Origin of the sequence: Hallella colorans (assembly GCF_003096815.1) — a bacterium.
GTDB lineage: Bacteria > Bacteroidota > Bacteroidia > Bacteroidales > Bacteroidaceae > Prevotella > Prevotella colorans.
The window spans coordinates 115,343-173,013 of the sequence record NZ_QENY01000002.1; the positions used below are offsets into that span (position 1 = coordinate 115,343).

At 47.7% G+C, this 57,671-nt stretch carries 48 protein-coding genes, 1 tRNA gene and 1 pseudogene (2 of these 50 running past the window's edge); 17 read left to right on the forward strand and 33 right to left on the reverse strand.

Annotation, left to right across the window (positions count from 1 at the left end):
- The 3 genes from C7379_RS01485 to C7379_RS01495 all read left to right on the forward strand — a co-directional run.
- Positions 1-2,294: the 3' portion of a SusC/RagA family TonB-linked outer membrane protein gene (locus C7379_RS01485; protein ID WP_116615673.1), read on the forward strand. 463 nt of this gene lie to the left of the window's left edge; the window shows 2,294 of its 2,757 coding nt (coding positions 464-2,757); its start codon lies off the left edge, out of view; its stop codon occupies positions 2,292-2,294.
- 119 nt (positions 2,295-2,413) lie between these two features.
- The gene (locus C7379_RS01490; protein ID WP_116615674.1) at positions 2,414-4,036 is read left to right on the forward strand and encodes a RagB/SusD family nutrient uptake outer membrane protein; all 1,623 of its coding nucleotides are present in this window, start codon (positions 2,414-2,416) and stop codon (positions 4,034-4,036) included.
- 108 nt (positions 4,037-4,144) lie between these two features.
- On the forward strand, positions 4,145-5,506 hold the full coding sequence (locus C7379_RS01495; RefSeq protein WP_116615675.1) for a TrpB-like pyridoxal phosphate-dependent enzyme: 1,362 nt from the start codon (positions 4,145-4,147) through the stop codon (positions 5,504-5,506).
- Between the two features lie 84 nt (positions 5,507-5,590).
- On the opposite strand, the gene C7379_RS01500 is transcribed toward C7379_RS01495, so the two are convergent.
- From C7379_RS01500 to C7379_RS01560, 13 genes are all read right to left on the reverse strand, one after another.
- Positions 5,591-6,133 (reverse strand): 2-oxoacid:acceptor oxidoreductase family protein, encoded by a 543-nt coding sequence (locus C7379_RS01500; protein WP_116615676.1) that lies wholly within the window; start codon positions 6,131-6,133, stop codon positions 5,591-5,593.
- Between the two features lies 1 nt (position 6,134).
- Positions 6,135-6,905, reverse strand: a complete 771-nt coding sequence (locus C7379_RS01505; protein ID WP_116615677.1) for a thiamine pyrophosphate-dependent enzyme — start codon at positions 6,903-6,905, stop codon at positions 6,135-6,137.
- A 1-nt stretch (position 6,906) separates the two neighbouring features.
- Positions 6,907-7,992, reverse strand: a complete 1,086-nt coding sequence (locus tag C7379_RS01510; protein WP_116615678.1) for a 3-methyl-2-oxobutanoate dehydrogenase subunit VorB — start codon at positions 7,990-7,992, stop codon at positions 6,907-6,909.
- On the reverse strand, positions 7,982-8,227 hold the full coding sequence (locus C7379_RS01515) for a 4Fe-4S dicluster domain-containing protein (protein WP_116615679.1): 246 nt from the start codon (positions 8,225-8,227) through the stop codon (positions 7,982-7,984). Before C7379_RS01515 ends, C7379_RS01510 begins: the two co-directional genes overlap by 11 nt.
- A gap of 24 nt (positions 8,228-8,251) precedes the next feature.
- Positions 8,252-8,431 (reverse strand): tetratricopeptide repeat protein, encoded by a 180-nt coding sequence (locus tag C7379_RS01520; RefSeq protein WP_116615680.1) that lies wholly within the window; start codon positions 8,429-8,431, stop codon positions 8,252-8,254.
- An 814-nt stretch (positions 8,432-9,245) separates the two neighbouring features.
- Positions 9,246-12,776 carry a transcription-repair coupling factor gene (gene mfd / locus C7379_RS01525; RefSeq protein ID WP_116615681.1) on the reverse strand — a complete coding sequence of 1,177 codons (3,531 nt, stop codon included), beginning with the start codon at positions 12,774-12,776 and terminating at the stop codon, positions 9,246-9,248.
- Positions 12,777-12,968: 192 nt separating this feature from the next.
- A complete protein-coding gene (locus C7379_RS01530; RefSeq protein ID WP_116615682.1) occupies positions 12,969-13,718 on the reverse strand; it encodes a polyprenol monophosphomannose synthase in 750 nt (249 codons plus the stop codon).
- A gap of 70 nt (positions 13,719-13,788) precedes the next feature.
- Positions 13,789-14,547 (reverse strand): lysophospholipid acyltransferase family protein, encoded by a 759-nt coding sequence (locus C7379_RS01535; RefSeq protein ID WP_116615683.1) that lies wholly within the window; start codon positions 14,545-14,547, stop codon positions 13,789-13,791.
- Positions 14,544-15,707 (reverse strand): metallophosphoesterase, encoded by a 1,164-nt coding sequence (locus tag C7379_RS01540; protein ID WP_116615684.1) that lies wholly within the window; start codon positions 15,705-15,707, stop codon positions 14,544-14,546. The genes C7379_RS01535 and C7379_RS01540 overlap by 4 nt, the downstream gene beginning before the upstream one ends.
- Before the next feature lie 145 nt (positions 15,708-15,852).
- Positions 15,853-17,223, reverse strand: coding sequence for a dihydroorotase (locus C7379_RS01545; RefSeq protein ID WP_116615685.1), 1,371 nt, complete (start codon positions 17,221-17,223; stop codon positions 15,853-15,855).
- A 135-nt stretch (positions 17,224-17,358) separates the two neighbouring features.
- Complete coding sequence (locus C7379_RS01550) at positions 17,359-18,141, reverse strand: DUF4369 domain-containing protein (protein ID WP_116615686.1); 783 nt, start codon at positions 18,139-18,141, stop codon at positions 17,359-17,361.
- Between the two features lie 91 nt (positions 18,142-18,232).
- On the reverse strand, positions 18,233-18,640 hold the full coding sequence (locus tag C7379_RS01555; RefSeq protein ID WP_116615687.1) for a hypothetical protein: 408 nt from the start codon (positions 18,638-18,640) through the stop codon (positions 18,233-18,235).
- Positions 18,624-18,983, reverse strand: a complete 360-nt coding sequence (locus C7379_RS01560) for an FtsB family cell division protein (protein WP_116615750.1) — start codon at positions 18,981-18,983, stop codon at positions 18,624-18,626. Before C7379_RS01560 ends, C7379_RS01555 begins: the two co-directional genes overlap by 17 nt.
- Positions 18,984-19,112: 129 nt before the next feature.
- On the opposite strand from C7379_RS01560, the gene C7379_RS01565 reads away from it, so the two are divergent.
- Positions 19,113-20,921, forward strand: coding sequence for a DNA polymerase III subunit gamma/tau (locus C7379_RS01565; RefSeq protein WP_116615751.1), 1,809 nt, complete (start codon positions 19,113-19,115; stop codon positions 20,919-20,921).
- A 674-nt stretch (positions 20,922-21,595) separates the two neighbouring features.
- Here C7379_RS01565 and C7379_RS01570 read toward each other — a convergent pair.
- Positions 21,596-21,803, reverse strand: a pseudogene (locus C7379_RS01570) (aspartate--ammonia ligase); the annotation flags it as partial.
- Positions 21,804-22,055: 252 nt separating this feature from the next.
- On the opposite strand from C7379_RS01570, the gene C7379_RS01575 reads away from it, so the two are divergent.
- From C7379_RS01575 to C7379_RS01590, 4 genes are all read left to right on the forward strand, one after another.
- Positions 22,056-22,132 (forward strand) — tRNA-Arg (locus C7379_RS01575).
- Positions 22,133-22,168: 36 nt separating this feature from the next.
- Positions 22,169-23,392 (forward strand): peptidase T, encoded by a 1,224-nt coding sequence (gene pepT, locus C7379_RS01580; RefSeq protein ID WP_116615688.1) that lies wholly within the window; start codon positions 22,169-22,171, stop codon positions 23,390-23,392.
- A 202-nt stretch (positions 23,393-23,594) separates the two neighbouring features.
- The gene (locus tag C7379_RS01585) at positions 23,595-24,413 is read left to right on the forward strand and encodes a TrmH family RNA methyltransferase (protein WP_116615689.1); all 819 of its coding nucleotides are present in this window, start codon (positions 23,595-23,597) and stop codon (positions 24,411-24,413) included.
- Positions 24,414-24,452: 39 nt separating this feature from the next.
- Positions 24,453-25,043 (forward strand): NUDIX hydrolase, encoded by a 591-nt coding sequence (locus C7379_RS01590; RefSeq protein ID WP_116615690.1) that lies wholly within the window; start codon positions 24,453-24,455, stop codon positions 25,041-25,043.
- A 155-nt stretch (positions 25,044-25,198) separates the two neighbouring features.
- On the opposite strand, the gene C7379_RS01595 is transcribed toward C7379_RS01590, so the two are convergent.
- From C7379_RS01595 to C7379_RS01605, 3 genes are all read right to left on the reverse strand, one after another.
- A complete protein-coding gene (locus tag C7379_RS01595; RefSeq protein ID WP_116615691.1) occupies positions 25,199-28,057 on the reverse strand; it encodes a putative LPS assembly protein LptD in 2,859 nt (952 codons plus the stop codon).
- 62 nt (positions 28,058-28,119) lie between these two features.
- Positions 28,120-28,677, reverse strand: a complete 558-nt coding sequence (locus C7379_RS01600; RefSeq protein WP_243406676.1) for an HDIG domain-containing metalloprotein — start codon at positions 28,675-28,677, stop codon at positions 28,120-28,122.
- 92 nt (positions 28,678-28,769) lie between these two features.
- Complete coding sequence (locus C7379_RS01605; RefSeq protein WP_116615692.1) at positions 28,770-30,545, reverse strand: biotin/lipoyl-binding protein; 1,776 nt, start codon at positions 30,543-30,545, stop codon at positions 28,770-28,772.
- A gap of 169 nt (positions 30,546-30,714) precedes the next feature.
- On the opposite strand from C7379_RS01605, the gene C7379_RS01610 reads away from it, so the two are divergent.
- Positions 30,715-31,563, forward strand: coding sequence for a lipocalin-like domain-containing protein (locus tag C7379_RS01610; protein WP_116615693.1), 849 nt, complete (start codon positions 30,715-30,717; stop codon positions 31,561-31,563).
- 120 nt (positions 31,564-31,683) lie between these two features.
- Here C7379_RS01610 and C7379_RS01615 read toward each other — a convergent pair whose 3' ends face one another.
- The 12 genes from C7379_RS01615 to C7379_RS01670 form a co-directional block, all read right to left on the reverse strand.
- Positions 31,684-32,085, reverse strand: coding sequence for a hypothetical protein (locus C7379_RS01615; protein ID WP_116615694.1), 402 nt, complete (start codon positions 32,083-32,085; stop codon positions 31,684-31,686).
- A gap of 54 nt (positions 32,086-32,139) precedes the next feature.
- Complete coding sequence (gene queF / locus C7379_RS01620; RefSeq protein WP_116615695.1) at positions 32,140-32,607, reverse strand: preQ(1) synthase; 468 nt, start codon at positions 32,605-32,607, stop codon at positions 32,140-32,142.
- 5 nt (positions 32,608-32,612) lie between these two features.
- The gene (locus C7379_RS01625; protein WP_116615753.1) at positions 32,613-33,302 is read right to left on the reverse strand and encodes a queuosine precursor transporter; all 690 of its coding nucleotides are present in this window, start codon (positions 33,300-33,302) and stop codon (positions 32,613-32,615) included.
- 176 nt (positions 33,303-33,478) lie between these two features.
- Complete coding sequence (locus C7379_RS01630) at positions 33,479-34,462, reverse strand: calcium/sodium antiporter (protein WP_116615696.1); 984 nt, start codon at positions 34,460-34,462, stop codon at positions 33,479-33,481.
- A 675-nt stretch (positions 34,463-35,137) separates the two neighbouring features.
- A complete protein-coding gene (gene smpB / locus C7379_RS01635; RefSeq protein ID WP_116615697.1) occupies positions 35,138-35,617 on the reverse strand; it encodes an SsrA-binding protein SmpB in 480 nt (159 codons plus the stop codon).
- A complete protein-coding gene (locus tag C7379_RS01640) occupies positions 35,610-36,119 on the reverse strand; it encodes a DMP19 family protein (RefSeq protein WP_116615698.1) in 510 nt (169 codons plus the stop codon). The genes smpB and C7379_RS01640 overlap by 8 nt, the downstream gene beginning before the upstream one ends.
- A gap of 270 nt (positions 36,120-36,389) precedes the next feature.
- Positions 36,390-36,809: a Fur family transcriptional regulator gene (locus tag C7379_RS01645; RefSeq protein ID WP_116615699.1), complete on the reverse strand. Its 420-nt coding sequence runs from the start codon at positions 36,807-36,809 to the stop codon at positions 36,390-36,392.
- 338 nt (positions 36,810-37,147) lie between these two features.
- Entirely contained in the window at positions 37,148-37,873 is a 726-nt protein-coding gene (locus C7379_RS01650) for a YebC/PmpR family DNA-binding transcriptional regulator (protein WP_116615700.1), read from the reverse strand.
- A gap of 39 nt (positions 37,874-37,912) precedes the next feature.
- Positions 37,913-40,381 carry a phenylalanine--tRNA ligase subunit beta gene (gene pheT / locus C7379_RS01655; protein ID WP_116615701.1) on the reverse strand — a complete coding sequence of 823 codons (2,469 nt, stop codon included), beginning with the start codon at positions 40,379-40,381 and terminating at the stop codon, positions 37,913-37,915.
- Between the two features lie 83 nt (positions 40,382-40,464).
- Positions 40,465-41,112 (reverse strand): trimeric intracellular cation channel family protein, encoded by a 648-nt coding sequence (locus C7379_RS01660; protein WP_116615702.1) that lies wholly within the window; start codon positions 41,110-41,112, stop codon positions 40,465-40,467.
- Positions 41,102-42,052: a D-2-hydroxyacid dehydrogenase gene (locus tag C7379_RS01665; RefSeq protein ID WP_116615703.1), complete on the reverse strand. Its 951-nt coding sequence runs from the start codon at positions 42,050-42,052 to the stop codon at positions 41,102-41,104. Before C7379_RS01665 ends, C7379_RS01660 begins: the two co-directional genes overlap by 11 nt.
- A gap of 85 nt (positions 42,053-42,137) precedes the next feature.
- Complete coding sequence (locus tag C7379_RS01670) at positions 42,138-43,412, reverse strand: replication-associated recombination protein A (RefSeq protein ID WP_116615704.1); 1,275 nt, start codon at positions 43,410-43,412, stop codon at positions 42,138-42,140.
- Positions 43,413-43,499: 87 nt separating this feature from the next.
- Between C7379_RS01670 and C7379_RS01675 the strand changes: the two genes are divergently transcribed.
- The 8 genes from C7379_RS01675 (at position 43,500) to C7379_RS01710 (ending at position 52,733) form a co-directional block, all read left to right on the forward strand.
- Positions 43,500-43,769 carry a hypothetical protein gene (locus C7379_RS01675; RefSeq protein ID WP_116615705.1) on the forward strand — a complete coding sequence of 90 codons (270 nt, stop codon included), beginning with the start codon at positions 43,500-43,502 and terminating at the stop codon, positions 43,767-43,769.
- A 453-nt stretch (positions 43,770-44,222) separates the two neighbouring features.
- Positions 44,223-45,452, forward strand: a complete 1,230-nt coding sequence (locus tag C7379_RS01680) for a penicillin-binding transpeptidase domain-containing protein (RefSeq protein ID WP_243406677.1) — start codon at positions 44,223-44,225, stop codon at positions 45,450-45,452.
- 94 nt (positions 45,453-45,546) lie between these two features.
- Positions 45,547-46,968: a glycosyltransferase family 2 protein gene (locus tag C7379_RS01685; RefSeq protein ID WP_116615706.1), complete on the forward strand. Its 1,422-nt coding sequence runs from the start codon at positions 45,547-45,549 to the stop codon at positions 46,966-46,968.
- A 156-nt stretch (positions 46,969-47,124) separates the two neighbouring features.
- Entirely contained in the window at positions 47,125-48,465 is a 1,341-nt protein-coding gene (locus C7379_RS01690) for an MFS transporter (RefSeq protein ID WP_419185301.1), read from the forward strand.
- A gap of 263 nt (positions 48,466-48,728) precedes the next feature.
- On the forward strand, positions 48,729-49,571 hold the full coding sequence (locus C7379_RS01695) for an ATPase (protein ID WP_116615707.1): 843 nt from the start codon (positions 48,729-48,731) through the stop codon (positions 49,569-49,571).
- Positions 49,572-49,586: 15 nt separating this feature from the next.
- Positions 49,587-50,552 carry an N-acetylmuramic acid 6-phosphate etherase gene (gene murQ, locus C7379_RS01700; protein ID WP_116615708.1) on the forward strand — a complete coding sequence of 322 codons (966 nt, stop codon included), beginning with the start codon at positions 49,587-49,589 and terminating at the stop codon, positions 50,550-50,552.
- Positions 50,553-50,704: 152 nt separating this feature from the next.
- Complete coding sequence (locus C7379_RS01705; protein WP_116615709.1) at positions 50,705-52,195, forward strand: leucine-rich repeat protein; 1,491 nt, start codon at positions 50,705-50,707, stop codon at positions 52,193-52,195.
- 73 nt (positions 52,196-52,268) lie between these two features.
- Entirely contained in the window at positions 52,269-52,733 is a 465-nt protein-coding gene (locus tag C7379_RS01710) for a MaoC family dehydratase (RefSeq protein WP_116615710.1), read from the forward strand.
- A gap of 651 nt (positions 52,734-53,384) precedes the next feature.
- Here the strand turns inward: C7379_RS01710 and C7379_RS01715 are convergent.
- The 4 genes in view from C7379_RS01715 to C7379_RS01730 are tightly spaced (at most 33 nt apart) and all read right to left on the reverse strand, a layout consistent with a single transcriptional unit that may run on beyond the window.
- Positions 53,385-54,539: a DUF6057 family protein gene (locus C7379_RS01715; RefSeq protein ID WP_116615711.1), complete on the reverse strand. Its 1,155-nt coding sequence runs from the start codon at positions 54,537-54,539 to the stop codon at positions 53,385-53,387.
- A gap of 19 nt (positions 54,540-54,558) precedes the next feature.
- Positions 54,559-56,640: an alpha amylase C-terminal domain-containing protein gene (locus C7379_RS01720; protein ID WP_116615712.1), complete on the reverse strand. Its 2,082-nt coding sequence runs from the start codon at positions 56,638-56,640 to the stop codon at positions 54,559-54,561.
- Positions 56,641-56,673: 33 nt separating this feature from the next.
- The gene (locus tag C7379_RS01725) at positions 56,674-57,120 is read right to left on the reverse strand and encodes a NanQ anomerase/TabA/YiaL family protein (protein WP_116615713.1); all 447 of its coding nucleotides are present in this window, start codon (positions 57,118-57,120) and stop codon (positions 56,674-56,676) included.
- Between the two features lie 13 nt (positions 57,121-57,133).
- Positions 57,134-57,671 carry the 3' end of an MORN repeat-containing protein gene (locus C7379_RS01730; RefSeq protein ID WP_243406678.1) on the reverse strand. The gene runs 587 nt beyond the window's last position, so the window shows 538 of its 1,125 coding nt (coding positions 588-1,125); its start codon lies off the right edge, out of view — the gene reads right to left on this strand; it ends in the stop codon at positions 57,134-57,136.

A 57,671-nucleotide genomic window follows, 5' to 3' on the forward strand; every position in this document is an offset into this window, starting at 1 on the left:
CGGGCATGCAATTTCACATCTCATACGATGGCAACATTGGTATCGAACGCAAATATAAAACTGTCAACATGCTTGATGCTGCCGCCTATATTGCCACTGCTGCCCAGCTTGGATTAGATTATAATAACGGTGGCAAAAACACTGATTTTCAAGATGCTATCACTCGTACAGGGTGGGTAACCAATCATAACGTGGCATTCAGCGGAGGCGGACTAAAATCTAATTACAGGGCCTCGCTGAGTGCCATGAGCCACAAGACGGTGCTGCGCGAAAACGAATATCGCAACTACGCAGCCAAAATAGATCTCTCGCAAAAAGCTTTTGACGACTTACTCGACATTAATTTCGGTGTATTAGGAGCCTCGCAAAAAAACTGTTTACCTTTTGATGAGCAAAAGATTTTTTATAGTGCGGCTGCTCAAAACCCTACATTTCCTGCCGAACCCGTAAAGCCTGGGCACTGGTTGATAAACACGACGGCATCACAAATTTCGCCACCCATGGCTTTGCTGCAACAAAAAAACGATACGAAAAACTTAAGTTTTAATACGCATTTGGGTATCCATATCAATCTCCTTGGAGTGCCAAATGACAACTTGAATGCAAGTACTAATAACCAGCGCCCTTCGCTCTGTCTCTCATTATTTGGATCTTATAGCTATCTCTCTGTTGAGAATGCCGTTTTTTGCCCCACTTGGGTATGGGCACAAGGACAGGCTTTTCGTGGCGAACGTAAGACAGAAGACTGGCTGTCAAATGCCAAACTGACTTTTGAAGACACATGGGGACCACACCAAATTAAAGCTTCTGTGCTCGCAGAGTACCAAAAAAGTTACCGTCGAGGGTTCTGGACGCGTGTTAAGGGCTTTACCACTAACAGCTTCGGCTATGACAATCTAAGTGCAGCATCAAACATTCCATACGGTGGAACAGGATCTGAAGTTTCTGAACCATCTTTAGCTTCGACCATGACAGCCTTGTCATACACGCTACTCGAACGATACACTCTCGAGGCAAGCATGCGCGCTGACGGCAGTTCCATGTTCGGAGACAACAACAAATGGGGCTATTTCCCATCCGTATCAGCCATTTGGAACATTGCTCGCGAGCCTTTTTTCAAGCCTTTGAACAAGATTGTTAATATTTTGCGACTGCGCACTGGATATGGACGTTCAGGCAATCTTGGAGCTATAGACGCCTACAACTCACTCAATCTCGTACGTCCACAAGGAGTAGTGTCAGTGGGTGGAACGCCAACTGTCACCATGAGCATATTTAGAAATGCCAACCCAAACCTTAAGTGGGAGACACGCTCCACGCTCAATATAGGAGCGGACATAGGCTTGTGGAATAACAGAGTGGTTCTCACAGCCGAATATTACTATGCCAAAACCACTGACATGTTATACAATTATGACGTGCCTGTGCCACCATTTACATTCTCTAAGATGCTTGCCAATCTCGGTAGCATGAGCAATCGCGGGTTTGAAGTAGGCATAGGTGTAACGCCAATAAGAAAAAAAGATATGGAATTGAATGTCAACGTAAATCTTGCCCAACAACAGAATAAATTGTTGACACTCTCTGGAGAGTATAACGGCATGCACCTCTCTGCTGCTGATATCACCCCCATGGGCTCTCTCAATGGTGCAGGTTTTCACGGCGGCAACAACAATATAGTGTACCAAATCATTGGGCAGCCACTCGGTGTGTTCTACTTACCTCACTGCACAGGTCTTTCAAAAAACGAGGATGGTTCATGGAAATACACCATTGCTGATCTTGATCACAATGGTAAGGTGAACATTGAAGATGGCGGAGACAGATACATCGCTGGACAAGCTACACCAAAATGGATCGTAGGATCAAACATTAGTATGAGATTTCATAACGTGGACATATCACTACAAGTTAACGGTGCTTTCGGCCACAAAATTTATAATGGCACCGCCCTTACCTATATGAACATGGCAAGTTTCCCTGACTATAATGTCATGAGCCAAGCACCAAGACACAATATCAAAGACCAAACGGCTACAGACTATTGGCTTGAAAGTGGTGACTACATCAATTTCGACTATCTGACAATCAGTTGGAACGTACCATTAAAAATACGTTACGCCACAGGGCTACGTCTATCACTGTCTGTCAACAACCTTGCGACTATCACATCATACAGCGGACTTACCCCCATGTTGAACAGTTATGTCGCCAATTCCTCTCTCGGCATTGACGACAAACGCACATTCCCAGTGTATCGGTCGTACTGCCTTGGCATGAGTGTGCAGTTCTAACCACCAAAAAAAACACCGACATCCTCTTTTTTAAAATCATAGTAGCTATCGATTAATTGTCAAGACCATTAGCTTTAAAACCTATTCATCCATATTTAATTTCTGCCTTCATAACAAAAATGATACACAATATAAAAAAAACAGGAGCCCTCATGCTTTTCTCCTCATTGGTCTTCTCCGCTTGCCTAAGCGATTACCCCAAAAGCTTGCTGCCAGAAGACAAGGCCTACGACAACGCTACAAACCTATATATCAATACCGTGGCCAACTTATACCATAACATTGGTGGCAACAAAGACTCGGAAGGCTTGCAAGGAACCTATCGGGGCATATACGATTACAACATCTTTTGCACCGACGAAGCTATAATTCCAACACGTGGCGGAGACTGGTACGATGGTGGATTCTGGCAAAATCTATACCTGCACACATGGACTTCAACCGACATTGCGCTTTATGACACATGGTGTTATCTATATAAAGCTGTGATGATGTGCAACCACTCGTTAGCACAAATAGATGCTCACAAAAATATCATTACACCTGATCAGTACAACAAATACAGGGCTGAAGTCAAAGCATTGAGATGCCTTTTCTACGGTGAGTTGCTCGATCTTTTTGGCCGTGTGCCATTAGTGGAGAGCGACGAAGTCTCACTTGACAAAGCCAAGCAGGTGGAGCGTGGTGAACTTTTCCGTTTCATCGTCAACGAATTACAATCGTCTTTACCATTCTTGGCTGACCAACGCAGTAACTTTGAGGGCGAATATTACGGACGTATCACGCGTCATGTAGCTGAATTTATGTTAGCTCGGCTCATGCTCAATGCTGAAGTTTACAACGATGACAACTGGATAGACGGCGTGCGTACACTTGGTTCGCAAATTCTTTTCAATGTCGACGGACAAAACATGAATGCTTGGGAAGCCTGTATTCACTATTGCGACCGCATAGAGGCTGCTGGGTACACATTGGAAAAAGACTATAATGACAATTTCAGGGTACATAATGAGAAGTCTCATGAAAACATATTTACCATTCCAATGGATAAGATGAAATACCAAAATGAGTTTTGGAATTTGTTTCGTTCACGTCATTACAAGCATGGTGAATGTCTCGGCATGGCAGCTGAAAATGGTTCTTCGGCCACACTGTCCACTGTTCGTGCTTTCGCCTATGGCACTGACAGTGTAGACACTCGTTTTGCTTTCAACTTCTATTCAGACACCGTACATATCGATGGCAAGGCTGTAAGGCAAGACAATGGAAAAGCATTGGTGTACCATCCCTTGGTCATGGCCATAGACCTCACGGGGTCTCCGTACGAGAAAACAGCCGGTGCGCGCATGGCAAAATACGAGATTGATCGCACCGCCCACGCCGATGGAAAGTTACAAGACAATGATATTGTGCTCTTTCGTTTTGCCGATGTGTTGCTCATGAGAGCCGAAGCAAAAGTGCGAAACGGTAAAAATGGGCAGCATGAGATGGATGCTGTTCGTACAAGGGCTGGCATGCCACCGCGTCCGGCTACACTCAATAATATCTTAGCAGAGCGTCTTCTCGAACTGATGTGGGAGGGAACACGACGCCGTGACCTCATAAGATTTGGGCTTTTCGGCAATGCTTATGATATCAGGCCACGTCTTGAAAACGAACAAAAGGGGTACACCACAGTATATCCCATACCTGCCACCGCTCTTAAATTAAACAGAAAGCTTCGACAAAACTACGGTTACTAAAACCGAAAAGTAGCAAAATGACAGCATTTTAAAGATAAATGCTGTTTTTTGCATCATTTTTTGAGTACCTTTGCACATGTTTATTACCTTATAATTATACATGTATCAATGAGACAAAAAAAAATCATATTATCCGAAAAAGACATTCCTACACAGTGGTACAACATCCAAGCGGAAATGCCCAACAAACCACTGCCTCCCCTGAACCCATCTACCAAGCAGCCCGTGACAGCCGAAGACTTGGCACATATCTTCAGTATGGAATGTTCTAAACAGGAACTTGACCAAACCAACAGATGGATAGACATACCCGAAGAGGTATTAGAGAAATACACATTCTACCGCTCTACCCCACTCGTCAGAGCTTATGCGCTTGAAAAGGCATTGGACACTCCTGCCCACATATATTTTAAGAACGAATCGACGAACCCGTTAGGCTCGCACAAGGTGAACTCAGCCATACCGCAATGCTACTATTGCAAGAAGGAGGGTGTTACCAATGTGACGACAGAGACAGGCGCAGGGCAATGGGGAGCGGCGTTGTCTTACGCCGCTAAGCTGTACGGATTGGAGGCCGCCGTATACCAAGTGAAAATCACGATGCAGCAAAAGCCCTACCGCTCCATCATCATGCGCACCTTTGGCGCCACCGTGGAGGGGTCACCATCAATGTCCACCCGCGCTGGCAAAAACATCATCACTGTAGACCCGACACATCCTGGGTCGCTTGGAACAGCCATCTCAGAGGCCATCGAGCTGGCCGTCACCACACCCGGATGCAAATACACTTTAGGGTCAGTTCTCAATCATGTATCCTTGCACCAAACCATAATTGGCTTGGAAGCAGAAAGGCAAATGGAGATGGCTGGCGAATATCCAGACAAAATTATCGCCTGCTTTGGCGGAGGCTCCAATTTTGGTGGTATCGCATTTCCCTTCATGCGTCACGTGTTTGATGGCTCGCACAAGAACACAGAGTTTATCGCGGCCGAGCCAAACAGCTGTCCCAAGCTTACCCGTGGAGAGTTCAGATACGACTTTGGAGACGAGGCTGGCTACACGCCACTTTTGCCCATGTACACCCTTGGGCACGACTTCAAACCTGCCAATATACATGCCGGCGGCCTGCGCTACCACGGCGCAGGTGTAATAATCTCCCAACTCATCAAGGATGGATACATGCACGGTGTAGACATTCCGCAACTCGAGACGTTTGCGGCGGGCACACTCTTTGCGCAAACAGAAGGTATCATTCCCGCCCCGGAGAGCTGCCACGCCATCGCCGCGACCATTCGCGAAGCTAAAAAAGCCAAGGTAGAAGGAAAGGCGCCTGTCATTTTGTTCAACCTTTCGGGGCACGGTCTCATAGACATGCCGTCTTACAACAGTTATATCAATGGCGACCTGACCAATTATACCGTGACCGACGAGCAAATAGAGCAATTTCTCGCCAACGTGCCAACGGTGTAACATGTCTGCTTACGACATATCAAATGCCCATTTCATCCGTATGGACGAAATGGGCATTTGATATGTTAACGTTACAAAAAGTCTCTAAACCTTTTTGATAATATCCATTCCCACCCCAAGAGCTTCCATGTTTAACGGTATCAATCCATGATGTCGCTCTGGCAACGTCTTGAAAAGTGCCTTGTTAATGCCATCCGTACTTACCACATGGGCCACCTTGAGCAGCCCACCCAGCACTATCATGTTGAACACCTTGGAGTTTTTCATCTCCGCGGCCTTGTCCATGGCATCAATGCGATAGATAGTAATGTCGTCACGGTTAGGCTTGTCCATAATGCCAAAGCCGTCATAGATAAGTATGCCACCAGGCTTAACTTTAGGCATGAATTTATCTAACGAGGGTTGGTTCAGCACAATAGCTATGTCGTACATGCTCAATATGGGCGATGAGATGCGCTCGTCACTCACGATGACCGTGACGTTAGCCGTTCCACCTCGCTGCTCTGGGCCATAAGCAGGCATCCATGTTACCTCCTTGTCCTCCATCAATCCGGAGTATGCCAAGATTTTACCCATCGACAAAACGCCTTGTCCGCCAAAACCCGATATAATGATTTCTTTCTTCATGTTACTTCAAATTTGTGGTGTCTTTCAGGTCACCCTTGATATATTCCGGGAACATGTTCTCTCTCATCCACTCGTTGGCTTTCACCGCAGGCAGTTTCCAGCCACTGCTGCAAGTGGACACAATTTCCACAAGGCTTGAGCCAAGTCCTTTCATGGACGACTCGAAAGCCTTTCGAATGGCTTTCTTGGCCTGCCTGATAGCAGCCACGGTATCCACGCTTTGGCGAGTTACATAGCACGTGCCCGTCAGTTTTGACGCCAACTCCGTGATATTGAGGGGATAACCATGAATATCAGGGTCGCGGCCGTAAGGGCAGGTAGACGTTTTCTGCCCTATGAGCGTGGTCGGCGCCATTTGTCCTCCCGTCATGCCATAGATGGCATTGTTGATGAAAATAATGGTAATATGCTCACCCCTGTTCAGCGCATGGATAGTCTCCGCCGTACCAATGCACGCCAAGTCGCCATCACCTTGGTAGGTGAACACCAACCTGTCGGGCCATACACGCTTTACCGCAGTGGCCAAAGCCGGGGCGCGACCATGAGGCGCTTCCTGCCAATCTATATCAATATATCTGTACGCAAACACGGCACATCCCACTGGAGAGATGCCTACAGATTTCTCTCCCATACCCATTTCGTCTATCACTTCGGCCACCAGTTTGTGCACTTCGCCGTGCGAGCATCCCGGACAATAATGCATATTATTGTCGTTCAGCAATTTGGGCTTGGCATAAACCAAGTTTTCCGGTGCTATAATATCATTGTTCATCTTATTTCCTCAATTTAGTTTTCAACGCTTCCACTATCTCCTGCGGGTCGGGCACGATACCGCCCAACCGTCCAAAATGCTCCACCGGCAATGCGTTTTCCACAGCCAACCTTACGTCTTGCACCATTTGACCGGCATTGATTTCAGCCACAAGAATACCTTTTTTGTTTTGGGCTATGTCCGCAATGGCTTTTGTGGGGAACGGCCACAGCGTGATAGGTCGGAACAGACCCACCTTGATACCCTCCTCACGGCATATCTCCACGCTCTTCTCGGCAATGCGCGACGCGCTGCCAAAAGCCACGATGACATAGTCAGCATCATCACATAGATGTGTCTCAAAGCGTACCTCGCTTTCTTCTATCTGCCTGTATTTCTTTTGCAAAGCTATATTTCGGCGCTCCATCACCTCAGAACTAAGCTCCAGCGAGGTAATGATATTTGGCTGCCGGTCTTTCTTTCGGCCTGTGGTCGCCCATGGATATCTCTTGATTATCTCTTCGTCGGTAAGCCGAGGTTTCATCGGTGGCAAAACCACCTTCTCCATCATCTGGCCTATTATGCCATCAGAAAGTATCATCGTGGGGGTGCGATAACGGAAAGCCAACTCAAACGCCAAGTCTACAAAGTCGGCCATCTCTTGCACGGAGGCCGGCGCCAGCACTATAACGTTATAGTCGCCGTTGCCACCGCCACGCGTGGCTTGAAAATAATCGCCCTGACTGGGTTGTATGGTGCCCAATCCCGGGCCACCTCGTTGCACGTTGACTATCACCCCCGGTACCTCGGCGCCAGCCATATACGATATGCCCTCTTGCATGAGCGCCACTCCGGGGCTTGACGATGTGGTGAACACTCTCTTACCAGCGCCGCCGCCGCCATATACCATATTGATAGATGCCACCTCGCTCTCGGCCTGTAACACCACCATGCCGGTGGTCTCCCAAGGCTTTAACATCGACAGCGTCTCTATAATTTCGGTTTGCGGTGTGATGGGATACCCAAAAAAAGCATCGCATCCACAACGTACCGCCGCATGCGCGATGGCCTCGTTGCCTTTCATCAATGTCACTTCCTTATTGTTCATGGCTATCCTCCATCTTCTTTCGATACACTGTGATACATCCGTCCGGACACACTATTCCGCACGAAGCGCACCCTATGCAGTCGTCCGGACGAGCGGCTGTCACATAAGCATATCCATGCGTATTCACTTTTCTCTCAGCCAAAGAGATAACGTCTTTCGGACACGCTACAATGCACAGCGTGCATCCTTTGCAGCGTTCCACGTCTACCACGATGGCTCCTTTCATCTTACCCATAAGCTATTAGTTTTTTAGTATTGCTTAAGGATTGTAAAAATCCTTACAATAAAAATTCATAATGTCATCCAACATCCGCTTGGCCTCTACTGCCGGACTGTTTGCGTCCAAGCGGATGGCTTCCATATAGTTGTTCATTGCCGAAGCAAAATCGCCCTGCTTGCGGTATTCGTTACCTTTCAAATAGTAGTCATTGGCGGTCATTGGCGGTTGTATTTCATACGTTTCATATTTACAAAGATAAAAAACATTGGGCTTTTTTGTCCGCATAGCCATTGCCTTTTAATATATTTTTACATTATCACAACCTTTAGTTGCACAAAACAAAGAATTTGTGCAACTATTAAGAAAATTCTTATTTGGGGTGCAGGTTCTGCACTTAAGTTGGCATTGCAATGTGCGCTCGATTGATCTGGTAAATATTGTCACACCCTACAAAGGTTTTCTTAAATGCGAGGGTTACCTATCGATGCCAAAAAATTGCTGTGAGCGGCGATGTGCTTTAACCTTAAATTGTTGAAGAAAATACATATTAATTAAATGATGAAACATTTAATATCTATCCTATAGCATCAAATCGGTTGACAATAAATCATCGATTATATTCGTTTGTACACGTATACTTTTTGCCTTTGGTATCTATACGTCCTGCGTATAAGACCTAATCATGACGCCATTTGATAGTAATCATTGCGCGAATAGGTATTAAACATGCTATGATTAGAGCCTAAACGCAACTGTTTTTGTACTTGATATGAAAAAAGGGGTTTATTAGTTGAACGTAAGTTGCTGTATATTAACAGCATCGGAAAAATCGTATTTTAGGCCGTTTTTCTCCATAAGTGTACGCATTTTCATTTTTTGCATGCTATAGAGAGGTCATGTTAAATATTTTGGTGGTATATTTTCAAAGACTCTATTGACAGAATTGATATGCTGTGTCAATGCTTTTACCCATGGGTTGCTTTATGCTTTTATAGTTCGATCGCATTTTTTCTTTAGTCCATAGGGCGACGCATTATACCTGTTTTTCCATATCTCGCAATATCCGCACAGCTTCAGTGATATTGCGCACGTTGCTAATATGGATGAGACGCCGCCCATGACTGTCTTTGAAATTGCAACGGCGAGCGTTGGCCATGACATATTTGATGATACGGCCAAATGTGGCACTCTGGTAGAACGGACTGTCTTGAGCAGACACGAGTTGCATGGTCATGGTGGATTGGCGCAATGTGAGTTTCTCGCAACCAAGTCTTTTGCCCACGCGTCTGAGAGCCACTACCTGCATAAGCTCCTCCCCCTCTGGTGGCACGGGGCCGAAGCGGTCCACCAAGCGCTGTCTATAGGCGGCGAGTTCGTCGTCGTTCTCCATGTTGTCAAGTTCGCGATAGAGCAACATTCGCTCACTGCTGCCTGGCACATACGTGTCGGGGAAATACATCTCAAGATCGCTCTCCACGGCGCAATCGCTCACAAAGTCGGAGCCTGTCACATCGTCTGCCTGCTCGATGGCTTCGGCGTAGAGATCTGAGAACTCGTCATTGCGCAGCTCGGTAACAGCTTGCGTAAGTATTTTTTGATAGGTCTCATACCCCAAATCTTCCATAAATCCACTCTGTTCAGCCCCAAGCAGATTGCCCGCGCCACGTATGTCGAGATCTTGCATGGCCACGTTAAAGCCACTGCCCAGTTCTGAGAAAGCCTCAAGCGCCTCTAATCGCCGTCTCGCCTCGGGCGTGAGTGCGCTCTTGGGCGGTGCGAGTAGGTAGCAAAAGGCCTTTCGGTTGGAGCGTCCCACACGCCCGCGCATTTGGTGCAGGTCTGAAAGCCCAAACCGATTGGCGCCATTGATGATAATGGTGTTGGCGTTGGGTATGTCGATGCCGTTCTCTATGATGGTTGTGGAGAGAAGCACGTCATACTCGTAATTGACGAAATCCATGACTATCTTCTCTAACTCGTTTGGCGCCATCTGCCCATGTCCTATGGCAACTCGGCAATCGGGTATGTGCTTGCGAATGAGATTGGCCAGCTCGTCCAGGTTGGATATGCGGTTGTTAACAAAAAACACTTGCCCATTGCGACTCATCTCAAAGTTGATAGCGTCGGCGATCACCTCGTGGCTGAACACGCTTAGCTCGGTATGTATGGGGTGACGGTTGGGCGGTGGGGTGCGCATGACGCTCATATCGCGCGCGCCCATTAGTGAGAATTGCAAGGTGCGAGGTATTGGCGTGGCCGACATGGTGAGCGTATCCACATTGGATTTTAGCTTGCGGAGCTTTTCCTTGGTGCTCACCCCAAACTTGTGCTCTTCGTCTATGACGAGCAATCCCAAGTCGTGCCATTTTACCGCCTTGCCCAAAAGTTTGTGCGTGCCGATGATAATATCTATTTTTCCTGTGGCCAAATCGTCCATCACCTGTTTGGTTTGCTTGGCCGTGCGAGCCCGGGTGAGATAGTCCACTCGGACGGGAAAATCTTTGAGGCGGTCTCGAAATGTCTGAAAATGCTGGAAAGCCAGCACGGTAGTAGGCACCAACACCGCCACTTGTTTGGAGTCGCAAGCTGCCTTGAAAGCCGCTCTGACAGCAACCTCTGTCTTTCCAAATCCCACGTCGCCGCATATTAGGCGATCCATGGGGCGAGCTCGCTCCATATCTTCCTTGACCTCGCGTGTGGCCTTGAGCTGGTCAGGGGTGTCTTCGTACAGGAAACTGGCCTCCAACTCATGCTGCATGAAAGAGTCGGGGCCGAAGGCGAAACCCTTGACGTGACGCCGCTTGGCGTAAAGACGTATTAGATCACGGGCTATGTCTTTTACGCGTTTCTTGGTTTTCTCTTTCAAACGCTCCCAAGCGCCCGTGCCCAACGCACTCAATCGAGGTGGCTCACCAGAGTTGGCGTTGCGGTATTTGGATATTTTGTAGAGCGAGTGGATGGACACGTCCACCTTGTCGTTGTTCTTATAAATGAGGCGTATGACTTCTTGGTACGAGTCGGCAGCGCCCGGTTTGGTGATAGGAACCCTTACCAAGCCTCCAAATTTGCCTATACCGAAATCCACGTGCACTATGAAGTCTCCCGGCTCCATGTCTTGCAGCTCTTTCATGGTGAGAGCCATCTTTCCGGCTCGGGCTGCATCTGACTTAAGGTTATACTTGTGGAAACGGTCGAAGATTTGGTGGTCGGTGAAGAAACAAGCTTTTAAATCATTGTCGGTAAACCCTTCGTGGATGGTTCTATCCACGGCCGTGAAATTGATAACAGACCGCTGAGCGTTGGCGCCAGATCGCTCTTGGTCGGCTCCCATCTCGTCAAAGATGTCGCGCAAACGCTGATGCTGCTTGCGACTGTCGGCCAAAATGTAGAGTGTGTAGCCCTTCAACAGATAGTCTTCAAGCGTTTGGCGCAACAGCGTGAAATTTTTATGGAAAAGCGGCTGGGGCGATACGTGGAAGTCTATGGCCGCTGCGCCGCCTTTGTCAAATTCCGCCACATTGGCCGATGGTTGCATGATTACCTGCTTGAATCGTTGCGCGTCTGTCTCGAATTGAATGGTGGAACACAATGCGCTCTCCTTGGTCATCTCGCGCAATATTTGTGCTTGTTCCATTTCGGTTGCTCCCTCCATGCGCTCCGTGAGTGCCTGGGCTGAGAAACCCTCGTTGTAAACGCGGTCGATGACACCGCGCACATAAGCCATGTCTTTTGTCACCAAAATGGTTTCTGGTGGCAAAAACCGTGTGAAAGGTGTTTTGTCCAATGCCTGTGCGGCCAATTCGGGCACGACGTCTATTTCTGTTTTCTTGTCCTTGGAGAGCTGGTCCTCCACGCTAAACGTGCGAATGGTATCTATTTCGTCGCCAAAAAAATCGAGACGGAACGGCAACTCGCTCGAAAAAGAATAGATATCGAGAATGCTGCCGCGTGTTGCAAACTGACCGGGCTCGTACACATAATCTTTCTCCTCAAACCCTAACGCTCGCAAACGGCGTTGCAAATCGACGATATCGACGTTTTGGCCTGTTCGCAACGACATGCGTCGCTCGTCCAAATGAACTTGGTTAACAACCTTTTCCGCAATGGCCTCTGGATATGTCACGATATAGACGGCACGATCGGTGGGCTTGGTCAACATGGCAAGCACCTCTGTTCGAAGTATCTCGTTGGCGGGATCGCGTTGTCCGTACTTTGTAGCCCGTCGATAAGAAGATGGGAAGAAAAGCACGGCGGCGCTGTTTTCGTCCGCGTTCGCGCTTTCGTCTTTAGGACTTTTGGCGGCATGTGGTTCGTCATTGGTATGCTTTCGTGCATACGCTGACATCATGTCGTTGTAAAAATAACCTGCCTCGTCAGCGTCTTGGAGTATGAAAACAAATATTTTTTTTATTTTTGGAGCCACCGACGAAAAAAACATGGGGGCGGAGGAGGCCACGAGGCCACGCAGGAAAACGGTGTTTATAGATTTGTTTTCCAGTATTTGCGCGAACGCTCCGCCTTGCGGAAGGTTCGCGTACAATTGTTGTAACACTTTTATATTCATTCAAAAGAAGTCTCCCGCGTGCTATCCATTAGCCACCTTTTTAATATTGACAAATCTGCTTATCAATAAACAGAAAAAACGTGAGAAACTTGTTCTTTCCTATACTACGGTATGTGAGAAATTCATATTGCCATCACTGCTACCGCCATTCGGTCGCGAGGTCGTCACGCTCGCTATCTTATTCATCCATGTTTAGGATTTACGCTTAGGATATTGCCTTAGCCAGCCATCCAATCGCAGACGCATTACGCCAAAAAAAGCTTCGCTGAAGATACTGCCGTTCATCTTGCTTGTTCCCTCTTGTCGGTTGACGAAGACAACCGAAACTTCTTTTATCTTGAACCCTATCTTATAGGCTGTATACTTCATTTCTATCTGAAAAGCGTAGCCCTTGAAACGAATTTTGTCAAGCTCAAGGGTCTCGAGGACCTCGCGACGATAACAAACAAAGCCCGCCGTGGTGTCGTGGACGGGTATTCCGGTCACTATTCTGACATACTGGGAGGCGAAATAGCTCATCAAGATGCGTCCCATGGGCCAATTCACGACATTCACACCCGTCACGTAGCGAGAGCCAACCGACACGTCGACGCCATCGTTGTGGCAGGCCGCGTAGAGCCGAGGAAGATCGTCGGGATTGTGACTGAAGTCGGCATCCATCTCTATGACATAGCCGTAATGGCGCTCAAGCGCCCATTTGAAGCCAGCTATATAGGCCGTTCCCAACCCTTGCTTGCCCGAACGCTCGATGATGAACAGGCGATCTGCAAACTCAGAAGCCATCAGTTCGCGCACAATTTGCGCTGTTCCGTCTGGGCTACCGTCATCAACAACAAGAATGTCAAAGCTCTTTTCCAAGGAAAAGACCGCCCTGATGATTTTTTCAATATTCTCCTTCTCGTTATATGTTGGAATAATAACTATCGAATCACTTGTTTGCATAGTAGTATTGCATTTGCGTTTAGTGCAAAATTATAAAATAAAATGGTAATATCATTATTTAATGGCATTTTTATTGATCAAGATTTTCTGTATAATCTTGAAATTCTTTTGTAAGTCCACTCATCACTGTGCGATAGCTCTCTTCTTTCAGATAGTCTATATTGTCGCGGCCTTGGCCTTGGGGCATAATGGGTTTGTGAATGGTAAGGGTGAGTGGATGCCAATTTATCCAACGATAATCGCGTGTGCGAGGCATCACCAAAAATGAGCCGTTGATGGTGAGTGGGCACACTGGCAACTGCAACTCATCGGCCAATGAGAAAGCGCCACGGCGGAAAAGCCCCATGTGCCCGGTGAAAGTGCGAGCACCCTCAGGAAACACTACCAACGACATTTCATCGCGAAGGGTGTCCCGCGCTTCATCGTAGGTACGCCTAATAGCCGACTTGCTACTTCGATCCACAAAGATATGATGGGCGGCTTGGCATGCGATCCCAATGAAAGGGACATTGCGTAACGACTTCTTCATCATCCATTTGAAGTTGCGATCAAGGTACCCGTAGATCAAAAAGATATCGAACATGCCTTGGTGATTGGCCACAAAAATGTATGATTGCCCTTTCTCAAGAAGCTCCCTACCCTCCACTTTGACAGGCAAGAACAGCAAACGCAGGATGAGCCAAGACCAAACTTTGCCAGGATAATAGCCCCAAAAATGGCCATTGCCTATGAAACAACCCACCACAGTGAACATAGCGGTGAGTACTGTGATGACCAAAAAGATGGGCAGGAATACGAGAACTTGATAGAGTCGATACAGATATTTCATTTGTTCAATCGATGTAAGGTTATTAACACGACTTCTGGCGACATCCCAAAACGAAAGGGAATGAGGCCACCAACGCCTGCGGAGACAAACATAGCTTTGCCATTTTCGCGAAATAGACCGTAGTCATGCTTATATATTATAGATGATGGACGAAACCCGAAGAAAGCTATTTGCCCACCATGAACATGCCCACTTAGAGTGAGTTGGACGCGGCCAGACGGCATTATGTACCTCTCCCATGCCTTTGGATTATGCTGCAACATAACAACAAAAGATCCACGCGCCACTCCACGCATAGTTTTAGGGAAATCGGCCCGAGCCGGCTTCTCGAGGTTTTCCTCGCCCGCAATCACCAACGAGTCGTTGCCATGACGGATAATGGCATGCTCGTTGAGCAACAGTCGCCAGCCAAGTTGTCGCTCAAGAGCAATAACCTCTTGACAATTGGCAGCCTCCTCTGCCGCGTTTAAGTGCACATACTCGCTGTAATCATGGTTTCCCAATACGGAATAGATGCCGTCCTTAGCACGCAATTTTGCTAAAATGGGGTATGCCGAGCGTATCTCGCAAGGTTTAATATTCTGTAAATCACCAGTGAAAGTTATCAAATCAGGACGTTGTGCGTTGATACTGTCAACGACTCCGCGCAAAATCTGCCGGCGATTGCCATTAAATGATCCTACATGTGCATCGGTGAAATGCACGATCTTATATCCATCAAACGCTTCAGGAAGATCATTAAAGTAGAGCTCCACATGTTCTACGCGGAGCTTGCGCACTCCAATGGTAGCCCCATAAATGATGACATACCAACAAAAAAACACTAAAACAGCCCCCAATGAATACCACCAATTGCGACCGCCATGACGTAAGCGAGCCACTCCTTGCCCAAGCAAGATAGACAAGATGAATAGTATTTTTGGTACCACTAACAGGCCAAGAATTAACAGATAAATGTCAATGATGGCCATATTATCAGGTATAAAGTTGCGAATATGGTCTAAATAGACGGTGTATACGATAATGCCGATGGTAGGAAGCCACAGCGCCAACCGTTTCCACCAGCGATATCGGCCAGCCGGGCGGATATAGCGGACTTCAAAATAAAGATCCGGTAGTATAATAATAAAGAGGAGAAAGTAGAAAATTCGGGCTACCAAGAGGTCGTGATTTAAACGTTATTAAACTGTGATTTCGATACAATTGATTTCTCAAACAAGCCTTGATGGCTATTCGATGTTGTTCGAAATGAATAGCATCGATTATTTTTCCTATCAAGGACATGTACTAACCATTTGATAAACATTATTTTTTACTATTCTCGTTAAATCTGAACCGCAGGGCTTCCCCATAGTAGTTCCGGTCCAAAATGCCATCATCAAAGATATGCCGACCATTGCAAAATGTGTGCACTACTTTCCATTGGTATGTCTGTCCAAGCAGTGGGGACCAACCACACTTACTTTCTATCATACCCGTTGACACCGTCCATGGGTCACATCGCTTTACAATGGTGATGTCGGCCTTATATCCTCGTCGCAAAAATCCACGCTTGTTTATCGAAAACAAACGTGCCGGATTGTGTGCCATGAGCTGTACGAGCCGCTCCAAGGAGAGCACACCCTCGTCGACCAAGGTGAGCATGGTAACCAAAGAGAACTGTATCGTGGGCATGCCCGAGGCCGCCTTGGCGCATCCTCCCTGCTTGTCTGCCAACGCATGCGGCGCGTGATCGGTGCCGATGGCGCTGATTTGCCCAACGGCAAGAGCCTCGCGCAGAGCCGCCCTATCCTCCACTCGTTTTATGGAAGGATTACACTTGATGAGCGCGCCTTTCGTTTTATAGTCGCGTTCTGAAAACCATAGGTGGGCGATGACAGCTTCGCCAGTGATTGCAGGCAACTCGTTTTCTACCGTTGGCTTGCCAAATAGTTCAAGCTCTCGTGCCGTGGACACATGCGCCACATGCAGATGCGTGCCGTAACGACGAGCCAATGCCACAGCCAATGAAGTGCTCGTATAGCATGATTGAGCCGAACGTATAAGCGAGTGGAGCGCGATATCAGGGTCGTCGCCATATTGTTGTTTGGCCTTGGCCATGTTTGCGGTAATCATGGCAGTGTCCTCACAATGTGTCATGAGTGGCAATTGCAAATCGGCGCATGTCTTGAAGATTTTTTCCAAAGTTTCCTTTCGATCCACAAGCATGTTTCCTGTGGATGCGCCCATAAAGAGTTTCACGCCCGGAAAACGTGTTCTGTCAAGCTGAGAGAATGCCCTTGTGTTGTCCTTGGTAGCTCCAAAGAAAAAACCATAGTTTACATGACTACGGTCGGCAGCCATCGTTATCTTATCGTTCAGGGCTTCGGGGGTTGTCGTTTGCGGCACAGTGTTAGGCATATCAAGAAACGATGTTATTCCTCCCACTGCCGCTGCGCGCGACTCGCTCTCTATGTCTGCCTTGGAAGTGAGGCCTGGCTCTCTAAAATGTACGTGCTCATCAATGATTCCTGGCAAGACAAAACAACCCGCAGCATTGACTACTTTATCGCCTATGTTGCGGGATACATGTTGCCCCTCTATAATATCAGTGATACAGTCATCATCTACAATGATGGTCGCCTCAAAGGTTTTGCCCTCATTGACAATGCAACCGCCAACAATAATAGTTCTCATAGTAGGGAAAAATAAAGCTTAATATAAATAGGTATCTACCGTCATTTTGCCGTAAATGTCGTGCGATCCTTTATCTTTGAGTACGCATGCCATCAATCAATATGCTGGCAATCTGCCCGTACTATTTCTCCATGATTATTTCGGTGAGGCCAATTGATTGGGAGTTGGGCCATCAACGGGCGGTGCCACAACGGGTGCTGGCTCATGGCGTGGGGCATCCTGCAGACCATTCATGATATTCTGATTCTGCTGTGCAGCTTCGTAATACGCTTTCACTTGGGGATTTTTCTTAAACTTTTCCGTAGCCTTGCTCATGATATCCTCTATCCACGCGTCGAGCATGGGCACCTCGTAGCGACTCATACAAGTGTTAATGAACACATAAGGACCAAGCACATTGTCGAAATTATCCACAACAAAATTAGTGACAAGTTTGTCTGTTTTCTGGTTGATGGCTGCGTCTTCTGCAGCCAATTTCGCATTGACCACGTTCATGTCACTACCGTTCATAATGGCCTGATCATGCTTGTGAACCAAGTCCATGCTTTGGTTCATGAGCTGAGTGAATTTTTGACGGAAATCAGACAGTTTGTCGTTGAGTGGTGTGCCGGTGACGCTTTCTTGTGTGTTATCTATCATTACCACGATTTCTCCACCCTCAAGCACCACAGGCAGGCCTACGTTGTCGTCCAAAAAGATATTGGCAATACGCACAGAGTCTATAGCACCCTGAAACTGAAACTGTCCATGCACCACGTCACACGAATCTAATTTTTTAAGTATAGTATCCTTGTAAACTTTCAAATACAATTTTTGGCCGTCAAGAGTAGATACATTTGACGATCCTGCTATGCTAAAAGTGTCAGCGCATGATGTAAAGGTCAGTATGCTAATTACCGCGTATAGTATTTTATTCATAGACCATAATTTCTTCAAGTAACACAAAGGTAACATGTATTGACGACGCAAAAAAAAAAATTATGCTATTTAAAGATTATAGCCCTTCTTTTTAGTTTTTTTTTGATAGTTCGCGGTCTATCCTGTGCACAGAATAAACTTCCAAGACTACAGCGATGAGCAGTAGCACCACCCATTTGTTAAACACATAGTTGGAATAGTCTACTATGTTTGCAAACAGGGGACGGAAAAAACCGTATGCGTTGTCGGCCATCAGTATTCCAGCCAACACGAACATTATGTCGGCCAAACCTTGAATGCGTTTCAGTCGCCTCAAAGTTATATCACTACCCTCGTAAGTCTGCATTATTTGCATAGCGGCAAACAGCAGAGCGCCTGCCAAGAACACCCAGCAAAATATGGGCTGATGCCACATCAAGGAGAAACTTCCGGCACCAATCACCATCAAGGCGCCACCTAAAAGAAATATTGCACTTTGTGTTCTATTGAGCTGCTTCATCTATATTATTTGCTTTTTCTATCGCCTCGTCCGCGGCCTGCTGGTCCGTGCTTAGCACATATATGTCCTCGTCGTCTGCTTTCATGAAATAGCGCTCGCGAGCAATCTTACGAATGGCTTTTGGGTTGCGTCTCAACTCGTTAAGGGCTTGAGTGGCTTTCTCGTTCTGCAGGTTGTATTTGCGTATCTCGTCCTTCATCTTGCCAATCTGCATATCATATTGCACACGCCTCAAAAAACTGTTATCGTCAATGAATCCCACAAGGGCCACGCCCACAACAAAAGTTATCACATATTTATATCGTGACAACACATTCCAGAAATCGGTAAGTTTGCTGCTCATTTGCCATTCATAATCTTTGATGCAAAGATAATGCAAAAGCGGCAAAAGACAAAAGAAAACATTATATTTGTTTGGCTTTCCACCCAATTAAAGTTAACTTTGCAACAATTAACTATCAGTCATTACGCTATGGACAACTATATTGTATCGGCCAGAAAATACCGCCCTACGTCTTTTAGCTCTGTGGTTGGACAAGACGCGCTGACCACGACACTAAAAAATGCCGTCATGGGGGGCAAGCTGGCGCACGCCTATTTGTTTTGCGGACCACGTGGAGTGGGCAAAACTACTTGCGCCCGTATATTTGCCAAGACCATCAACTGCGAGCACATCACAGCAGACGGCGAGGCTTGCGACACATGCGAGAGCTGCAAATCGTTCAATGAGGGCCGCTCATTGAACATCTTTGAGCTTGACGCCGCCAGTAACAATTCGGTGGAAAACATCAAGACATTGATGGAGCAGACGCAAATTCCACCGCAGGGAGGCAAGTACAAGGTATTTATCATAGACGAGGTGCACATGCTTTCCACTTCGGCTTTCAATGCTTTTCTCAAAACGCTCGAGGAGCCGCCTGCGCACGTCATCTTCATTCTCGCCACTACAGAGAAGCACAAAGTGCTGCCCACGATTCTCTCAAGGTGCCAGATTTATGACTTTGAGCGCATGACCGTACCTAAAATCACTGATCACTTGAAGATGGTGGCGGCACAAGAGAACATCAGTTGCGAGGAAGAGGCATTGCATGTTATCGCCGAAAAGGCAGACGGAGGCATGCGCGATGCCCTGTCTATCTTTGACCAAGTGGCCAGTTTTTGCCAAGGCAATATTACCTACGAGCGGGTGCTTGAGGACCTAAACATGCTCGACTCTGAAAATTATTTCAAAATTGTCGACCTTGCATTGGCAAACCGAGTAAGTGACATTATGCTAACGCTCAATGGCATCATAGCCAAGGGATTTGACCCGGGGCACCTTGTCAACGGGTTAGCCTCGCACATTCGCAACGTGATGATGGCCACCGACAAACGCACGCTTTCGCTTTTGGAGGTGAGCGAGCGACAACGACAAAAATACCAAGAGCAGGCCAGCAAATGTAGCACACGCTTTTTATTCCAAGCACTGAAGATATTGAACGAGTGCGACGTGAACTATCGGCAGAGTAGCAACAAACGGCTCTTGGCAGAGCTGACGCTCATTCGCGTGGCCCAGCTCACCCAATCTGACGAAGACGATGACGCAGGCGCGGGGCGTAGCCCCAAGTGCTTGAAAATCCTGTTTAAAAACCTAAAGACTTCTCAACCTCAACCGTCTCGACAGGTGGCGGTGGCTGAGAAGTCTGCCAAAGCGAACCAACAATCGTACGAAACCGTCGCGGCGGAACGCGCCACAAGCAGCTTGACTGCGTCGGAGCCACGCCACACTGCCGCAACCCCCTCACCATCAAAGGGCACAGCGCCTCGAATAAAGCTCAAAAACATTGGCATGACGTTTGACCATTTGAGACATGGCACGCCGTCACCCAACTATGTAGACGTTAAGAAAACGGATGAGAAGGTTATCCCCGCCAACACCAAGAAGTTCACCGATGACGAGCTTGGCATGCAATGGACACTGATGTGCAACCGTATGCCCCACCATTTGGTGGGTTTGGCTTCGCGCCTTAAAAACATCACGCCCCATATAGTGGATTACCCTGCCATAGAGGTGACCATTGACAATGAGATACTTTATGGACAAGTAAAGGAGATAATAGGCAATATCACCGCCACGATGAAAAAAAATCTGGGTAACAATGCCATCTCAATCAACTTGCAATTGACTAAAAATAATGGGTCAAGCAGGGCTTATACCAAGCGCGAAATTTTTGACAACATGCGCAAAAAAAATCCTGCTATAGAAAAACTTAGACTGAATTTAGGCCTCGAATTGGCCTAAATTCAGTTTTAAAACTTCTAAATGCTTTTGTCTGCGTCACAGCATGACCTTTAAAGCGATTGTTAAGCAATAAAGACTGTTACGTTGCTTGTCTTTTGAATGATGTCTATCCAGCAGACTTTCAAAGACCAATTTTGTAAGTATTTATACCATTTATTTATTGCTCCCAAACTGATACGTTCGGCTATTTTATGCTTATTTCAAAGCCATTTTGTCGTCCAATCACATCGTTTAAGTCATAGCCTTCTTGTCATTAGGTACGAATGGCAATGCCTGTAATGCTTAAAGGCGTATCGTTTAGGTGCTATTCGGCTGCCGTTTAATACCTAATCGAAACACGATTAGTACCTAATCGCCAAACTAATAAGTTGTTATTTTAAATAAAAACAAAATTATATTATTATAATTTGTTGTTTTTTAGGTATTTATAAAAATATGCTCTTTTCCCCCATTTTTAAAGATTATAATCTACTTTTTATAATAATTTCATGCAAACCAAAGCCAATGTAAAAATGATTCAACATGTTTTTTTATATTCTCACATCATTATTCGTTTGGTAAAACATTTTAGAGTAGAAGCAAACATGCTTGCATACAACTTGCCCAGCAATGTCGTGTCATTGTCCAAGTATTTATCCACAACAACTATGCACAAAGTGGATGTCTCTTGGCTAAAACGGCTTGATCTGCAAATAACACTCGAATAGCAAGATACTCCGCGCGCAATATGGCTGCATAGATGCGCCTGACCACATCGTCAAGATATGCGAGCGAGCGGTCTTGCTCGGTGAACATGGCCTTCCAATCCCATTGGTCCACATGCAGCGAATGTAGGTTGCCCAAGTGCTCATCATCGCAAATGGCATTCATTCTACTCATAATAATCTATTTTGATGCTAAATTCATCTTTTCATACATGGTTAAGAATAAATTGCGTGAAGTTTACAACACCTGCAAAATGTTTTTCAAAATGTTATGATTATTCTCCTTTTCAAGACACTTTGAAATCTATGCGTCACCTCGAAGCAGTTTGAGTAATAGACGTGTGATTTTGAAAAAATATTTCTTACTTTTTTAACCATAGCCTTTGTGCTTTCCAAAATAATTACTATTTTTGCATTTACTTCGTTTAAAGGCTCCGTAGCTCAGTTGAATAGAGCACAAGATTCCGGTTCTTGGTGTCGCGGGTTTGAGTCCCGCCGGAGTCACCACGAAGTATAACTTCAAAACCTTTTTTCTGTAAAAACATGAATATCACCGAACGATTTATTAATTACACTAAGTTTGACACACAGTCGGCAGAAGGCTCCGACACAGTACCCAGCACAGCTAAACAACTCATCTTCGCAAAATACCTGAAAGAAGAACTCGTTGCCGAGGGGTTGAAAGACGTAGAAATGGACGAGATGGGCTATATCTATGCCACACTTCCTTCCAACATTAAGAAAGAGGTGCCGACCATTGGCTTTATCTCTCACTATGACACCGCGCTCGACGCAAGCGGCGCTAACATCAAGGCCCGCATCATAAAGAATTATGACGGTGGCGACATTGAGCTGTCGCCGGGTATTATTTCATCACCCAAGAAATTTCCAGAACTGTTAGAGCACAAAGGAGAAGACATCATTGTGACTGACGGTACGACGCTGCTGGGAGCCGATGACAAAGCTGGTATAGCAGAGATAGTACAGGCCATGTGTTACCTGCGCGACCACGACGAAATTAAACATGGTGATATTAGAGTGGCTTTCAACCCCGACGAGGAGATTGGAATGGGCGCTCACCACTTTGATGTGGAGCGTTTTGGATGCCAATGGGCATACACCATGGACGGTGGAGACATAGGCAACTTGGAATATGAAAACTTCAACGCCGCGGCTGCCAAAGTCACCATCAAGGGCGTGAGCGTACACACAGGCTATGCCAAAGGCAAGATGATAAACGCCAGTAGGTTGGCATGCGAGTTTAACGGCTATATTCCAGACACAGACATACCTGAGACCACCGAGGGCTATGAAGGCTTCTATCATCTCACCAACATGGAGACGAGATGTGAGCAAGCGCTGTTGAGCTATATCATTCGTGACCACGACCGCAAGAAATTCGAAGAGCGTAAGGACTTTATCGAGAGCATTGCTAAGCGGATGAACGAGAAATATGGAGAGGGTACGGTCGTGGTGGAATTGCGCGATCAATATTATAACATGAAGGAAAAAATAGATCCTAACATGTATGTCATTGACATTGTGCTCAAAGCCATGCAAGAAACTGGCGTAACGCCTAAAGTGGAGCCTATTCGTGGCGGCACTGACGGCGCGCAGCTAAGTTTCAAAGGGTTGCCCTGCCCCAACATTTTCGCTGGCGGCGTGAACTTTCACGGACCATATGAGTTTGTTTCTATCCAAGTGATGGAAAAGGCTATGCAGGTTATCACGAAGATTTGCGAGATTACAGGAACGTTTAATGACTAAGGCGGAGACTATTCTCCCTTTCATTGTCAAATTCGCAGACTTCATATCTTGACAGCTTGCGGCAAGCTGTATGAAAGCTAACCGAGGTTAAACCATAAGTCTCCTCACGTCCCGATATCAGTGTGGCGTGGGGAGAATTTGTTTTTGAGGGCATGAGAAAAATAATCCATGCCCTTGCGATTATAGAATTATCATCATACAAATGACATTCGAGAATATTATCACAAGCGCGCAAAACCAGAGAATTAAGCGACTTGTGGCCTTACAACAGAAATCGGTCGAACGCAAAAAGAGTGGGCTGTTTGTGGTTGAGGGCGTACGCGAGTTATTGCATTGCATCCGCGCGGGCTATGAGGTGGAGTGCTTGTTTCGTTGCCAAGACATTTTGGGATCGAACCCCGACGCACAGGAAATTAAAACGCTCGCACCCGATGCGCCCATCTATGACGTTTCAAAAAAAGTGTATGAGAAGATGGCTTACAGAGGCACCACGGAGGGATTGATGGCAGAGATGCGAGCAAAAGACAAAGCTCTGAACGACATCAAACTGCCTGAGAATCCTTTTTTGGCGGTACTGGAAAGCGTGGAGAAACCAGGAAACCTTGGTGCAGTGCTTCGAAGCGCAGACGCTTCGGGGGTGGACGCGGTCATCGTATGCGACCCTCTCACCGACCTTTTCAACCCCAACCTGATACGCAGCAGCATAGGCGCAGTCTTCACGGTGCCTACACTGGCCTGCAGCACTGAGGAGTGTATTGCCTTTTTGAACTCGCACGGCATTCAAATACTAACCGCCCAACTACAAGATTCCACACTCTATTACAACACTGACATGCGCCAGCCCACTGCCATCGTCATGGGCACTGAGGCTACGGGACTTACAAACGCTTGGAGACAAGCTGCCAACGCCCATATCCGCATACCCATGTTGGGACATCTCGACTCTCTCAATGTGTCGGTGAGCGCGGCCATACTGATGTATGAGGTGGTGAGACAAAGAAACCATGGGCTTGAGTTATAAATTAAATAAACAAAAAAGCAAATTGAAAACCCACATGATATGAGACAGAGACGCGATGAGGAGATGATGTGGAAAAAACTTGATAGCAAGTATATCATACATAGACCGTGGCTCACGGCACGCCGAGACAAAGTTCAATTGCCCAACGGTAAGATTTTTGACGAATACTATGTACTGGAGTATCCCACATGGGTTAATGTCGTGGCTGTGACGCAATCGGGCGAATTGATATTGGAACGACAATATCGCCATGCGCTTGGCATCGTCTCGACGGAAATTGTCGCTGGATGCGTGGAAAAAGGAGAGACACCATTAGATGGTGCCAAGCGTGAGTTGCTGGAAGAGACAGGGTATACGGGCGGCACGTGGTCAGAGCTAATGGTGATCGCACCCAACCCCAGCACAATGACCAATCTTTGCCACTGCTTCGTGGCTAAAAATGTCATACCAACCACCAATCGTCATTGGGATGAGACAGAAGATATAGAAGTGTTTCTCAAAAGCAAGCGTGAAACGCTTGAGATGTTGCGGCAGGGGCAGTTCGCGCAGGCCATGATGATCGCGCCACTATGGAAATATTTTGTTGAGCATACAGACTTGTTGCAAAGTCGGCAAGCGCCATCCGAATGATGCCCCAACTCCTTGTTTGGACCCTATTCTATCCATTCGAGAAAACCTTGCGCTATCACGGTGATGAGATGGCCTTTTCACCGAGTTATGAAAGAAAATCGCAAGAGACGTTTATAGTTTCTATAGAAATACAAACTTCGTTTCAACCATACATTTTAATACCATTGCACGGCGTTGCTATAACCACTCCGCTTGTCATATTTCAACGCATCTGTCAACGTTGCCGCATTGGCTCTGAAGGAGAAATTGTAGCTTGTGTATGGTGCCAACACTACGGAGCAACTCATGTTGAAACAATGAAGGTCGCGTTGCAATGAGGCCGTTGTCATGGATATTTGCTTGTTTTCGAAATCGTAACCACTGGAGAAACTGATATTCCAACCGTCGCTGATACGCAGATTTCCGCTCACATTAAGTGTCTGGGTGAATTTATACGGATATCTCATGCTCTTCTTGTTGAATCTTCCACCACGGTCCTCACGCATCGTGATGCCATAACCAAAAGTCAATGACCACGGCATGGAAAAGGGCAAGTAGCCATCATCGTCTGTGGAAGCCTTGCCGCCATTTTGTTTTTTGTCAGCTCCACGCCTACCTTTTTCCATTGCATCGTCTATGTTGCTTTCAATATTAGTGTCAATACCCTCGTCGTCATGGTTCTTGTCATTGTCTTTCTCTGTATCCTTGCCACCGAAAAGTTTTTTTATTTTCTCAGGATTGAGCGTATAAGATATATTTTGTGACATGCCTTGAAAGCGTCCAAAACGGCCATATCCCCACTCCGTTCGATCACCGACGTATGGTTTACCGTTCTCGTCAAGCTCGTAAGCGTATGTGGCGAACACAGCGTTGAGGTTGAAAGTGTAATTTTTCCACCACTTCAACCTTATACGCATAGACAAGTCACTCCACGGTTGGCGGCGAGCAGCCATATTGTATGACATAGAGGCGCCAAGCTCATCTATCAAGCTTATTTTCTTGAAGCCAGTGGAATCTTTGTCGCTTTTGATCTTCATTTCTATGTTGTTGCTCACGTCCCAAGACACACTTCCGGTACGTCCTTTGCCCGGAGGCCCGTAAAGTCCTGCAGAATAAGGAGAGTATTCCACCAACGAGACATTTCCATCACGGTCTGTTTTTTGGTAGGTCTGGTAATAACCATAGCGCGCCGAGCCAAAATCAGGCGCGTAGCTAAAGCTCACTTGTGGCGTGAACACATGTCGGATGGCTTGAATCTTTTCACCGAAAATTTTTCGGTTTGGAATATAAAATCCATATAATTTGGTGCTGGCCGAAACGCTCATGTTCCAGTTATAGATGTTGTGAAAACCGTAAGTGGTATCTGCCACCTCTGTTTGGGTGGCTTGATTCCAGGACTTTTCCACCTTGGACATGGTCATTCGGTCAGTAAAATTAAATGAAGGCGTGACATTTATAAATTTGAAAAGCGTGAAAGACGCATTGATAGGAATGTTATGTTGCATACCATTGTGCCAATCTTTCACGATATTGGAGTGGAGCAATAGGTTTTCCTTGGTTTGGATAGAGTTGCTCATCTGTCCGGTATAGCTCATGGATATTTTCTCATACCAGCGTTCCTCGCCCACCCTGTGTTTGCGCCTGAATGGGTAAAAACGGCTGATAGAAACATTGACATCAGGCAAAGTTAGAGATATGGTGGAGTTTTGCATGTTTTGCGAAAGGTTGGCCGAGGTACTCAATGAGAGTCCAATGCTTGAGAAAGTGGTGCTCCAGCTTACTGAAGAGGTGCGCGTGGTTTGGGTCATGGCTTGCGGATTGTACATGCTCGTGAGATTGTTTCGTTCGTAGCTTGAAGTGGCAAAGTTGACGCTTGCTGACAAAGAGCTGAATGGGTTGGCCTTGGGGTCTTGCCGATGGCTCCATTGCAGCTTGAAGCTCTCTTGCTCTTGGAAGTCTGGCATGCCCTTGTCTCCTGTCTTGGTGTCTTGGTAAGCTGCAAAAAACGACCCACTGTACTTGTAGCGTTTGCGATAGTTGCTGGCAGCAGAGATACCCCACGATCCCTTGGTGTAAATTTCGCCAAGCAACTTTAAGTCCCATTTGTCACTGACAGCAAAGTAGTAGCCTCCGTCGCGGAGATAGAAGCCACGATTATTTTCATCGCCATAAGAAGGCATAATAAAGCCGCTGGAATAGCTTTTGGTGAACGGGAAAAAACCATAAGGGACGGCCAAAGGTAATGGGACATCAGCCACTACAATATATGCCGGACCAAAAATCACATCCTTGCCTGGACGCACTTTAGCTCTCGACAGGGCTATATAGAAGTCAGGATGCTCCTTATCGCAAGTGGTATAGCGGCCGTGAGCAAGGAAAAGCTCACCCTTATCATTACGCTTTGACACCTTACTGACAAGATAACCGTCTTCTTGTTGGGTATACGCATTGCGCACAATGCCTTTCTTACTCTTAAAGTTGAACGCCATGGTGTCGGTGTCATACTTATCCTGCCCCATAGTGAAGACCGGACGACCCTTGATGCCAGTTTTCTCCGTTGAGTCTGCACTGCCCGTTGCGTGCACCAAACTGCTGTCCAAACTCATGTATATTTTATCGCTTTTGAGGTTCATGTTTTCATAACTCACCTCAGCAGTGCCGTAAAGATGGGCGGTATTTGATTTGGCCTCATATATCAATGAGTCTTGAGCCTCGTATTTAACGGGGGCGTCTATACCACTCTTTTTCTTTTTGTTAAGGGAGTCTAACCTGATGGAATCGTCCACCATCTTGTTGTGATGGTAAATGGCAAGCTGGAGCGAATCCATCATGGCGGTATCAGTTTTGACGTCTACATTTTCCTCCGTGATGGTAGAGTCTTTTAATGTGGAATGATCGTTGAGGGCAAGCTTAGTTTTCGTCGTGTCGTCGTTGACGGAATTGATATTTTTGTTAAAAAATCCGGGCACGTCGCTGTTTGCCATGGAAAAGGCCATGACGAAAAGCATAAATATGACGAAAAGCCGTGTCTTCATTTGAGGTACAAAAGTAGGTAATAAATGGTGAAAAGTCGTGTGTTTTCGCAATTTTAACTTTGTTATTCAAACATTGCCTCCCATGTCTTAAAGCGTTCTAACCCGTCATCACCAAAACGAGCGATACTTCGCTCGGCCTCGGCGAGGGTTCGCTCATGTTTCAATTTTGTCTTGCTGTAGAACTTATCAGCGTAGCACACCACCTTTTCTTCCAATGTCTCGGGCAAATAGTCTTGGTGGGGCAACGGAAGATTGCCCGAAACGATAGCCTCCTTTGTCAATCCAGCACCCGTGTGACGTTCGCACACGCGGGCATGGCGAGGGTATCCCTCGGCGCGCATCAAGTTGGCGCCAATTATCCCATGTCGCAAATAGGGCTCTTTTCCATGACAACAGATGCTCGGAGCATCGCACTCGAAGATGCCGATGTCGTGCAACATGGCCGCCTCTTCCACAAACGCGCGGTCAAGGCCAAGCTCTGGATGGAGGTCGCAAATTTGCAACGCCCTGCGCGTAACCGCTATGCTATGTGTCAAGAAAATGCGACGTAACTCGCTATCCTCTGGATAATACTTGTCTATCAGACGCATCACCCAATTGAGTTGTACTTGATAATCCATGACTTAAAAAACGATCGCCCTCTCCTCCACTTTGGAGAAAAGGGCGAATATTTATTTATTGATAAATGTATATCACTGGCTAACCAAAAAGATTATTCGTGATCCCTTTCGATATAAGCTATCACATCACCCTTTTGCACCTTAGAACCTTGCTTGGCACCTATCTCGACAAGTTTTCCCCCGAGGCTGGCGCCTACCTCGACAAACTCGCCCCAAGGAGCCTGAATGTAGCAGAACGCTTCTCCCTCCTTATAGGTCTTGCCGATGTATGGTTCTATCGCCGGAGCGGCCTCTCCGTCGCCTTGGAACTCCCAGTACACCTGTCCCTTCACGGGAGCCACGATGGCATCAGCTTTGGCGTGCTTGTAAGCGGCCAACTGCTCTGGCGTGGCGTTACCGCCAAGCTTGGCATCTTTAGCCTTCTGCAAGTCGGCCAAGAAATTTTTCTTGGCTTGCCCACTCTTATAGTTCCTGTATTGCTCTGGGTGCATGGCCAATTCCCACAGCTCCTCGTCATCCTGACCATAGTCCCAACCATTCTCGTCCATCTCCTTCTTGAAGTCATCGAGCGCGTTTGGCAGTAGCGTGTGGGGGTCGGCATCGGTAAATTCGAAACCCTTTTCTTTGGCCAGCTTAACCAATTCGTCATCTATCTTGCCGGGCACCTTGCCACTCTTGCCAAGAATCATGCCCCACATGGCGTCGTCCATCATAACATACCGCCCCTTGCCTTGCTCCAATGTGAGCAGGTTGAAAAGCGCGATGTTCTTGGTGTACTGCGAGAACGGCGTTACCAAAGGTGGGTATCCCACCCTCGGCCACACGTAAGCCACCTCATCAAAGAGCTTGATGAGCAGGTCGTCCATGCTCTGTGGTTCCTCGCCCTTCTTTTTGCGCAGGTTGTTGATGGTGTCGTACATGCCTTTCAGATCAGACATCATGGAGCCCATCATGCCGCCAGGTAGGCCACAGGTGAGCAGAAGCGAGCTCATCACCTTGTTTTGCGGGTTGATGAAACAGCCAAGCCATTCGTCGATAAACTCTTGCGTGAGTGCGCGCGCTTTCATGTACGCGCTCATGTTGATATCAGGAACGTCAAAGCCCGCGTTGCGAAGCATGCTCTGAACGGATATAACGTCAGGATGTACCTTGCCCCATGACAGTGGCTCTATGGCCGTGTCAATAATGTCCACACCATTGCGGCACACCTCAAGGACCGATGCCATGCTCAGTCCGGGACCGGAGTGACCGTGGTATTCCAATATAATATTGGGATGTTTGTCCTTGATACGTTTGGCCAACTGGCCCAAGAACGCCGGCTGACCGATGCCAGCCATATCTTTCAAACATATCTCCTCTGCTCCAGCCTCAATCTCCTGATCGGCCAAATGCTCATAATAGTCGAGCGTATGTACGGGAGACGTCGTGATGCACAGCGTGCCCTGCGGAGTCATGCCCGCCTCTTTGGCCCACTTGATGGATGGCGCAATGTTACGAATGTCGTTCAGACCGTCAAAAATGCGAGGTATATCCACACCCTGTGCGTGTTTCACCCTGTACATCATGGCACGCACATCGTCTGGCACTGGATACATACGCAGGGCATTCAAGCCACGGTCTAACATGTGGGTTTTGATGCCCACTTCATTAAATGGCTTGCAAAAGGCGCGCACAGCCTCGTTTGGATTTTCACCAGCAAGCAATTGTACCTGCTCGAAAGCGCCACCATTGGTCTCCACACGCGAGAAACATCCCATGTCGATAATTACCGGGGCGATACGCTCCAACTGATCTTTGCGAGGCTGAAACTTGCCTGAGCTCTGCCACATGTCTCTATATATGAGACTAAACTGAATTTTCTTGCTCATTATTTTTGTGCTTTCAATTCATATTTCAAAACCAGTCCTTCACCTATGCATTGAGAGGAATGGCATTACGATTAGGTATGCAAAATTAGATAAAAAAATCCAAATTAGGTCCGATAGTACGTTTTTTTTATTCTTTTATAATTATCTTTGCAAAGAACAACAGTCATACATGATGATATTTAGAAAAATATTTGTTGCAATATTTATTGTCATAACCATCGTGAGCTGCAAGCGCCAAGCTGCCGACACGACCAATATAAACGACCCTTTCGCAGGAGATTACCGGATGGCTGGCGACAGCACCGTCTATGGATTGGCCTGCAAGGGAAGCTCGGACGACGCCATACTATTATTGCCCGCAGACGGAAGCGACCCCGTGAGGTATGACATTGTTTTAGCCACACGTAGAAACAAAGTGCTGGGCAGCATCAATACGGGCGACCGCATTGCGTTAGTGCCAAACAAGAAACACGCGAACGTAGCCGACATGGTTATCAATTTGGATGAGCTGAAGGGCGTATGGTGCTATATGGTCATGCCGCAAATGCGGCAAGACAGCTACGAACAAGAGCAAGTACAGGACCGCACTAAAGACTCGATGGCCGATTCTCTGGCACTCTCCCTGTTCGTACCACTCGAATACGGCTTTTGGCTTAAATCACAAGGAGAAGCTGCCAGCGTGGGCTACATACGCGAGTTGAACGCCTTGGCAGACGAAAGTCCCGTGATATACCCATCGCTTGACTATTTCATCAAATGGCAAATATGGAACGGAAAATTTATTTTGGCGAGTGGAAAGCCAAAATACGACAAGGACAACACGGTGGATGGCTTCACAGACATCAGATACGACACATGTTCTATCGATTTTCTTAGCCATGACTCATTAGCGCTCACCGACCGCAATGGCACTCGCTGCTACTACCGTAAGAAAGATGCCAACGAGGTGAACAAGAAAGCGCAGACCATCGCCGACAAGCATAAGAAAGCCGCCTTAAGAAGAAACGCCCAACCATAAGATGCGGCGGGGCGCATGCAAAACGATGATTTGGGTGGGCGGTAACCACCTCAATCTGTCAAGAATATATCAAAAAAACAGGTGGTCTACAACCAATTGATTTAGCGGCAAAAACGTGAATTATTTATTTAAAAAAGACTTTGGCAACATCTTTGTCTCGCAAATATTTTGCCATTGGTACTCATTGGTCTTGCGTTTCGGTACTAAACGCGAGCCGTTTCGGTCTTTTTCACGGTGCGTCCAAGCCTTAATGGCCACACGATTAAGGCCTAATGACAAGTTGCTTGGAAAACTTTTTTGAGCCGATTTCATATTTTCATTCCCATCGCGCTGATTTACAGCACATGAAAGAAAACTCACATGCTTCGCGTATTTGTAGGCAACGCCTCTGCCATTTGCATACAAGTGATTTCTGAGAGGTGTTTTGTCATGTTTTTTCCACATTATTTTTTCAAATCCACCATCACTTGCCAGTTGGCTATCACAACGTCTGTTTTTGCCAAACAGCGCATAAGGCCACATACCGACAGCTCGCAAGCATGGGTACGCGAAACCCGCTCATGCGTTCGGAAATGGTTATCTCATGCCATGATTGGCAAACCTCATCTCGGCCATACGCTCGTATTTGGTGCCCGGCCGGCCATAGTTGGCATAAGGGTAAATGCTGATGCCACCTCTCGGTGTGAACAATCCAACCACCTCTATATACTTGGGCGACATGAGTTTGACGAGGTCTTTCATGATGATGTTGACACAATCCTCATGAAAATCGCCGTGATTGCGAAAACTAAAAAGATACAATTTCAGGCTCTTGCTTTCCACCATGCGTTCTGCCGGCACATAACTGATGCGTATCTCGGCAAAATCCGGTTGCCCCGTGATGGGACAGAGCGACGTAAACTCGGGACAATTGAACTGCACCCAATAGTCGTTTTCGGGATGCTTATTGTTGAAAGTCTCCAATACTTCGGGGGCGTAATCCATACTGTATCGTGTCTGTGCGCCCAATGATTTCAATCCTTCTTGCTCTCTGTTTGATGCCATAATCCTTACAAACTAAATACTTTCCATACGTTATAACTCTCGTCTGTGTCGTAAACGTCCTCTCCCTCGTGCTGCTTCATCGCTCTCACGATCCTCACGGTGATGGGCAACGCCAACACCTCGTAGATGGTTTTGAGAACCACTTGCCACAACATGAGCCAAGGCAACTCGCTCGCTGGAACCACGCCGGCCAAGGCCAAGGGAAAGAATATAACCGAATCACAGGTCTCGCCAGCAACGGTGCTGAGTATGGCTCGCGCTGAAAAACGCTTGCCTCCGTCGCGTATCTTCATACGGCTCATCACGTAAGCATTGACAAAACTACCAATGACAAACGCAACAAACGATGCCAGCGCGATACGTGGGGCCAACCCGAAGATGGCATGAAAACCCGCATCGTTGTTCCAATAGTCGGCGCCCGGGATGAGGTCGCAGATGGCACCCATAGCCACAAAAAAGAAATTCATGGCAAAGCCCGTCCAAATGAGCAATCGCGCCTTGCGAAATCCCCACACCTCGCAAACACAGTCATTAATGATATAAGATACGGGAAACACGATGAAACCACCCGTGAGACTGATGGAACCAACCGATATTTGCTTTGTTTCCAATACGTTTGCCGCAATGAGGCAAACACAAAAGAGTATGCTGAAAAGCATAAACAGCACACTCACGGTCTGTTTATTATTGTTCATGTCTTGTTTTTTAAGAGGTTTACCAAGCACTCTATTTCAGCCGCAAAGGTACGATTATATTTCCATTCGTGACCGATAAGTATCTAAAAAAGTGTTTAGATCCCACCGATTATGGCAACAATGGGCACAAAAAATGGTATGCGGACCCTCTTTTTGCGCCCATCATGGGCTAACCGTCAGGCCGCTTGGCTGACGAGATAGGCCATGTAGCCCAAAAAACCGGTCGTAAGCAACGCTCCCTCCCATCGCTCAACTCGATATTTCGTGAACGAGAAGAGCCACAACACAACAATGGAAAGAAGTAGCGCGCCAAGGTCCACACTGGTTATGCCCTGAATGTCCATGGGCGAGATAAGGCCCGTAAGACCAAGTATCATCAAGATATTGAACACGTTAGAACCTAAAACATTGCCAATGGCGATGCCACTGTTGCCACGACGAGCGGCCACCACCGTAGTGGCAAGCTCTGGAAGCGACGTGCCACAGGCCACGATGGTAAGACCGATGAGTGCTTCGCTCATGCCAAGATTGGCGGCAATGGCCGATGCGTTGTCCACAAACACATTGGAGCCAAGCACCAAACATGCCAAACCGACAACTAAAAACGCCACGGACCGAGAAACGGCCATGGGACGCTTCTTGACGGAACCGCCATCAGACCCTTGCCCGAAATTAGCGCGCGCTCCCTTTAGCGTGATGTACATGAACATGCCAAACATGGCAAACAACAATAGCGCATCGATCCGAGAGATGCTCGAATCAAAGCACATTACAAGCAATACCACCGACGCGATGATGGTAAAGGGCATGTCTTTTTTCACTGTTGCAGGCAAAATATGTATGGGACATATCATAGCCGCAACACCAACGATGAGTGCTGTATTGAAAATATTGCTTCCCACGACATTGCCAACAGCCAAATCGGGCGTACCATTGATGGCCGACATGAGGCTCACAAAAAACTCGGGCATGGACGTTCCAATGGACACAATGGTGAGACCGATGACTATCTGGGGCACACCCATGCGCTCGGCCAAGCCCACGGCGCCATCGGTAAGGCGGTCAGCACCCCACAAAACGATAACGATGCCCGCCACGAACAACACAACTTGAAGCCACAATTGTGATGCTGCGAACGTAAAGAGTGGTAACATTTGCATAATAGGATCAATTGATACGTTGTGCAAATGTACATAAAAAAATGGAACTTAATGAGCATGTACACAATTAATAATGTTACGTATTGATAAAAAAAACACATTAAAAGGCGTTTATACAATAAAATAACGATAAGTGAAAATCATTTGCCTATAATTGAAACTCATAACAATCTAAATGTCTTAACTTTGCTTGCAAAATGTGATCAATCATCAAACACATTACAAAACCTATTACTGCCTGACGCATTAAGGAAATAAATTCCCAAGCAGAGGTAAACAATATAATAATTTATTGCTGTTCGCTAAAATGACTATCTTTGCTCATGGTTATATTTTTTCTCAAAAAACAAAGAAAACCAACAAGGTTGATACCTCGTGAGAAACGTCAGCCCTAATTTTTTTAATTTAATAATGTTTTACCGGACAGCAATAATTTATTTTCAAATCTTCAACCAATCATTTAAAAATTACATGTACAATATTCACAGAATAGTATTTGTACATTTTCCCACAAAAATCAATGTTGGTACGAAAAACGAATGATCACTGTTAGAACAACCAATTCACCTGAAATCGTGGCACCGCCTATGATGTATTTTCAAACGGTGCACCTACTTTCTCCACAGTGCCACATAGCAGTCTGTCCATACATGGCACTGCGAAATCTCTGCCATTCTAAAAATGTTTCATCGCCCGATCCATTTCTCGCCGGTCTTCTTTCTCCTTGAGACTTTGGCGTTTGTCGTATTCCTTCTTACCTCGGGCTAAGGCAATGTCAACTTTGGCACGACCATTATTATCAATAAAAACCAAGGTTGGAACGATAGTCAGGCCAGGTGTCTTGGTATCTTCGGCCAAATGCCTGATTTCTTTTTTTGAGAGTAACAGCTTGCGATCACGCTTTGAAACGTGGTTGGAATAAGAGCCATAAAAATAGGGTGAAATGTTCATACCCTTAAGCCATATCTCACCATTGCTCACGATACAAAACGAGTCTACCAATGATGCCTTGCCCAATCGGATAGACTTGATCTCGGTACCGGTGAGCACAATGCCCGCCGTGTAAGTGTCAATGAAGCTGTACTCGAACGAGGCTTTCTTGTTTTTTATCTGTATAGGGCTCTTCTTGCGAAGTGCGAGCGCGTCTTTATTCATGTTCTACGATTGCGAAATTTTCGATATTTTCGTCCACATAATGAGCTACTTGGGTGGTGAAATCTTCCTCTAACTCTACAAAAGCATCATCATAAACGTCAAACTCCGGATGTTGCTCGTACAGCGCGTCAAACTCTTCCTGCGTACAGTCTTGTTCAATAGCCTCATGACATTTGCTATAAAGACGATGGGTTTTGTGGATGATGCGATAGAGTTCGGTCAACCCCCATTCACGCACGGCTTTATCAAAGGGATTGCGATAGATAAAATCGCCATAGCCATTATGAATGAGTTGGACAAAACCGCCGCTCATCAGCTCGTCGCGTAAAATAACATAGGCTATCAGCGTGATTTGGTCAGAATTGAGCATAGACATATTGTCCGCGTTCAACTCGCCACCGATACTCTTGAGAATTGCGTCTGAAAACACAGCGACGAATGCGTCCATACCCTCTTGTGAGGCTCGCCTCACTTCGGAATCTTTTACCCTTACCTCTATCATTATCTATTATTGGTTTAAGATTGCAAAGATAAACATTTTAAGCTGTAAATATTCTCGTTATGCGTAAAAGGTTGTTAAATTAAGCACATAACGATCAATGTTTACGCCATTAAATTACCAAAAAATATCATTGAATGAGCAATGTGATTGGAACGAAACATACCACAGTTTCTCCTTGGTAGCAATGGCGTGAGCGAAAAATTAAAAACAAATAGCCACTTGCATGTCGTTATACAAGTGGCCAACTGTTAGTTGTGATGGATAAATTATTTAATTATCATTTGTCTTGCAATGCTTGCATACACCTTTGTAATAAAGTTGCATCTCATCAATGGCATGCCCGTCTATGTTTTTGGGTTGTTCCATTCGCGGAGGAACCTCATCAAAAAGATCGTAAACATGTCCACATTTACGGCAAAAGAAATGAACGTGTGGGCGAATGTCGCCATCATAACACACACGATGATCGTCAATGGTGATCATCTGAGCAGCGTTATGTTCGGCAAAAAGTCTTAACGTGTTATAGACAGTGGTACGACTCAATGTCCTTATTTCCTTGCAAATGCCCTGATAGACATCCTCTACGGTTGGGTGAGTGTGATGGGTAAGCAGGTAATTCATAATAGCCAAACGTTGCATGGATAATCTGACGCCACAACTTACCAATCTATCATAAGCTTCTTGATTCATAACTCTTATTCGTTTAATATTTACTCATCTATCACTTAGATGTGCAAAAATAAGCAATATAATAGCCTTTAGCAAATATTTTGATATAAATTTTATCAAATTAAATTAATTTCAGTTAGCAATTTATTACATTATCATTTAATCTTCGTGACATTATTGTTAAAAAACGGCTTATTTATGAGAACATCGCATCGTGTCAAACATATAAAAATACCAAGCCATCGAGTCGATAGCTTGGCATTGCGTAATGTACCTTTTGACACCTGTGCTCTATAGAGGACAACGTGCAAATGGTTTTGAGAGAAACTTAAGCAGGCTGTTATTAGCCCTTAAGACAGTTACTCTGGCTTCATATTGGTGTACACGTTCTGCACATCGTCAAACTCTTCGAGTTTTTCCACCATCTTGTCAATGGTTTCGCGCTGCTCTGGCGTTACGTCTTTCAAGTCGTTTGGAATGCGTGTAAACTCTGCGCTGGTAATCTCAAAACCATTGTCCTCAAGGTATTTTTGTATTTCACCAAAAGCTGTTGGCGAGCCGTAAATAGTGGTTTCGCCCTCCTCTTCATCCACGTCGTACTCGTCTTCCACCTCGTGGTCGATAAGGTCAAGTATCAATTCGTCCATGTCCACCCCCTCTTTCGTCTTGAAAGTGAACACGCTCTTGTGGTCGAAAAGGAAACTCAGCGAGCCTTGATTGCCAAGATTTCCATTGAATTTGTTAAATACCGAGCGCACGTCGGCAACGGTTCGGGTGGTGTTGTCGGTCAGGGTCTCTACGAAAACGGCTATTCCGTGGGGTCCATATCCCTCGTATGTCACATCCTTGTACTCGCTGGTGTCTTTGCCCATGGCATTCTTGATGGCACGGTCTATGTTGTCCTTGGGCATGTTTTCCTTCTTGCATGTGGCGATAATCGCACGCAAGGTAGGGTTGTTCTCAGGTTCGGGTCCACCAGCTTTTACTGCAATGCTGATTTGTTTACCTAATTTTGTGAACGTGCGGGCCATGTGCCCCCACCTCTTTAACTTAGTAGCTTTACGATATTCAAATGCTCTTCCCATGGGAATTTGTCTATTTATATGATTATTATCTATCTTAGTTTAACGCAATTCAGCACCCAATTTTGTTGTCAAATTATGGATAAGTTTCTGCATGATAGCGTCAATCTGTTTGTCATTCAATGTTTTTTCTTCGTTCTCAAGAATGAAATTTACGGCGTAACTCTTCTTTCCGTCGGGCAGGTTCTTGCCTTGATACACGTCGAAAAGGACAACATCACGCAAAAATTTCTTCTCCGTCTGGCGGGCTATTTGCTCTATTTGCGCAAACTCCACGCCCTCATCAAGCAGCAACGCGAGGTCACGGCTAACGGCTGGGTACTTGTTAAGTTCCTTGAACACTATCTTGTTTTTCTTGATAGCCTTCATGATACCAGTCCAATTAAGTTCCGCATAGTACACGTCATTGTCGATATCCAACTTGCGTAACACTTTTTTGGAGATTTTGCCATACTCCGCAAGCATCTTGCCACCGCGGTTTTTAATGGTCAAACCATAAACGAAGATATTGTTGTCGCTCTTCGAGGCCACCATGATCTCGTCTGGCACGCCAGCCCTTCGCAGTATATTCTCAACATAAGCCTTGAGTTCATAGTATGACGTTTCCTCGTCGGGATGCGCCCACGAACCCTCTACACGCTTACCAGTGATCCACAATCCAAGGTGGTATTCCTGCGAATAGGCTTTGATGGAAGCGTCGTTGTCATCTTTCTCTGGCGCATAATGATAAACATTTCCAACCTCAAAAAATTTGAGATTGGTGCGTTTTCGGTTGATGTTTCGAGCCAAAGACTCCAATCCTCCGAACAGCATAGTTTGGCGCATGACGCCCAAATCCGCGCTCAAAGGATTCATTAGTTTCACCGTGTTCTTCCAAAGGTATGCGCTCAAATTGTCTTTTTCATAATAGGACGACTTGGTAAGCGAGTTGTTTAATATCTCATTAAAACCGCAACCCACCAATTGTTCGCTCACGATATTTTCCAATCGGTGTTCCCTGTCCTCGTCCCCCTCAACGGTAAGCGATGATTTTAGCTGGGTGGGTATTTCCACATTGTTATACCCATATATTCGAAGGATATCCTCCACCACGTCGCACGGGCGACGCACATCCACGCGATAGGCCGGAACCAACAGTTCCATGCCCTCCTCGTTCTCGCTTACTATTTTCATCTCAAGGCTTTGCGCTATACGCCTTATGGTATCCTTGCCAAGGCTTTTGCCTATTAGTCGGTCGCAATATTCATATCGCAGGCTCACCTTGAAATCCTCCATTGGCTCTGGATAGACGTCTTTCACCTGCATGGAAACTTTTCCGCCAGCCAGCTCTTTGCACAGTATAGCAGCCTGTTTCAATGCGTAAACTTGTCCGTTGGGGTCTATGCCACGCTCAAACCTGAAACTTGAGTCAGTACTAAGTCCATGCCTTCGCGCGCTTTTCCTAATCCATGTAGGATGAAAATAGGCGCTTTCCAACACCACGTTTCTCGTTGTCTCGTAGGTGCCAGAGCCTTTGCCGCCAAAAATGCCGGCAATGCACATAGGCTCCTCGGCGTTGCAGATACTCAGGTCGTGCTCCCCAAGTTCATGCTCCTCGCCGTCCAATGTCACAAATTTTGTGCCTTCAGGCTGCGTGCGCACTACTATTTTGTGCCCCGTTACCATATCCGCATCAAAGCAATGCATGGGTTGACCGTAGGCCATCATGATATAATTGGTGATGTCCACGATATTGTTTATAGGGCGCAATCCCACGGTCACAAGCTTGTCTTGCAACCATTTGGGGCTTTCTTTCACGTCACAATCTGTCACGCTCAAGCATGCGTAGCGTTTGCATGCCGCAGTATTCTCTATCTCTACGTCGATAGGCAACGACTCATTGTCCACCTCAAACCTGTCGCAATCCGGGCGATGCAATGTAGTTTCATACCCCCGTTGCACCAGCCAAGCGTACAAGTCGCGCGCCACGCCATAATGACTCAACGCATCGGCGCGGTTCGCCGTGATGTCGATGTCTATCACCCAATCGCTCTCCAAGTGGTAATATTCGGCGGCAGGCGTGCCCACGACAGCGTCTTCTGGCAAAACAATGATGCCCTCGTGACTGTTGCCCACGCCTATTTCGTCCTCGGCGCATATCATGCCAAAGCTGTCCACGCCGCGCAGGCGCGATTTCTTGATGACAAATTCCTTGTCGCCATCATAGAGCACACAGCCCAAATCGGCCACGATGACCTTCTGGCCTGTCGCTACATTGGGTGCGCCACAAACTATCTGTTGCGGTTCGTTCTTGCCCAAATCAACGGTTGTGACATGCAAGTGGTCACTGTTTGGATGGGCTTCGCAGGTGAGAACCTTTCCCACATATAGACCTTTCAGGCCTCCTTTGATGGCTTGCACTTCCTCCAAAGAGTCCACCTCCAACCCCGTGGAGGTCAATGCGTCAGCGGTTTCTTGGGGCGTTAGCGAGAAATCCACGTACTCCTTAAGCCACTTATATGAAATCTTCATGAAATTATTGAGTTTATAAACCTTCGAATTGCCTGCAAAATTACTAAATTAATACGACATGCCCAAGCACACGTCGTGTTTTCTTATTCTTCGCTTTGCAGAACAGGCAGCGAGATATGGTAGCGCAAGGCCAAAAAACGTATTGTGATAATGGCTATGAAAGTGACCACCACCGTTACGGCAAAATTTAACTCCAGCCATACCATAAACCAATAAAGCAACCCGCCAGCGACACTCGCCATAGCATAAATCTCTTTTTGAAACACCACGGGTGGTTTATTCAGAAGCACGTCTCGGATAATACCGCCTGCGCATCCCGTGATACATCCCATGATAATGGCCACCCAAAATGGCTGAGCGCAGGTTAGAGACTTCTGAATGCCGGCTATGGTAAACAGTGCCAATCCAATGGTGTCAAAGAGCAACCACGTGTTATCCAGCCGCTTCATGTATTTCGCAAACACAATCACGATGACTTGCGCGAGCATCGTACAGACCACATAGAAAGGCGAAGTCATCCAGAACGGTGTCACGCCAAGCATCAAATCGCGGAGTGTACCACCACCGATGGCTACGGAAAAACCGCAGACAAAACCACCAAACCAATCATATTTCTTCTCGGCCGCGTGTCTTATTCCAGACAAGGCGAAAGCCAATGTTCCGAGCAACTCAAGGATTACCTGTATCGAGCGAACAAAATCGGGGTCTCGATAGAATATTTCATACCACATTTTTAGGTTGTCCAGCTATAAAGGCATTTACGTTTTCCACAGCTATCTTGAGTAGTCTCGCCCTCGCTTCCATAGACGCCCAAGCGATGTGGGGCGTGAAATAGGCGTGGGGCTGTTTTAGCAACGGATTATCTTTGGATGGTGGCTCCAAGCCCATCACATCGGCGCCATAGCCCAAGAGGTGCCCATCAGCCAAGGCGTTGGCCACGGCCTGCTCATCCACCAACTGCCCACGGCCTGTGTTGATGAGTATGGAGCCGCGCTTCATACGTGCCAATCGCTCGGCGTTGATCATTTTGTCGGTATTGGGTGTAAGCGGACAGTGCAATGTCAACACGTCTGATATGCTCAGTAGGCCGTCCAATGTGGTTTTCTGAATACCCTCAGGTAGTTGTGCCGCCTCTTTAGATGTCATGGCAAACACATCCATGCCAAACTGGCGGGCTATCGTGGCTACGTGCATGCCGATATTGCCTAACCCCACAATGCCTATCGTTTTGTCAGCAAGCTCAATGATGGGTGTGTTCCAAAAACAAAAGTCTTTGCTGTTACTCCATTGGCCATCGCGTACCTCGTTGGCGTAATGCCCCACTTGGTTGGTAATGTTCAGTATGTGCGCGAAAGTCATCTGCACCACACTGTCAGTGCTATATGCCGGAATATTGGACACGATGATGCCACGCTCGTGGGCGTAATCCACATCCACCACATTATAACCCGTAGCGAGTACGCCAATATATTTAAGATGTGGCAGCCTATCGATGGTGTCACGTGTTATCTTTACTTTGTTTAACAGGATGATTTCAGCATCCTTGGCATATTCCACCACCTTGTCCTCCGAGGTGCGCGGATACACCTTTAAGTCTCCTAATTTTTCCATCTCCGACCATGACAGGTCGCCGGGATTGGCTGAATAGCCATCTAATACTACAATTTTCATTTCTCAGTTTTTATCGTTTCGTCGTCTTTTATGTTTCAAGGCATGTGCCATGATTATTCGCATGATGGGTGAACCCATGCCATTATCAATCTTTGAAGCGGTCGCCCCAACAGTCAGTCATGCGCCTGTACAGTTTGTCCTCAGCCGGCGCATGTTGCGCATGCCAAAATCTCACGTCCATGAGAGCGTCTGGCAAGTATTGCTGCTCTGTAAAATTGTTCGGATAATCGTGCGGGTATTTGTAGCCGTCATGGTATCCAAGTTCGGCCATGAGCTTGGTTGGCGCGTTCCTGATGGGCAATGGCACGGGCTGATTGCCGCTGTGACGCACCTCATCAATCGCCGCGTCGATGGCCAAATAGGCAGAGTTGCTTTTCGGGCTGGTGGCCAAATAGACCGTGGCCTCGGCCAATGGTATGCGCCCCTCAGGCCATCCTATCTTCATGACAGCGTCAAAAGCCGCGTTGGCCAACAACAACGCATTGGGGTTAGCCAGTCCGATGTCTTCGGCCGCACTTATCACCAACCGGCGGGCTATAAACTGCGGGTCTTCCCCACCCTCTATCATCCTCGCCATCCAGTAAAGCGCCGCGTCGGGGTCTGAACCCCTGATGCTCTTGATAAAGGCCGAAATGATGTCATAATGCATCTCTCCGTCTTTGTCGTAAGCCAATGGGTTAGATTGCAAAAGCCTCTCTACCGTCTCGTCGGTAACCAGCACCTCATGGCTTGTGGTGGACGACACCACCAAATCAAGAATATTGAGCAGCTTGCGAGCGTCGCCCCCACTGTATCGCATCATTGCTCCCGTCTCCTTGAGATCGATTTTGCGACGCCTCAGCTCGTCGTCCTCGGCGATAGCCCGACTCAATATCCTCATCAAGTCGTCTTTGTCTAACGACTTGAGCACATAGAGTTGGCAACGAGATAGCAACGGTCTGATTACCTCGAAAGAGGGATTTTCCGTCGTGGCCCCTATCAGCGTAACGACACCACGTTCCACAGCCCCCAAGAGCGAGTCTTGCTGCGATTTGGAGAAGCGGTGTATCTCGTCAATGAACAGTATGGGCGATTGCGCGTTGAAAAAATGCCCCTGCTTGGCCCGCTCTATCACCTCGCGCACATCTTTCACGCCACTCGTCACCGCGCTCAGCGTGAAAAATGGCACCTTAAGCATGCCTGCGATAATCCGGGCCAACGTGGTCTTGCCCACACCGGGCGGCCCCCACAGTATGAACGATGATATATGGCCGGCCTCCACCATGCGTCGAAGCACGGCGTCTTTGCCCACCACATGCTCTTGCCCTACATAGTCGTCGAGGGTCGTTGGGCGCATCCTTTCTGCCAAAGGTTTACTCATGTTTGCAAAATTAATAAAATATTAACTAACCGCCATCATCTCACTGTTAAAGATATAGAAACCCTTAAATATCATGCCTCACAAGACATGACGTACGCATCGGTATTGGCTCACGAGTGGTTGGCTTCATCTTTGGTGCGCACGGTAATAAAATACGAATGGCAGAACGAGGCACACCGTCGGTATCAGGTCGGGCAAATGGGCGCGGAACATTCGCCCTGCGTTTTATGTTCGCCCAAGCTCAAGACAAAGAAAAAAGCCCTGAAAATAACTGACAAAAGGGTCTTTGAGAGTAGCTTATTTACGAGCGAGAAGGCATGCGCGCACAAATACGGCCGTATTTTGAGTTTTTCATAAAACGCTATGCTTCAATATGTTGCAAAAATATGAGGCGAATGCTGCAAAAATAGTTTTCTTACGCCATCGCCATTGGGCCTTAATCGCACCCCCGTTAGCCCTTAAACGCACCCTCAATGGGTAACATTCACGCCACGATCGGTACTTAAACGTAACGCCAATAGGCGCCAATGGCGTTTTGACCGTAACATGATAGCCTAAAAATGACCGATTTTTTGGTCGGCAACAATTTTTTAGCCGCTATTTGGTCAATTTTTCAAGGACATGTTTTTGTGACTATATGTTGACACCGAGGTCATGTCTTGGCTAAGTGGCGCGGTCAACATTTTTTTGCCTCCGACACTAAACGATAGCGTAATTTGCAACTGTTTTGTCGCCAATTGTCGTCTATTTATCGTATCTTTGCAGCGATGTGGCCAAATCAAGAAGAGCCACACAAATCATAAGTCTATAATGACAAGAGAGGCAGTGGGCGCCAGTTTGGCAATAGCAACAGGCGCAGCCCGTTTTAAGACAACCCAAATGATACGTTTCAAGACACTCATCCTTAGCATGTTCGTGGCTTGCGCGGCATTGGCTCAAGACCTGCCCACCGATGGACCGCTGACCATCGACCCCAAACTTCAGGCTTTGGGCAAGCGACTTCTACGCGGCAAACAGGGAAGCATGGTGGCCATAGAGCCAGCCACGGGCCGCATCTTGGCGCTCGTTAGCGCCGACAGGGTGGGCGAAGACATCAACCGAGCCATCTCAAAAGAGTATTCGCCGGGGTCCACTTTCAAGGTGGCACAGGCACTTGCCATGCTCTCAGAGGGCACGCTCAAACCAGAGACGATTTATCCTTGCAACAAAGGCTTCACATTTGGCGGCATTCATATTGGCTGCCATGCGCATCGTTCGCCGCTTGACTTGGTGGGAGCGTTAGGATATTCATGCAACGCTTATTTCTGCAAGGCATTTCAGGAAATGGTAGACAACAAAGCCGTGTATCCCACTAAGCAAAGCGCCATCGACCAATGGAACGCCTACATGCAGAGCATGGGTTTGGGAGAGCCGCTCGGTGTAGACTTGCCCGGGGAGGTGGCTGGGCATGTGCCAAACGCCGCTTCGCTCTCCGCGCTACACGGAAACTGGAATGGCTCCACCGTGATGTGGATGGGCATGGGGCAAGGAGAGGTTACCACCACTCCACTGCAACTGTGCAATTTGGCGGCTATGATAGCCAACCGAGGGTTCTTTTTCACCCCTCGCATTCATCAATCGACAGCCGACCACCCATTGGACGATACACGCACGCGGTCGCGACAATGTTTGGCCAAACCGTGGGCGATCGATTATGTCATACAAGGTATGCGCTTGGCCGTCAAGCATGGAACTGCCGCTCGCATAGACACACCAGCTTATAAGATATGCGGCAAAACCGGAACGGCAGAGAACGAAGGGGCCGACCACTCCATCTTTATGGGGTTCGCGCCGATGAACTCGCCACGTATTGCCGTCAGTGTGTTTGTCGAAAATGGTGGCTTTGGGGCCGATTTGGCGGCTCCATTGGCAGCGCTGATGATAGAACAGTATCTCATGGGCAACCTGTCAGCTAAGTCAAAGCGTCGGGCTGCAAAATGGGAAACCAAGAAAGTAAAGGTAACGCCAGTGGAGAAGACTGTTAGTTTTGACGACCTGTAAGCGCATACCTAACCTTCTTCAAGGTAGGTTTAATCTTTCAATTACACCTTTATATTATAGCATAAGCAAATATCAAATACAAAATACCTATACAATGACCAAACTCATAGATTGTTTCGTGCCTGCGGGCAACGACGAAGAGACCGACAAAAACGTCAACGCGCTGAACGCGCTCGATATAGTGAACGACATCACCATCGTGGAGACGTCCATGCGCGAGAGCGAGACCGTGCGCACGATGGCTGGCATGGCCAAAGCCGAGTACACCCTGTTCTATCTCAAACCACAATACATTCGCATGGGCTATCTGGCTTTGGAGCGCATGGTGCAAGTGGCCGAGATGACCGGAGCGGGCATGATTTACGCCGACCATTACAACGTGTCGGTCGACGGACAACGCACCGAGGCGCCCGTCATTGACTATCAAGCAGGCAGCCTGCGAGACGATTTCGACTTCGGCAGCGTGCTCCTTTTTCGCACCGAAGCGTTGAAAGAGGCTGCCGCGCGCACCACCGCCGACTATGCGGCGGCGGGCATTTACGACCTGAGACTCAAACTGTCGCAACGCCATCGCATAGAGCACGTCAACGAATACTTGTATTCCGAGGTGGAACTTGACACCCGAAAGACCGGTGAGAAACTCTTCGACTATGTAAATCCACGCAACAGAGACTCACAAATAGAGATGGAGGCCGCTTGTACAGAGCATCTTAAGGAAGTGGGGGCGTACTTGCCTCCCATAAGCAAGAAGGTGGACTTCACGGGCGACTTCATGGTGGAGGCTTCTATCATGATACCCACGCTCAACCGCGTGAGCACCATTCGAGACGCCATAGAGAGCGCGTTGAGCCAGAAAACCGATTTCGAATACAATGTCTTCGTGGTGGAGAATGGGCCTAACTGCCATTCCACCGACGGCACCACTGAACTGATAGACGAGTACAAAGACGACCCACGCGTGATACATATCATACCAGAGCGCAATGACATCGGCGTGGGGGGCAGCTGGAACATGGCCGCACACCATCCGCAGTGCGGCCGGTTCATCGTTCAATTGGACTCGGACGATGTATACTCGGGCACGGACACACTGCAAAAAATTGTCGAAACTTTCCGCCAAGAGAGATGTGCCATGGTCATCGGCTCGTACACATTGACAGACATTGACCTTAACATCTTGCCACCGGGCAAGATTGACCACCGTGAGTGGACACCCGAGAATGGACACAACAACGCTTTGCGCATCAATGGGCTTGGCGCCCCGCGGGCGTTTTTCACGCCCATACTGCGCAACATCAAACTGCCTAACGTGTGCTATGGTGAGGACTACGCTATCGGCTTGGCCATCAGCAGAGAGTATCGCATAGGCCGAATATACGATGCTATATACAATTGCCGGCGCTGGGACGACAACTCGGACGGCGACCTGAGCATAGAGAAAAACAATCGCAACAATCTTTACAAAGACCGCTTGCGCACGTGGGAACTGATGGCTCGCATGAAAAAGAGGTTGTAATTCGCAATCTTAAATTTATAATTCACAATTTCAAATAATAAACTTTAAACGGAGACGCAGCAGTTTACAAACAATAATTGTGAATTGAAAATTGTTAATTGTGAATTGAAAAAAACATGAAGCACCAGCCAGAAAGGCAATAATTGTACATTGAAAATTGTGAATTGTAAATCGAAAAAACGTCTATGGTGGTGGATTCCCACGCTTTATTTTGCCGAGGGAATACCATATTTCATAGTGAACAACATATCAGTGACCATGTTTACGAGGATGGGTGTGCCCAACGGCGAGATGGCATTGTTCACCAGTTTGCTCTATCTGCCATGGGTCATCAAACCCCTTTGGAGCCCGTTCGTTGACATTTTGCGTACCAAACGATGGTGGATTGTAACCACTCAGGTGCTCATGAGCGCGCTCTTCTTGCTGCTCACACTGAGTGTTCCGCACCCCGACACCACCCTGATAGGCAGCAAAACAGTGCCTGTGAGCATGTTTACGCTCACGCTCATCCTTTTTGTCATCACGGCGTTCGCCTCGGCCACCCACGACATAGCGGCCGACGGCTTCTACATGTTGGCCGCCAACGAGGAGGAACAAAGTTTCTTCGTAGGCATCCGCAGCACCTTTTATCGGCTCAGCAGCATCTTTGGGCAGGGCGTATTGGTGTACGTTGCCGGCAGATTGGAAAAGTCGACGGGCGACATTCCCACCTCGTGGCAAATCACGATGGGCATCACTGCCGTAATGTTTTGCGCCCTCACGCTGTACCATACGTTCGCCCTGCCTCGCCCACAAGCGGACGATCCACGCATGGGGCACGAATCAAGGGTGAGCGCAAGAGAGGTAATAAGCGAGTTTGCCCGCACGTTTTACACCTATTTCAGCAAGTCGGGCGTATGGTTGGCCATCACGTTCATGTTACTTTACAGGCTTCCAGAGGCTTTCCTTCTCAAGATGGTGAACCCGTTTTTGCTTGACCCGGCGTCGCGTGGAGGACTGGGGTTGGACACGGACACGGTGGGAATTGTCTATGGCACCATAGGTGTCATCGCGCTTACCATAGGCGGAATTATCGGAGGCATAGCCGCGTCACGGTGGGGATTGCGCCGTTCGCTATGGCCAATGGCCGCCAGCATCTCGCTGCCTTGCATCACGTTTGTGTACCTCGCCATGTTCCACCCCGTCAACATCACAATTATCAGTGCGTGCGTGGCGGTCGAGCAGTTTGGTTATGGCTTTGGATTCACTGCCTATATGCTCTATATGATGCACTTCTCCAAAGGCGAATTTACAACCGCTCACTATGCCATTTGCACGGCGTTTATGGCTATGAGCATGATGGTTCCGGGCATGTTTGCCGGCTATCTGCAAGAAATGATGGGCTATGAGCATTTCTTTTGGCTGGTGATGGCATGCAGTTTGGGAACTATGGGCGCCACATTCTTTGTGCGCAAAAAAATCAATGAAACAAACACGAACATGCAGACGCATGTGTAGTCGTGCCGATGTCAGCCAAACTTGAGAACGCCAAATGTGCCCATGAGACTGATGTTGGATCTACGTTGGCGAATACAGAATGTACAGATAATACGACGAGGGGATATATTGGCCTGTAGCAGGCCGCGTGTCATGACTCGCTTGGGAGCGGCAAAAGATATTCGGCGCAAAGCCAAAACGCGGAAGAGATACACCACACACACTCTCTTGGTTTGTCAAAAGCAAACCAAGGGCATAAAACAAACATAGAAAACAGACAGCGTATGAAAGCAATACTTATCGCGGACAGTGGCTCTACCAAGACAGATTGGTGCCTGTTGGCGCAAGACGGAACTAAAACACAAGTGCAAACCAAGGGCCTAAACCCTTTCCAAATGACCGAAGGCGAAATCAAAGCGGAAATAAACACAGCGCTATTGCCACACATCCCGACTACCTCCATCACCTCACTGCACTTTTATGGGGCCGGCTGCACATTGGAAAAACAACCCACGGTGGAGCGCGCGCTTCGCCAATGCTTATACGTTGAGGGAGCTTGCGAGGTGGCGAGCGACATGCTTGGCGCGGCAAGAGGTATTTGTGGGCACTCCGCAGGCATCGCGTGCATACTTGGCACAGGCAGCAACTCGTGCGCCTACAATGGCGAAAAAATCACGGCTAACGTCTCTCCCCTTGGGTTTATTCTCGGCGACGAAGGCAGCGGGGCGGTGCTCGGGCGAACCCTTTTGGGCGATGTGATGAAACGTCAACTACCGCAGCGCATCATCGACAAGTTCCATGAGCGATACCCACTGAATAACGCCGACATCATAGACAAGGTTTATCGGCAAAAGACACCCAACAGATTCTTGGCGTCGTTCGCACCTTTTATCAAGGAGAATATTGACGAGCCACACATCGAAGAGATGGTAAAAGATGGCTTCAGACGCTTCTTGCGCCGCAACGTAAGGCAGTACGAGCTGTGCGAACAGCTGCCTATCGGTTTCGTCGGGTCCATCGCCTTGGCCTTCAACAAACAACTCGCGGAGGTTGTGGCAGAAGAGAACATGCGGCTCGGGCGTATCATCAAGGCACCAATGGATGGCTTGGTGGAGTTTCACCAATAAGTTTGCGACACGAAAATGACACCAGATTACAAAGGCGTAAAAACCCAACAGCATCGCACGCCTGCCCCTGATGGCGGAGCAAGCGGGCCGAATGACAAACGGGGCACGGCTTGCACGGAGCGAACATCACGCTATGACAACTTGGAAACGAAGTCGACGCACGAGATATTGAACGACATCAGCACAGAGGATCACAAAGTGGCTCATGCCGTGGCACAAGCCATTCCACAAATAGAAAGACTCGTTAATCTCGTTGTTGAACGCATGCGCCAAGGTGGACGCCTGTTCTATGTCGGCGCCGGAACGAGCGGTAGGCTTGGCGTACTCGACGCATCTGAGTTGCCTCCCACATTTGGCGTATCCGCCGATCGCGTCATCGCATTGATCGCTGGAGGCGACATGGCCTTGCGTCATGCGGTCGAAGACGCCGAGGATGACGCCGAGCAAGGCTGGAAAGACCTGCAATCCTATCGGCCCACCGCCATAGATACCGTGACTGGCATAGCCGCCTCAGGGCACACACCCTACGTGGTGGGCGTCCTAAAAGCCTGCAGAGATCATGGCATCCCTACGGCATGTATCACCAACAACCCTCGGTCGCCCATCACATTTGTGGCTGACGTGAGTGTGGAAATTCCCGTCGGGCCCGAATATATCACTGGCTCCACCCGCATGAAATCGGGTACTGCCGAGAAAATGACGCTCAACATGCTGTCCACCGCCATTATGATTAAACTGGGAAGAGTGAAAGGGAACCGCATGGTCAACATGCAACTCACCAACCAGAAGTTAGTGGACAGGGGCACGCGCATCATCGCAGAGACTCTCGACATAGACTATGACCGGGCACACCAAATTCTCATGGCACACGGATCGGTAAACAACGCGCTCAAAGAGAGCCTGCCCAAACAGTTTGCCACAAACCAAAAATCGCAGTGCGCAAATCACAAAGACAACCGTGATAAACCACAAAGGCAATAACAACGTGACATTACGATATGCGTAACAAATAGCCTTGACCTTTGGAGCGCGCTTTCGTTTGTTTAACCAAAAAGCGAAATAGCCTCAAGTTATCTTGCCTAACTCATCGAATATCATACATTTTCAAATATTATACTAAATTGAATCGAGACATGAAATCACTTAGGACATTGCTCATCCTATGCCTTTTGTCCCTGTCCGGTATATTTTTTGCTAATTGCGACGGAGACGAAACGCCAAGCGTCATCATGGACGAGGCCACTCAGCAAATTATCAACTCAGGGCGCATAGACTTCAACGCCGACGGTGGACAAGTGACATTGCGACTTCGCACGGACGGCAACAGTTGGAGCGTCAAGACGGAAAACGCCAATGGGAAACCCACAGATTGGTGCACTACAACAACCCAAACCAACGAAAACGAGACGGCCATAACGGTAAAAGCAAGCCCCAATCGCGACATTGCGAACCGAACAGCCACGCTGACAATAGCCACGACAAGCAAGCAGTACAAGCTCGACATTGAGCAAAAGCCGTCGCCACAATTTCAAATAGTGGCCTCGCACGTGGATGTTCTTGGCACGGGCGGCAACGTATTCGTGACTTTACGCACCAACACCCTACCAGAAATTATCATGGACAAGGAAGCGCCGTGGCTCACTTTTGTGGGCATAAGGCGCAAGGCAGGCAACCACAAAGCCAACGACGTGATATATTTGGAATATTGTTTCAAAGCCGAGAGGAACGCCGACCTTGGACGATTGGCACGCGTGACGTTCACGATGGCCCACGGCAAAAGCCAAACAGCATGCGTACACCAATGGAGCAGAAAGCTCAAAGCCACCGAAAACATACACGTGGGCAAGCCCGGACAGCTCGGCACGCTGCTCGGAGCCAACGCCAACGACTGGGCCAATATTGAGCGGCTCACGCTCTCGGGCACGCTCAACGCAACCGACATACAGGCGCTGCGCATGCTGCTGCGTCCATCGGTACGCTTCACCGAGGTCAACGCGGCGGGCAACATATCGGTGGAACACAGCGTGCCGTTGGGCCTAAAACATGTTGACATGGGCGCCTGCAAGCTGGTCAAAGGTGGTGATGAGTACGTGGAGCCACGCATAGACAGCTCTACTGACCCTCGCTACAATGCCACAAGAGACAACGAGTTGGGCGACAAGGCTTTCCTCATCGCACGCACACACTTGGAAACGATAACGCTTCCGGCAAGCCTTGAGCACATCGGCAACCAAGCGTTCTGCTTTTGTGAGCACCTGAAGGGTATTGATATACCCGCCACGGTGACAGACATTGGCGTACACGCTTTTTCCAATTGCAAGTCACTCACACGCATCAACATACCCGAAGACTCACGGCTACAGCTGCTCGGCCAATACGCATTAGCCACCACAAACACGTTGGCCGAGATACGACTCCCTGCCACGCTGATCGTGAACACATCGACACCACCCATTCTCGGAGGTGTAAAAGCACGAAACCTCCACGTGAAATGGCTCACGCCCCCCTCGTTGGGACGCTATGGTATCCACAAGAACACCACCGTCTATGTGCCCCAAGGCACTGCGGTCGCTTACCGGCAGGCTGACGGATGGAAGCGCGCGGCGAAGATTATAGAAGAATAAGGGTAAAAAACACTTGCCTATTTGGTAGAAAAAAGGTAACTTCGCAGCCTATTCATGAAGCAAAACACCAAGAATGAAAAAACTTATCATTAACTCGTTTGATGAACTCGCGGCCTACGAGGGCAAACATCTCGGCGAGTCATCATGGCTCCAAGTGGATCAAGAACGCATCAACTGTTTCGCCGACGCCACTTTAGACCATCAATGGATACATGTCGACACGGAACGCGCCAAGACCGAGAGTGCCTACCACAGCACCATCGCACACGGCTATCTCACCCTGTCGCTCCTGCCCCACCTATGGAATGAAATTATCGAGGTGAACCATTTGAAAATGATGGTGAACTATGGCATGGACAATATGCGATTTGGAAACGCCGTCATCACGGGTAACAAGATACGCCTTTCGGCCGACCTGAAAAAGGTAGACAATCTGCGTGGCATCTGCAAGGCCACCATCAGCGTGACCATAGAGATAGAGGGCGAGCGCAAACCAGCTCTGAAGGGCGATGTGCAATTTCTGTATTATTTTGAATAAAAGATAGGTGCGCGCCGTTGACACGGCAAGCCACCATCAAGTAACAAGCCATGACAGCGCACCGCTCGTCATGGCTTTTTTGTACCAACAATAAACAAAAATGATAGATTCGAGCCATTATCATTGTGTTACTAAATGAAATATAAGTCAAAAAATAGTCATAAAAAAAGCACGCTTCAAACCTATCGTTTTAGAAAGAAATTCTTCATTTTCTCTGCCCCACTCGCTCAAGACAAACTATTAAAAAACCATTCATTTCACCATTGGTATCTAATGGTGCGCCGATTAGTTAGTTATCACGGCTCGAATGATACTTAAATGTCATGCCATTAGGCCTTATTCACGATGCGAATAAGGCCTAATGACACCATCTTGAAAAAACTTTTTCAGCAAAAACAAGATGCAATATTTGTAAAGCTTTATTAATAAGCAACTTACAAAAAACTCTCATTTATCGAGTATTTGCGAGCAATGATGTTCCTGTTTGAATATAATCGAAATACAGAGACACTATTGTTAATATTTTTCCAAATAGTTTTTATCAAACACTGTCATGTTAATGGTTTTTTTTTCAATAAAAACCACATGCTTAAAAGTCAGAGAAATTTTTCAAGAAACATCATTCTCTCTCTGACATTTAATAATGACGCGCTACATGCCATGATGCTTGAGTGCATAATAATAAAACCAGAAAGTGCCACCATAGCTATCGCGCAGCACCGAATAACGACATTGTGCATCGGCGGTTTTGCGACAAAGAGCTTGATAGTCCTCATAGTCGGCCTCGAGCACTGGGTCCTTATACACGATGCTGGGATGCTTGCGCGTGTGCGTATAGAGCGTCAATGCCTCGCGATAGTGCTTGGGCAAAGGCTTCTTGAGATCGTAATAGCGAGGCAAGGCGTTGGCAAAAGCGTCCATGTTGCCCTCGAGCAGATAGGCACACAGCAACCAGTCGTGCGCCGCGGGAGTAGCCCGACCGATGGCATGAAGTTTCACAAGATAGTCCATCGGCGACTCACACCCTTTGACATAGGCTCCAAGATGCCTATACAGCGTAGTTTCTGGCAGTATCAGCAGCCTGACAGATCGGCCATTAGGCAACATGCTGGCCGACCGGCCAACAAGCGGATACTCGAATAGTCGCTCGCCCATCTGTCGCTTGTAAGACAAAGCCCAAACACGCAGTAACGTCAGACTGCTATCGGTCTTGGTTTCTTTGACACCCACTTGCAACGCTTCGTCGTAGCGAGCAGCCCTCATCTCGTTCTCCATGCGCATGCGATAGTGCAACAAATAGTCATTGCAACCGATGGCGCATGTCATCAGGCAAAAGGCCGTGAGCGTGAAGAGGTTTATCCAAACATGCCTCAGCACGTTGCCCCCACCTGTCTGGTCGCGCAGCGATTCGAACTGCTTACACAGCCAAACCGCGCCCGCGTACATCACCATAAGCAATGGGAAGAGCCACCACCAATGGCCTATATAACTTTCTCTCCCTATATTTGGCGTGATGTCTGTCAAGATGCCGAGCAACAACAACGAGGGAAAATAGGTCAACGCATGTGTATATCCCTTGAGCCTTGTGCCGACATAAACACCAACCTGCACCATCCACAGCACCACGGTGATGAGCAATGCCCCCACCAATCGGTTGTAATTGGTTTGGCCATGAGAGAGCACGTGCTGGGTTACGGCCAGTATGTCCGCCTGATAATCGTATAGATACAGGAACGTAAAAATCAAGAAAAGAACGGCACACGTCATCCTTGGCATGACGGCGCCATTCTTGGAAGTGCTTGTCATCAGTGTTGTTTCTAAATGATTATTTGCGTTTTAACACCACGGCAGAACGCGCCGGGATATACAGTTTGAGCCATCCTTTGTGGTCTGGGGCGTAGAGGGGGTCGTGGTTGGTGAAATGCTCCACGCTGTCATCAGCCAGTCCATTGCCGCCAAAAGCCTTGTCGTCAGTGTTTAGACACACGGTGTAAGAACCCTCGGGCACCAAGAAGCCATAGTCGGTGTACGAACGGTTGGGCGAGAAGTTGAGCACGAAGATGAGGTCGCCACGCATGAAGGCAAGCACTTGGTCGCCATCATTGTGCCAGATCTCTTGCACGGGCGTGTCAACAAATCCATTCTCTTGCTTAATCACTGCGAGCATGGCCTTGTCAAAGTCGCCAAGGTAGTGATAATCAAGCTCTGGATTGTCCACCAAGTTCCATTGCCGGCGGGCGTATTTATGGCTCCAGCCGTTGCCCTCACGTGGAAAATCTATCCACTCCGGATGCCCAAACTCGTTGCCCATGAAGTTGAGGTAACCACCGTTCATGGCCGCGGCCGTCACCAAGCGTATCATCTTGTGTAGGGCTATGCCACGGTGTGCCATGTCGTTCTCGTCGCCTTTCTTGAAATGCCAGTACATGTCAGCGTCTACCAAACGGAAAATGATGGTCTTGTCGCCCACCAACGCTTGGTCGTGGCTCTCGCAATAAGAAATGGTACGCTCGTCGCTGCGACGATTCTTAACCTCCCAAAATATGCTGCTGGGTTTCCAATCCTCGTCTCTTTTCTCCTTGATGGTTTTTATCCAATAGTCTGGAATGTTCATGGCCAACCGGTAGTCGAACCCATAGCCACCATCCTCGAACTTGGCCGCCAACCCTGGCATGCCGCTCACTTCCTCGGCAATGGTGACGGCTTGTGGATTAACCTCGTGTATAAGCTTGTTTGCCAACGTGAGGTAACAGATGGCGTTGTCGTCTTGGTGCCCATTGAAATAGTCAGCATAGTTCACAAACGCCTCGCCAAGTCCGTGACTGTAATAGAGCATGGAGGTGACGCCGTCAAAACGAAACCCATCAAAGTGAAACTCATTGAGCCAATATTTGCAATTGCTCAACAAGAAATGCAGCACCTCATCCTTGCCATAGTCAAAACAAAGACTGTCCCAAGCCGGATGCTCGCGACGGTCGCCGGGGTAGAAATACTGGTTGGGATCGCCGGCAAAATTGCCCAATCCCTCCACCTCGTTCTTCACGGCGTGCGAGTGAACAATGTCCATAACGACAGCGATGCCCATGGCATGAGCCGCGTCTATGAGGGCTTTCAGCTCGTCTGGGGTGCCGAACCTGCTCGATGGAGCGAAGAACGAGCTGACGTGATAGCCAAAGCTGCCATAGTATGGATGCTCTTGTATGGCCATGATCTGTATGCAATTGTAGCCGTCGCGAGCTACACGGGGCAACACGTTGTCCTTAAACTCGGTGTAGGTACCTACTTTCTCGGCATCTTGCGCCATGCCAACATGGCACTCGTAGATAAGCAACGGGCTCTTCTGGGGGCAAAACGTCTTCTTCTTCCATACGTAAGGTTTGGACGGCGCCCAAACCTGCGCGGAGAAAATCTTGGTTCTTTCGTCTTGCACCACACGTCGCGTCCAAGCCGGTATGCGCTCTCCCTCGCCTCCATTCCACTTCACGTGCAATTTGTAGAGGTCGCCGTGCTTCATGGCATGAGCTGGCATGGTGAGTTCCCAATGACCCAACGTGCCTATTCTCGTGCAACTATAAGCGTCGCTCTCGGTCCAGTCGTTGAAATCACCAACCAAAAAAATAGCCGTGGCGTTGGGTGCCCACTCACGAAATACCCATCTGCCATCTTTGAGATGATGCAAACCAAAATAATCGTAACCATTGGCAAAGTCGGACAGTGAGCGCTTGCCCTGCTCGGTGAGCTGGCCTATTTTCCACAACGCATGGTCGTAACGGCCGCGTATTGCATCTTCATAAGGTTCCAAATAAGGGTCATGGGCCACCATGCCTATATGCTTGGCGGCGGAGCGCTCGCAAGACTTTGGTGTCTTGTTGGTCTCTGTTTTGGGCACGTTTCGTTTTGTTTCCATCGTGCAAATAGTGTTTTAAAGTGGATGTAAAGACTATTTTCTAACTTTGAAAATGGCTTTTCTAAGCGTGGGTTGATCAGTAATACCTGGTGCGTGGCCATCTTGAGGCATGAAGATGACAAACTGACCCGGGCGCGCGGTCACGAAAGTTTGCGCCTCTATGCCGGGTATGAGCGTGATGTCCTTGGCCGTGTCAAATGGAGACTCTGGCAATTCGGCGGCGGGAATATAACCGTAAGTCTCGGCCGTGTTGATGGGCACTTGCACGTCTATCATCTCTTTGTGATACTCCATGGGCGCTTGTTGAGGCGTCTTACCATCTTGTGTCATCACGTTGACAAATACATCGTTGCCAGAGATGATATGCTTGCCATCGGCGACATCTTCCCAATGGTTGTTTCTCAAAAAGCTAACTACATGTTGAATACGTGGGTTTAGGGCTACGTATTTTTCAAGATTTTGAATGGTGTCAATTATCATATCGCATAAATTATTAGTTGTCGTTAAATCGACGGCCACTTTCATAATGCCCTTTGAAGATGACCCGACCGTTTCGATCCTTCTCCACGAAACGACCATCACGAACGTTGTTGACGTAGGTTCCTTCAAAACGCTTGCCGTCTTTGAGTTCCTCAATGGCCTTGCCATTGCGCATGCCATTTTTGTAAGTGCCCTTAAAACGTGTTCCGTCAGCGTAATGGATGATGACCTCACCGTCTATTTTGCCATTGACAAAATCTCCATCAAAGACATCGCCGTTCTTCTTGGTGAGCTTGCCACGACCGTTTTGCAAGTCGTTTTTCCACAGTCCCTCATACTTGTCGCCATTGGCCCATACGAAAGTGCCCATGCCTTGACGCACACCCTCGGCAAAATGGCCCGTGTATCGATCGCCGTTGGCATATTTGAAGATGCCCTCGCCAGTGCGCTCGCCTTGCTCATAATCGCCCTCGTAACGGTCTCCGTTCTGGAAAACATAGATGCCCCTGCCCTGCTGTATGTCGTTTTGCCACTGTCCTTTGTACACATCG

Bases quoted from the DNA above. Each gene is read 5' to 3' on its own strand.
- C7379_RS01495 (WP_116615675.1), top strand. From the start codon at position 4,145: ATGAGACAAAAAAAAATCATATTATCCGAAAAAGACATTCCTACACAG.
- C7379_RS01670 (WP_116615704.1), bottom strand. From the start codon at position 43,412: ATGAGTAAACCTTTGGCAGAAAGGATGCGCCCAACGACCCTCGACGAC.
- C7379_RS01560 (WP_116615750.1), bottom strand. From the start codon at position 18,983: ATGAGCAGCAAACTTACCGATTTCTGGAATGTGTTGTCACGATATAAA.
- C7379_RS01490 (WP_116615674.1), top strand. From the start codon at position 2,414: ATGATACACAATATAAAAAAAACAGGAGCCCTCATGCTTTTCTCCTCA.
- C7379_RS01610 (WP_116615693.1), top strand. From the start codon at position 30,715: ATGATGATATTTAGAAAAATATTTGTTGCAATATTTATTGTCATAACC.
- C7379_RS01630 (WP_116615696.1), bottom strand. From the start codon at position 34,462: ATGCAAATGTTACCACTCTTTACGTTCGCAGCATCACAATTGTGGCTT.
- mfd (WP_116615681.1), bottom strand. From the start codon at position 12,776: ATGAATATAAAAGTGTTACAACAATTGTACGCGAACCTTCCGCAAGGC.
- C7379_RS01640 (WP_116615698.1), bottom strand. From the start codon at position 36,119: ATGATAGAGGTAAGGGTAAAAGATTCCGAAGTGAGGCGAGCCTCACAA.
- C7379_RS01565 (WP_116615751.1), top strand. From the start codon at position 19,113: ATGGACAACTATATTGTATCGGCCAGAAAATACCGCCCTACGTCTTTT.
- C7379_RS01590 (WP_116615690.1), top strand. From the start codon at position 24,453: ATGAGACAGAGACGCGATGAGGAGATGATGTGGAAAAAACTTGATAGC.
- C7379_RS01605 (WP_116615692.1), bottom strand. From the start codon at position 30,545: ATGAGCAAGAAAATTCAGTTTAGTCTCATATATAGAGACATGTGGCAG.
- C7379_RS01625 (WP_116615753.1), bottom strand. From the start codon at position 33,302: ATGAACAATAATAAACAGACCGTGAGTGTGCTGTTTATGCTTTTCAGC.
- pepT (WP_116615688.1), top strand. From the start codon at position 22,169: ATGAATATCACCGAACGATTTATTAATTACACTAAGTTTGACACACAG.
- C7379_RS01555 (WP_116615687.1), bottom strand. From the start codon at position 18,640: ATGAAGCAGCTCAATAGAACACAAAGTGCAATATTTCTTTTAGGTGGC.
- C7379_RS01595 (WP_116615691.1), bottom strand. From the start codon at position 28,057: ATGAAGACACGGCTTTTCGTCATATTTATGCTTTTCGTCATGGCCTTT.
- C7379_RS01705 (WP_116615709.1), top strand. From the start codon at position 50,705: ATGAAATCACTTAGGACATTGCTCATCCTATGCCTTTTGTCCCTGTCC.
- C7379_RS01505 (WP_116615677.1), bottom strand. From the start codon at position 6,905: ATGAACAATGATATTATAGCACCGGAAAACTTGGTTTATGCCAAGCCC.
- C7379_RS01545 (WP_116615685.1), bottom strand. From the start codon at position 17,223: ATGAGAACTATTATTGTTGGCGGTTGCATTGTCAATGAGGGCAAAACC.
- C7379_RS01695 (WP_116615707.1), top strand. From the start codon at position 48,729: ATGAAAGCAATACTTATCGCGGACAGTGGCTCTACCAAGACAGATTGG.
- C7379_RS01675 (WP_116615705.1), top strand. From the start codon at position 43,500: ATGACGTACGCATCGGTATTGGCTCACGAGTGGTTGGCTTCATCTTTG.
- C7379_RS01530 (WP_116615682.1), bottom strand. From the start codon at position 13,718: ATGCAAACAAGTGATTCGATAGTTATTATTCCAACATATAACGAGAAG.
- C7379_RS01715 (WP_116615711.1), bottom strand. From the start codon at position 54,539: ATGACAAGCACTTCCAAGAATGGCGCCGTCATGCCAAGGATGACGTGT.
- C7379_RS01600 (WP_243406676.1), bottom strand. From the start codon at position 28,677: ATGGATTATCAAGTACAACTCAATTGGGTGATGCGTCTGATAGACAAG.
- C7379_RS01645 (WP_116615699.1), bottom strand. From the start codon at position 36,809: ATGAATCAAGAAGCTTATGATAGATTGGTAAGTTGTGGCGTCAGATTA.
- C7379_RS01585 (WP_116615689.1), top strand. From the start codon at position 23,595: ATGACATTCGAGAATATTATCACAAGCGCGCAAAACCAGAGAATTAAG.
- C7379_RS01550 (WP_116615686.1), bottom strand. From the start codon at position 18,141: ATGAATAAAATACTATACGCGGTAATTAGCATACTGACCTTTACATCA.
- C7379_RS01515 (WP_116615679.1), bottom strand. From the start codon at position 8,227: ATGGGTAAGATGAAAGGAGCCATCGTGGTAGACGTGGAACGCTGCAAA.
- C7379_RS01720 (WP_116615712.1), bottom strand. From the start codon at position 56,640: ATGGAAACAAAACGAAACGTGCCCAAAACAGAGACCAACAAGACACCA.
- pheT (WP_116615701.1), bottom strand. From the start codon at position 40,381: ATGAAGATTTCATATAAGTGGCTTAAGGAGTACGTGGATTTCTCGCTA.
- C7379_RS01520 (WP_116615680.1), bottom strand. From the start codon at position 8,431: ATGACCGCCAATGACTACTATTTGAAAGGTAACGAATACCGCAAGCAG.
- smpB (WP_116615697.1), bottom strand. From the start codon at position 35,617: ATGAATAAAGACGCGCTCGCACTTCGCAAGAAGAGCCCTATACAGATA.
- C7379_RS01660 (WP_116615702.1), bottom strand. From the start codon at position 41,112: ATGTGGTATGAAATATTCTATCGAGACCCCGATTTTGTTCGCTCGATA.
- C7379_RS01725 (WP_116615713.1), bottom strand. From the start codon at position 57,120: ATGATAATTGACACCATTCAAAATCTTGAAAAATACGTAGCCCTAAAC.
- C7379_RS01615 (WP_116615694.1), bottom strand. From the start codon at position 32,085: ATGTGGCCTTATGCGCTGTTTGGCAAAAACAGACGTTGTGATAGCCAA.
- C7379_RS01500 (WP_116615676.1), bottom strand. From the start codon at position 6,133: ATGAAGAAAGAAATCATTATATCGGGTTTTGGCGGACAAGGCGTTTTG.
- C7379_RS01680 (WP_243406677.1), top strand. From the start codon at position 44,223: ATGACAAGAGAGGCAGTGGGCGCCAGTTTGGCAATAGCAACAGGCGCA.
- C7379_RS01685 (WP_116615706.1), top strand. From the start codon at position 45,547: ATGACCAAACTCATAGATTGTTTCGTGCCTGCGGGCAACGACGAAGAG.
- murQ (WP_116615708.1), top strand. From the start codon at position 49,587: ATGACACCAGATTACAAAGGCGTAAAAACCCAACAGCATCGCACGCCT.
- C7379_RS01650 (WP_116615700.1), bottom strand. From the start codon at position 37,873: ATGGGAAGAGCATTTGAATATCGTAAAGCTACTAAGTTAAAGAGGTGG.
- C7379_RS01710 (WP_116615710.1), top strand. From the start codon at position 52,269: ATGAAAAAACTTATCATTAACTCGTTTGATGAACTCGCGGCCTACGAG.
- queF (WP_116615695.1), bottom strand. From the start codon at position 32,607: ATGGCATCAAACAGAGAGCAAGAAGGATTGAAATCATTGGGCGCACAG.
- C7379_RS01510 (WP_116615678.1), bottom strand. From the start codon at position 7,992: ATGAACAATAAGGAAGTGACATTGATGAAAGGCAACGAGGCCATCGCG.
- C7379_RS01535 (WP_116615683.1), bottom strand. From the start codon at position 14,547: ATGAAATATCTGTATCGACTCTATCAAGTTCTCGTATTCCTGCCCATC.
- C7379_RS01665 (WP_116615703.1), bottom strand. From the start codon at position 42,052: ATGAAAATTGTAGTATTAGATGGCTATTCAGCCAATCCCGGCGACCTG.